Annotated in this window: 61 protein-coding genes and 1 pseudogene (2 of these 62 only partly in view); 48 read left to right on the forward strand and 14 right to left on the reverse strand. The window is 47.9% G+C overall.

All coding sequences use genetic code 11. The features are described 5' to 3' along the window. The 17 genes from glyA to LHUE1_RS11270 all read left to right on the forward strand — a co-directional run. Window positions 1-861, forward strand: partial view of a serine hydroxymethyltransferase gene (gene glyA, locus LHUE1_RS11190; RefSeq protein WP_049169600.1) — the 3' portion only. The gene continues 372 nt to the left of window position 1, outside the view; the window shows 861 of its 1233 coding nt (coding positions 373-1233); the start codon falls outside the window, past its left edge; the stop codon is at window positions 859-861. A 40-nt stretch (window positions 862-901) separates the two neighbouring features. Beyond that, on the forward strand, window positions 902-1531 hold the full coding sequence (gene upp, locus LHUE1_RS11195; RefSeq protein WP_010488901.1) for a uracil phosphoribosyltransferase: 630 nt from the start codon (window positions 902-904) through the stop codon (window positions 1529-1531). A 299-nt stretch (window positions 1532-1830) separates the two neighbouring features. Next, window positions 1831-2541, forward strand: a complete 711-nt coding sequence (gene atpB / locus LHUE1_RS11200) for a F0F1 ATP synthase subunit A (RefSeq protein WP_010488899.1) — start codon at window positions 1831-1833, stop codon at window positions 2539-2541. A gap of 22 nt (window positions 2542-2563) precedes the next feature. Further along, complete coding sequence (atpE, locus tag LHUE1_RS11205) at window positions 2564-2776, forward strand: F0F1 ATP synthase subunit C (protein ID WP_010488897.1); 213 nt, start codon at window positions 2564-2566, stop codon at window positions 2774-2776. Between the two features lie 34 nt (window positions 2777-2810). Beyond that, entirely contained in the window at window positions 2811-3299 is a 489-nt protein-coding gene (atpF, locus tag LHUE1_RS11210; RefSeq protein ID WP_049169599.1) for a F0F1 ATP synthase subunit B, read from the forward strand. Next, a complete protein-coding gene (gene atpH, locus LHUE1_RS11215; RefSeq protein WP_047105962.1) occupies window positions 3286-3831 on the forward strand; it encodes an ATP synthase F1 subunit delta in 546 nt (181 codons plus the stop codon). Before atpF ends, atpH begins: the two co-directional genes overlap by 14 nt. 23 nt (window positions 3832-3854) lie before the next feature. Beyond that, window positions 3855-5384, forward strand: coding sequence for a F0F1 ATP synthase subunit alpha (gene atpA / locus LHUE1_RS11220; RefSeq protein ID WP_025012634.1), 1530 nt, complete (start codon window positions 3855-3857; stop codon window positions 5382-5384). Between the two features lie 11 nt (window positions 5385-5395). Continuing rightward, window positions 5396-6319 carry a F0F1 ATP synthase subunit gamma gene (locus LHUE1_RS11225; protein WP_047105963.1) on the forward strand — a complete coding sequence of 308 codons (924 nt, stop codon included), beginning with the start codon at window positions 5396-5398 and terminating at the stop codon, window positions 6317-6319. 175 nt (window positions 6320-6494) lie between these two features. Then, entirely contained in the window at window positions 6495-7961 is a 1467-nt protein-coding gene (gene atpD / locus LHUE1_RS11230; RefSeq protein ID WP_010488889.1) for a F0F1 ATP synthase subunit beta, read from the forward strand. A gap of 14 nt (window positions 7962-7975) precedes the next feature. Next, complete coding sequence (locus LHUE1_RS11235) at window positions 7976-8407, forward strand: F0F1 ATP synthase subunit epsilon (RefSeq protein ID WP_010488888.1); 432 nt, start codon at window positions 7976-7978, stop codon at window positions 8405-8407. A gap of 290 nt (window positions 8408-8697) precedes the next feature. After that, window positions 8698-8934, forward strand: a complete 237-nt coding sequence (locus LHUE1_RS11240) for a DUF1146 family protein (RefSeq protein ID WP_010488885.1) — start codon at window positions 8698-8700, stop codon at window positions 8932-8934. A gap of 64 nt (window positions 8935-8998) precedes the next feature. Then, window positions 8999-9988, forward strand: a complete 990-nt coding sequence (gene mreB, locus LHUE1_RS11245; protein WP_277848254.1) for a rod shape-determining protein — start codon at window positions 8999-9001, stop codon at window positions 9986-9988. A gap of 10 nt (window positions 9989-9998) precedes the next feature. Continuing rightward, a complete protein-coding gene (locus LHUE1_RS11250) occupies window positions 9999-10169 on the forward strand; it encodes a DNA-directed RNA polymerase subunit beta (RefSeq protein WP_010488880.1) in 171 nt (56 codons plus the stop codon). A gap of 8 nt (window positions 10170-10177) precedes the next feature. Continuing rightward, a complete protein-coding gene (gene yidD / locus LHUE1_RS11255; RefSeq protein WP_010488878.1) occupies window positions 10178-10483 on the forward strand; it encodes a membrane protein insertion efficiency factor YidD in 306 nt (101 codons plus the stop codon). Continuing rightward, window positions 10476-10697 carry a DUF2969 domain-containing protein gene (locus tag LHUE1_RS11260; RefSeq protein WP_025012630.1) on the forward strand — a complete coding sequence of 74 codons (222 nt, stop codon included), beginning with the start codon at window positions 10476-10478 and terminating at the stop codon, window positions 10695-10697. The genes yidD and LHUE1_RS11260 overlap by 8 nt, the downstream gene beginning before the upstream one ends. 94 nt (window positions 10698-10791) lie before the next feature. Continuing rightward, entirely contained in the window at window positions 10792-11997 is a 1206-nt protein-coding gene (locus LHUE1_RS11265) for an FtsW/RodA/SpoVE family cell cycle protein (protein ID WP_049169598.1), read from the forward strand. Window positions 11998-12007: 10 nt separating this feature from the next. After that, a complete protein-coding gene (locus LHUE1_RS11270; RefSeq protein WP_049169597.1) occupies window positions 12008-12307 on the forward strand; it encodes a glycine cleavage system protein H in 300 nt (99 codons plus the stop codon). A 109-nt stretch (window positions 12308-12416) separates the two neighbouring features. Here LHUE1_RS11270 and LHUE1_RS11275 read toward each other — a convergent pair whose 3' ends face one another. Further along, on the reverse strand, window positions 12417-13541 hold the full coding sequence (locus tag LHUE1_RS11275; protein WP_049169596.1) for an ArgE/DapE family deacylase: 1125 nt from the start codon (window positions 13539-13541) through the stop codon (window positions 12417-12419). Between the two features lie 769 nt (window positions 13542-14310). Between LHUE1_RS11275 and LHUE1_RS11280 the strand changes: the two genes are divergently transcribed. From LHUE1_RS11280 to LHUE1_RS11340, 13 genes are all read left to right on the forward strand, one after another. Then, window positions 14311-15135, forward strand: coding sequence for a MetQ/NlpA family ABC transporter substrate-binding protein (locus LHUE1_RS11280; RefSeq protein ID WP_049169595.1), 825 nt, complete (start codon window positions 14311-14313; stop codon window positions 15133-15135). 623 nt (window positions 15136-15758) lie between these two features. Continuing rightward, window positions 15759-16589 (forward strand): MetQ/NlpA family ABC transporter substrate-binding protein, encoded by an 831-nt coding sequence (locus LHUE1_RS11285; RefSeq protein WP_049169594.1) that lies wholly within the window; start codon window positions 15759-15761, stop codon window positions 16587-16589. Window positions 16590-16607: 18 nt separating this feature from the next. Then, window positions 16608-17660, forward strand: coding sequence for a methionine ABC transporter ATP-binding protein (locus LHUE1_RS11290; RefSeq protein WP_049169593.1), 1053 nt, complete (start codon window positions 16608-16610; stop codon window positions 17658-17660). Window positions 17661-17664: 4 nt separating this feature from the next. After that, complete coding sequence (locus tag LHUE1_RS11295; RefSeq protein ID WP_010488862.1) at window positions 17665-18354, forward strand: methionine ABC transporter permease; 690 nt, start codon at window positions 17665-17667, stop codon at window positions 18352-18354. Between the two features lie 164 nt (window positions 18355-18518). Next, entirely contained in the window at window positions 18519-19286 is a 768-nt protein-coding gene (gene sufC, locus LHUE1_RS11300) for a Fe-S cluster assembly ATPase SufC (protein ID WP_010488859.1), read from the forward strand. Further along, window positions 19279-20310, forward strand: coding sequence for a SufD family Fe-S cluster assembly protein (locus LHUE1_RS11305; protein WP_049169615.1), 1032 nt, complete (start codon window positions 19279-19281; stop codon window positions 20308-20310). Before sufC ends, LHUE1_RS11305 begins: the two co-directional genes overlap by 8 nt. Beyond that, window positions 20303-21499, forward strand: a complete 1197-nt coding sequence (locus LHUE1_RS11310; protein ID WP_049169592.1) for an aminotransferase class V-fold PLP-dependent enzyme — start codon at window positions 20303-20305, stop codon at window positions 21497-21499. The genes LHUE1_RS11305 and LHUE1_RS11310 overlap by 8 nt, the downstream gene beginning before the upstream one ends. After that, window positions 21486-21932, forward strand: coding sequence for a Fe-S cluster assembly sulfur transfer protein SufU (gene sufU / locus LHUE1_RS11315; RefSeq protein WP_049169591.1), 447 nt, complete (start codon window positions 21486-21488; stop codon window positions 21930-21932). Before LHUE1_RS11310 ends, sufU begins: the two co-directional genes overlap by 14 nt. Continuing rightward, complete coding sequence (gene sufB, locus LHUE1_RS11320; RefSeq protein WP_010488843.1) at window positions 21925-23361, forward strand: Fe-S cluster assembly protein SufB; 1437 nt, start codon at window positions 21925-21927, stop codon at window positions 23359-23361. Before sufU ends, sufB begins: the two co-directional genes overlap by 8 nt. A 241-nt stretch (window positions 23362-23602) precedes the next feature. Then, window positions 23603-23785 (forward strand): hypothetical protein, encoded by a 183-nt coding sequence (locus tag LHUE1_RS11325; RefSeq protein WP_025012620.1) that lies wholly within the window; start codon window positions 23603-23605, stop codon window positions 23783-23785. Window positions 23786-24118: 333 nt separating this feature from the next. After that, a complete protein-coding gene (locus LHUE1_RS11330) occupies window positions 24119-24499 on the forward strand; it encodes a DUF1694 domain-containing protein (RefSeq protein WP_010488839.1) in 381 nt (126 codons plus the stop codon). 81 nt (window positions 24500-24580) lie between these two features. Then, complete coding sequence (locus tag LHUE1_RS11335) at window positions 24581-25549, forward strand: DUF2785 domain-containing protein (protein WP_049169590.1); 969 nt, start codon at window positions 24581-24583, stop codon at window positions 25547-25549. Window positions 25550-26024: 475 nt separating this feature from the next. After that, window positions 26025-26912, forward strand: a complete 888-nt coding sequence (locus LHUE1_RS11340; protein ID WP_279280253.1) for a helix-turn-helix domain-containing protein — start codon at window positions 26025-26027, stop codon at window positions 26910-26912. A 172-nt stretch (window positions 26913-27084) separates the two neighbouring features. Here LHUE1_RS11340 and LHUE1_RS11345 read toward each other — a convergent pair whose 3' ends face one another. The 3 genes from LHUE1_RS11345 to LHUE1_RS11355 all read right to left on the reverse strand — a co-directional run bounded on the left by LHUE1_RS11345 (window position 27085) and on the right by LHUE1_RS11355 (window position 29660). Then, window positions 27085-27585, reverse strand: coding sequence for a universal stress protein (locus LHUE1_RS11345; protein WP_010488833.1), 501 nt, complete (start codon window positions 27583-27585; stop codon window positions 27085-27087). A gap of 60 nt (window positions 27586-27645) precedes the next feature. After that, a complete protein-coding gene (locus LHUE1_RS11350) occupies window positions 27646-27924 on the reverse strand; it encodes a hypothetical protein (RefSeq protein WP_049169588.1) in 279 nt (92 codons plus the stop codon). 440 nt (window positions 27925-28364) lie between these two features. Next, entirely contained in the window at window positions 28365-29660 is a 1296-nt protein-coding gene (locus LHUE1_RS11355; RefSeq protein WP_049169587.1) for a replication-associated recombination protein A, read from the reverse strand. Window positions 29661-30087: 427 nt separating this feature from the next. Here LHUE1_RS11355 and LHUE1_RS11360 point away from each other — a divergent pair, with 427 nt between their 5' ends. Then, on the forward strand, window positions 30088-32052 hold the full coding sequence (locus LHUE1_RS11360) for a glutamate--cysteine ligase (RefSeq protein WP_191978403.1): 1965 nt from the start codon (window positions 30088-30090) through the stop codon (window positions 32050-32052). Between the two features lie 122 nt (window positions 32053-32174). Here the strand turns inward: LHUE1_RS11360 and LHUE1_RS11365 are convergent, their stop codons facing one another. After that, window positions 32175-32621, reverse strand: coding sequence for a YueI family protein (locus LHUE1_RS11365; protein ID WP_277848255.1), 447 nt, complete (start codon window positions 32619-32621; stop codon window positions 32175-32177). A gap of 89 nt (window positions 32622-32710) precedes the next feature. On the opposite strand from LHUE1_RS11365, the gene LHUE1_RS11370 reads away from it, so the two are divergent. The 9 genes from LHUE1_RS11370 to LHUE1_RS11410 all read left to right on the forward strand — a co-directional run bounded on the left by LHUE1_RS11370 (window position 32711) and on the right by LHUE1_RS11410 (window position 40989). Further along, window positions 32711-33361, forward strand: a complete 651-nt coding sequence (locus tag LHUE1_RS11370; RefSeq protein WP_065425660.1) for a DUF1054 family protein — start codon at window positions 32711-32713, stop codon at window positions 33359-33361. A 166-nt stretch (window positions 33362-33527) separates the two neighbouring features. Then, complete coding sequence (sdaAB, locus tag LHUE1_RS11375) at window positions 33528-34193, forward strand: L-serine ammonia-lyase, iron-sulfur-dependent subunit beta (protein WP_049169583.1); 666 nt, start codon at window positions 33528-33530, stop codon at window positions 34191-34193. A 47-nt stretch (window positions 34194-34240) separates the two neighbouring features. Then, complete coding sequence (gene sdaAA / locus LHUE1_RS11380) at window positions 34241-35110, forward strand: L-serine ammonia-lyase, iron-sulfur-dependent, subunit alpha (protein WP_049169582.1); 870 nt, start codon at window positions 34241-34243, stop codon at window positions 35108-35110. 93 nt (window positions 35111-35203) lie between these two features. Beyond that, window positions 35204-35890: a histidine phosphatase family protein gene (locus tag LHUE1_RS11385; RefSeq protein ID WP_049169613.1), complete on the forward strand. Its 687-nt coding sequence runs from the start codon at window positions 35204-35206 to the stop codon at window positions 35888-35890. Between the two features lie 442 nt (window positions 35891-36332). Continuing rightward, entirely contained in the window at window positions 36333-37163 is an 831-nt protein-coding gene (msrA, locus tag LHUE1_RS11390; protein WP_049169041.1) for a peptide-methionine (S)-S-oxide reductase MsrA, read from the forward strand. 26 nt (window positions 37164-37189) lie between these two features. Next, window positions 37190-38125, forward strand: coding sequence for an SDR family NAD(P)-dependent oxidoreductase (locus LHUE1_RS11395; RefSeq protein WP_049169040.1), 936 nt, complete (start codon window positions 37190-37192; stop codon window positions 38123-38125). 230 nt (window positions 38126-38355) lie between these two features. Continuing rightward, window positions 38356-39087, forward strand: coding sequence for a nicotinamide riboside transporter PnuC (pnuC, locus tag LHUE1_RS11400; protein WP_010488807.1), 732 nt, complete (start codon window positions 38356-38358; stop codon window positions 39085-39087). Window positions 39088-39166: 79 nt separating this feature from the next. Continuing rightward, a complete protein-coding gene (locus LHUE1_RS11405; protein WP_049169039.1) occupies window positions 39167-39895 on the forward strand; it encodes a deoxynucleoside kinase in 729 nt (242 codons plus the stop codon). 281 nt (window positions 39896-40176) lie between these two features. Then, a complete protein-coding gene (locus tag LHUE1_RS11410) occupies window positions 40177-40989 on the forward strand; it encodes a PHP domain-containing protein (RefSeq protein ID WP_049169038.1) in 813 nt (270 codons plus the stop codon). Between the two features lie 53 nt (window positions 40990-41042). Here the strand turns inward: LHUE1_RS11410 and LHUE1_RS11415 are convergent, their stop codons facing one another. After that, window positions 41043-42683 (reverse strand): peptide ABC transporter substrate-binding protein, encoded by a 1641-nt coding sequence (locus LHUE1_RS11415; RefSeq protein ID WP_049169037.1) that lies wholly within the window; start codon window positions 42681-42683, stop codon window positions 41043-41045. 327 nt (window positions 42684-43010) lie between these two features. On the opposite strand from LHUE1_RS11415, the gene LHUE1_RS11420 reads away from it, so the two are divergent. Then, entirely contained in the window at window positions 43011-43340 is a 330-nt protein-coding gene (locus tag LHUE1_RS11420) for a hypothetical protein (protein ID WP_049169036.1), read from the forward strand. A 61-nt stretch (window positions 43341-43401) separates the two neighbouring features. Here the strand turns inward: LHUE1_RS11420 and LHUE1_RS11425 are convergent, their stop codons facing one another. Beyond that, entirely contained in the window at window positions 43402-44301 is a 900-nt protein-coding gene (locus LHUE1_RS11425) for a LysR family transcriptional regulator (protein WP_049169035.1), read from the reverse strand. Window positions 44302-44520: 219 nt separating this feature from the next. Between LHUE1_RS11425 and LHUE1_RS11430 the strand changes: the two genes are divergently transcribed. From LHUE1_RS11430 to LHUE1_RS11445, 4 genes are all read left to right on the forward strand, one after another. Beyond that, window positions 44521-44937, forward strand: a complete 417-nt coding sequence (locus LHUE1_RS11430; RefSeq protein WP_277848256.1) for a cupin domain-containing protein — start codon at window positions 44521-44523, stop codon at window positions 44935-44937. Window position 44938: 1 nt separating this feature from the next. Continuing rightward, complete coding sequence (locus tag LHUE1_RS11435; protein WP_049169033.1) at window positions 44939-45256, forward strand: carboxymuconolactone decarboxylase family protein; 318 nt, start codon at window positions 44939-44941, stop codon at window positions 45254-45256. Window positions 45257-45399: 143 nt separating this feature from the next. Next, window positions 45400-45684 carry an ArsR/SmtB family transcription factor gene (locus LHUE1_RS11440; protein ID WP_049169032.1) on the forward strand — a complete coding sequence of 95 codons (285 nt, stop codon included), beginning with the start codon at window positions 45400-45402 and terminating at the stop codon, window positions 45682-45684. A 49-nt stretch (window positions 45685-45733) separates the two neighbouring features. Then, entirely contained in the window at window positions 45734-46363 is a 630-nt protein-coding gene (locus LHUE1_RS11445; RefSeq protein WP_049169031.1) for a glutathione S-transferase family protein, read from the forward strand. Window positions 46364-46645: 282 nt separating this feature from the next. Here the strand turns inward: LHUE1_RS11445 and LHUE1_RS11450 are convergent, their stop codons facing one another. The 7 genes and pseudogenes from LHUE1_RS11450 to LHUE1_RS11480 form a co-directional block, all read right to left on the reverse strand. Continuing rightward, a complete protein-coding gene (locus LHUE1_RS11450; RefSeq protein WP_241484796.1) occupies window positions 46646-48868 on the reverse strand; it encodes an AAA domain-containing protein in 2223 nt (740 codons plus the stop codon). Window positions 48869-48873: 5 nt separating this feature from the next. Continuing rightward, window positions 48874-50079, reverse strand: coding sequence for a P-loop NTPase family protein (locus LHUE1_RS11455; RefSeq protein ID WP_241484795.1), 1206 nt, complete (start codon window positions 50077-50079; stop codon window positions 48874-48876). Between the two features lie 79 nt (window positions 50080-50158). Next, window positions 50159-50412: pseudogene (locus LHUE1_RS11460) on the reverse strand (response regulator transcription factor); the annotation flags it as partial. Window positions 50413-50902: 490 nt separating this feature from the next. Beyond that, window positions 50903-51511, reverse strand: a complete 609-nt coding sequence (locus LHUE1_RS11465; RefSeq protein WP_277848257.1) for a response regulator transcription factor — start codon at window positions 51509-51511, stop codon at window positions 50903-50905. Further along, a complete protein-coding gene (locus LHUE1_RS11470; protein WP_191978398.1) occupies window positions 51508-52599 on the reverse strand; it encodes a sensor histidine kinase in 1092 nt (363 codons plus the stop codon). The genes LHUE1_RS11465 and LHUE1_RS11470 overlap by 4 nt, the downstream gene beginning before the upstream one ends. Before the next feature lie 16 nt (window positions 52600-52615). Next, window positions 52616-53380, reverse strand: a complete 765-nt coding sequence (locus tag LHUE1_RS11475) for an ABC transporter permease (RefSeq protein WP_049169028.1) — start codon at window positions 53378-53380, stop codon at window positions 52616-52618. Next, on the reverse strand, window positions 53377-54267 hold the full coding sequence (locus LHUE1_RS11480) for an ABC transporter ATP-binding protein (protein ID WP_049169027.1): 891 nt from the start codon (window positions 54265-54267) through the stop codon (window positions 53377-53379). Before LHUE1_RS11480 ends, LHUE1_RS11475 begins: the two co-directional genes overlap by 4 nt. 198 nt (window positions 54268-54465) lie before the next feature. On the opposite strand from LHUE1_RS11480, the gene LHUE1_RS11485 reads away from it, so the two are divergent. The 3 genes in view from LHUE1_RS11485 to LHUE1_RS11495 are tightly spaced (at most 11 nt apart) and all read left to right on the forward strand, a layout consistent with a single transcriptional unit that may run on beyond the window. Further along, window positions 54466-55962, forward strand: coding sequence for a hypothetical protein (locus LHUE1_RS11485; RefSeq protein WP_277848258.1), 1497 nt, complete (start codon window positions 54466-54468; stop codon window positions 55960-55962). 11 nt (window positions 55963-55973) lie between these two features. Then, the gene (locus LHUE1_RS11490) at window positions 55974-56993 is read left to right on the forward strand and encodes a hypothetical protein (RefSeq protein WP_049169025.1); all 1020 of its coding nucleotides are present in this window, start codon (window positions 55974-55976) and stop codon (window positions 56991-56993) included. Then, window positions 56990-57671 carry the start of an SbcC/MukB-like Walker B domain-containing protein gene (locus LHUE1_RS11495; protein ID WP_049169024.1) on the forward strand. It continues 2441 nt past the right edge of the window, so 682 of the gene's 3123 nt are visible here — the first part of the coding sequence; it begins with the start codon at window positions 56990-56992; the stop codon falls past the right edge of the window. Before LHUE1_RS11490 ends, LHUE1_RS11495 begins: the two co-directional genes overlap by 4 nt.

Below are 57671 nucleotides of genomic sequence, written 5' to 3' on the forward strand. Positions count from 1 at the left end.
GGGAGTCCGGTCAGCTTTAGCGGTCAGGAGTACCATTTTTACCATTATGGTTTGGATGCCAAGACCGAGCGCTTGGACTACGACAAGATTCGGGCGCAGGCGGAACAGATCAAGCCGCGGTTGATTGTGGCCGGTGCCTCGGCTTACAGTCGCGAGATTGATTTCAAAAAGTTCCGCGAAATTGCCGATCATGTCGGTGCCTTTTTAATGGTTGATATGGCGCATATTGCCGGATTGGTTGCCGGTGGGGTGCATATGAATCCGGTGCCGTATTCAGACGTTGTGACGACCACGACGCATAAGACGTTACGGGGACCGCGCGGCGGGATGATTTTGGCAAAAGCTGAATATGGTAAAGCCATTAATTCCGCTTTGTTCCCGGGCATTCAAGGCGGCCCATTGGATCATGTGATTGCCGCCAAAGCCGTTGCGTTGGGCGAAGCATTGAAGCCTGAATTCAAGACCTACACGCAACAAATTCTCGATAATATGCAGGCCATGGTCGCCGGCTTTGAGGAAGATCCACATTTACGGTTGATTTCCGGCGGGTCGGATAATCACATGGTATTAATTGACGTCACGGGTTATGGCGTCAATGGGCGGCAAGTTCAAGATTTATTGGACGAAGTGGACATTACCACCAATAAAAACCAGATCCCGGGTGAGCAAAACGGCCCGTTCAAAACCAGCGGTATCCGCGTCGGCACAGCTGCCATCACCACCCGCGGCTTTACGCCAGAAGAGAGCAAGCGGGTTGCCGAACTCATCAGTGCGGCAATTGCGCATCGCGATGATCAACCGGCTTTGGATCAAATTCGTCAAGAAGTCCTTGCGCTGACGGCCCGTCATCCCTTATCATAGATAGGGTTTGCAAACAAATGGCTCACACAGGAGGCCTCGCATGGGTAAATTTACAGTTTTAAATCACCCGTTGATTCAGCATAAGCTTACTTTGATTCGAAATAAGCATGCCGGCACTAAGGAATTCCGCGAAATCGCTAACGAAATCGCGGAATTAATGGTGTATGAAATCACACGGGATCTGCCATTGGAAAGTGTTGAGATCGAAACACCGATGGGTAAAACGGTTCAAAAGCAGCTTTCCGGTAAGAAACTTGCGGTTATTCCGATTCTTCGTGCCGGTTTGGGCATGGTGGATGGCGTTTTGCGCCTTATTCCAGCGGCCAAAGTCGGTCACATTGGCATGTACCGTGACGAAAAGACACTGAAGCCGCATGAATACTTTGTTAAGATGCCGCCGGATATCGACCAGCGGGATTTAATCATTGTTGATCCGATGCTGGCAACCGGTGGCTCGGCCAACATGGCGATTGAAGCACTCAAAAAGCGCGGGGCGACATCGATGCGCCTCGTGGTACTGGTTGCTGCTCCTGAAGGGGTTAAAGCCGTTCAGGCCGCTAATCCGGACGTGGACATTTATGCCGCCGCGCTGGATGATCATTTGAATGAAAACGGTTATATTGTGCCTGGTCTCGGCGATGCCGGCGACAGACTTTTTGGGACAAAATGACATGAATTGGCATGTGGTCACGCACATGCCTTTTTCATTTTTAGTTAAAAGATTTTTTGTGGGTGCATTAAGACCCGTGAAAACCGTGGCCGCCGTGAAAAAATCAGTGAAAAAGCCTTTATGACGGCCAAAGTTTCTCTTTTTAGTGCTTTGTTTTTTCACTGAAATGGTGTTAGAGTAATGATTGTGTTTCAAGGGTCTACCCTAGTAACCAACGATTATCGAAGTCTCTGCAATCTTGCCCCATCTTTTCGATGGTACACATGATATGAAGCCACTTCAGTAAGGAGGTGAATTCTGTGAACGAACAATATCCCTCGATCAAGCTTTTCGGCTTAACTTTCAACCTGACCAACGACATTGGTGTTTTGGTTTCGGCAGTTCTGGTATTCTTACTGGTGCTATGGCTGTCACGAAACCTGAAAATGCGGCCAGGTGGCAAGCAGAACGTACTGGAATGGGCCATGGACTTTACAAACGGTATCGTCAAAAGTGCGATGCCCGGTTCGGAGCGCTACACGTTTAATTTATTTGCGTTTACGCTCTTCCTGTTCATTTTTATTAGTAACCAAATCGGGTTATTCATCGAGTTAGATATTGGTAAAGATACTTGGTTCCGCTCACCAACAGCATCCCCGGTGATTACCATGACGATGGCGATGACAGTTCTAGTGCTTTCGCATTATTTTGGCGTTGTCTTCAGAGGTTTCAAAGGTTACATCAAAGGATATGCGTCACCGGTTCCGATTCTCTTGCCAATTAACCTATTGGAAGAGTTTACGAACTTTATCACGCTTTCTTTGCGGCTTTATGGGAATATTTTCGCTGGCGAAGTTTTGGTTCTATTAATTCGGCAGTGGGCCTTTTCCGGCGGTGCACTCAACTTTGTTAGTGCAACGGTAGCCGAGATAGCTTGGCAAGGGTTCTCAGTCTTCATTGGTAGTATTCAGGCGTACGTTTTCGTCACGCTTGGTATGGTTTATACATCACACAAAGTTCTACCCGAGTAACTAATTTAGGAGGAAATTTCTTATGCAATTTTTAGCTGCCTCACTAGCCGCCGGCATTGCTGCCTTCGGTGCTTCAATCGGTAATGGGATGGTCATCAGCAAAACACTTGAAGGTATGGCGCGTCAGCCGGAAATGGCCGGAACCTTGCGTGGTACCATGTTCATTGGTGTCGGCCTGATCGAAGCTGTTCCAATCCTGTCTGTTGTTGTTGCCTTCATGTTGATGCTCCGTTAATTCAGTTCATCAATAAAGAAGGGAGTGGCAAAAGATGAGTTTAGGTGACACACTCTTCACACTTGTTACATTTCTGATCTTGGTGATTGCAGTCGGGAAAGTGGCATGGAAGCCAGTTACCAAAATGATGGCGGATCGCCAACAAAAGATTTCCGGCGACTTGGACTATGCTGAAAAGTCCCGCAAAGAGGCAGAAACTTTAGCAGCCAAGCGACGGGAAGAACTGCAACACTCCCAGGCTGATGCTGTCAAGATTGTCAATCAAGCCAAGGAAAACGGCGAGAAGCAACGACAATCATTGGTTGACGCTGCCAACACGGAAGTCGCCACGTTGAAGAAAAATGCGCAAGCAGACATTGACCAAGCCCGTAAAGATGCTTTGGCCAGTGCCAAGAACGATGTGGCTGATTTAAGTCTGACGATCGCGCAGAAGTTGATCGGTAAGGAACTTAATGCGGCTGATCAAAAAGACTTGATCGACGACTACATCAAACGGTTAGGTGATGCAAATGGCAGTCACTAATCAAATGGTTGCACCGCGTTATGCAAAAGCATTACTGGAAGCAGCTCATGACCAGGATCAAGTAGCGACAGTTCATGAAGAGTTACAGGCGCTAGCGTCTGTATTCAAAGAAAATCCGACGATCCTGACAATTTTTGATAATGCCCGAATTACGGCAGATGACAAAGCCAACCTGATGGCGACTTTGACCAAGAATGCCAGTCCGCTTGTGGCCAACTTATTGAAGTTAACCCAGCAATATGGTCGATTCGGTGCATTGCCGGATATCATCACGGCGTTCAATCGCGCTTATGATGATGAAGCCGGTATTATTACAGCGACTGTTACGACTGCAGTTGCTTTGTCAGCAGACCAAGCCGATGCCTTGCGCAGTGCCATTGCTGCGCGTTTTGGCATGAAGTCGACGCAACTGGAACAAATTGTTGATCCAAGTGTCATCGGCGGCGTGCGCATTCAAGCACACGGGTCGGTTATCGATGGAACGGTTAAACACCGTTTCGAGAAGATGAAGGCAGCACTGCTGGCAGATTAGAGATAAGTAAAGAGGTGAACCGGATGAGCATCAAGACTGAGGAAATCAGTTCTCTGATCAAAAAACAACTTGAAGGATATCAAGATGATTTGGCGGCCGAAGAAGTTGGCACCGTTACTTACATTGGTGACGGGATTGCCCGTGCCACTGGGCTGGAAAATGCCATGGCCAACGAATTGCTCCAATTTAGTAATGGCTCATACGGGATGGCGTTAAACCTTGAAACGAACGATGTCGGGATCATTATCTTAGGTGACTTCGATGAGATTCGCGAAGGTGACCAGGTTAAACGAACCGGTCGGATTATGGAAGTTCCTGTCGGGGACGCCATGATTGGCCGGGTTGTCAATTCCCTGGGACAGCCAGTCGATGGCTTAGGCGCGATCAAGACGGATAAAACCCGTCCGATCGAGTTTAAGGCACCTGGCGTTATGCAACGCAAATCTGTATCCGAACCCTTACAAACCGGATTAAAAGCGATTGACGCCTTGGTACCGATTGGCCGTGGTCAGCGTGAGTTGATCATTGGTGACCGGAAAACCGGGAAGACATCCATTGCGATTGATACGATTTTGAATCAAAAAGATCAGAATATGATCTGTGTTTACGTTGCGATCGGGCAAAAGGACAGTACGGTTCGTGCCCAGGTCGAAACGTTAAAGAAATACGGTGCGATGGATTATACCATCGTTTTGACAGCTGGCCCTTCCGAACCGGCGCCGATGTTGTATATTGCGCCTTATGCCGGTGCGGCCATGGGTGAAGAGTTCATGTACAACGGTAAACACGTTTTGATCGTGTACGATGATCTAAGCAAGCAGGCAACCTCTTATCGTGAGCTGTCCTTGCTGCTCCGTCGTCCGCCTGGTCGTGAAGCCTACCCTGGGGATATTTTCTATACCCACAGTCGCTTGTTGGAACGTGCTGCTAAATTGAGCGATAAACTCGGCGGCGGTTCGATGACGGCGTTGCCGGTTATTGAAACCCAGGCTGGCGATATTTCGGCTTATATTCCGACTAACGTTATTTCAATCACGGATGGACAAATCTTCTTACAGAGCGACCTGTTCTATGCAGGTACACGGCCGGCGATTGATGCTGGGGCTTCCGTTTCCCGAGTTGGTGGGGATGCCCAGGTTAAAGCCATGAAGAAAGTTGCCGGGACACTGCGGTTGGATCTTGCATCCTTCCGTGAACTGGAAGCTTTCACCCAGTTTGGTTCTGACTTGGATGCTGCTACCCAAGCCAAGCTGAATCGTGGTCGGCGCACGGTTGAAGTTTTGAAACAACCAGTACACAAGCCATTGCCGGTCGAAAAGCAGGTTATCATTCTTTATGCTTTGACCCATGGCTTTCTTGATCCGATTCCAATCGAAGACATCGGCCGGTTCCAAGATGAACTGTTTGATTTCTTCGATAGCAATGCGGCTGATTTGTTAAAGCAGATCAAGGATACCGGTAATTTACCGGACACCGATAAGCTGGATGCACAGATCAAAGCCTTTGCCGGTGGCTTCCAGACTAGCAAACAACTTGCTGCTGCTAAAGGTTAAGGAGGTGCCGCATGGCTGAATCATTAATGGATATCAAGCGCAAGATCGCTTCGACCAAGAAAACCGGTCAGATCACGCAAGCCATGCAGATGGTTTCCGGTGCCAAATTGAGTCAGATCGAAAAACGGGCCCGAAAATATCAACTTTATGCTGATAAGGTCCGTCAGATTGTGACTCATTTAGCTGCGGGACAACTTCTTGAGTTAGCTAATGCTGCGAATAATGATGCTGAGGCGAATAAGAATCAGCTTGTTTCCGTTGCCAGTTTGCTCGAGAAGCGTCCGGTTAAAAAGACAGGTTACCTTGTGATCACCAGTGATCGCGGATTGGTTGGCAGTTATAACAGTACGGTTTTAAAAGCGATGATGCAGATGATCAAAGACGATCACGAAGGCCCGGATGATTATGTCATGATGGCCATTGGTGGTGTCGGCGCGGACTTTTTCAAGGCCCGTGGTTTGAATCTAGCTTATGAATACCGTGGTGTTTCCGATATCCCGACTTTTAACGAAGTTCGTGAAATCGTGAAAACAGCCGTGACAATGTATGATAATGGTGTGTTTGACGAACTTTACGTTTGCTATAACCACCATGTTAATACGTTAACTTCTGCTTTTCGGGCGGAGAAAATGCTGCCGATCAGTGACTTGGACGTCAGCGAAGTTGAAGACACCAACGTTGAGTACTTGGTTGAACCTGATCTTGACGCTGTCTTGGATGCAGTCTTGCCGCAGTATGCGGAAAGCCTGATCTTTGGTGCGATTATGGATGCGAAAACGGCTGAGCACGCCGCATCGACAACCGCCATGCGCAGTGCAACCGATAATGCCAATGATTTGATCTCGCATCTGTCGACCCAGTTCAACCGGGCACGGCAGGCTGCGATCACGACCGAAATTACTGAAATTGTCGGTGGTGCGGCAGCACTAGAATAAACAGGTGTGAGCTGGCTCGTGAATGGGTCGGCTTGCGCTTACCATAACGCGTTCGCCAGCCCAGAAACCTGCATGTAAGGACCTTGGTCGCAATGGCCAAGTTCGGGCCATCACGCCCAAGGCCACTTACACTCCGGTTTCTAACCGGGCTGGCTCACGCTCAAGGAGGACGAATATGCCAAATGCAACTGGTAAAATCGCGCAAGTGATCGGTCCTGTTGTCGACGTAGCGTTCCCAATCAATGACAATTTGCCAGAAATCAACAACGCCTTGACAATTACCCGCAAGGATGGCTCCCAGCTGGTGCTGGAAGTTGCCTTGGAACTGGGTGATGGCGTCATGCGGACCATCGCGATGGATTCAACCGATGGCCTGCAGCGCGGCATGGCAGTTCAAGATACTGGCGGTCCGATTTCAGTGCCTGTCGGTAAAGACACACTAGGTCGGGTGTTCAATGTATTGGGTGACCCCATCGATGGCGGCGAAGCTTTTGGACCGGATCATCGGCGTGACAGCATCCACCGTGATGCACCAAAATTCGAAGATTTGAATACCAGTTCTGAAATTCTGGAAACGGGCATTAAGGTCATCGATCTGCTCGAACCCTACCTGCGAGGCGGGAAGGTTGGACTCTTCGGTGGTGCCGGTGTCGGTAAAACCGTTTTGATTCAGGAACTGATTCATAATATCGCCGAAGAACACGGCGGCATCTCCGTCTTCACCGGGGTCGGCGAACGAACCCGTGAAGGGAACGACCTTTACTTTGAAATGAAGGAAAGCGGCGTTCTGGAGAATACAGCCATGGTCTTTGGTCAGATGAACGAGCCGCCTGGTGCCCGGATGCGGGTTGCCTTGACTGGTTTGACAATCGCGGAATACTTCCGTGATGTCGAAGGTCAGGACGTCCTGCTATTTATCGATAACATTTTCCGGTTTACTCAGGCTGGTTCCGAAGTTTCTGCCTTGCTGGGCCGAATTCCGTCAGCCGTTGGTTATCAGCCGACACTGGCAACTGAAATGGGTCAGTTACAGGAACGGATTACATCCACGAAAAAAGGATCGGTTACTTCCATTCAGGCTATTTATGTGCCTGCCGATGACTATACCGATCCGGCGCCGGCGACAACTTTCGCCCATTTGGATGCCACGACCAACTTGGAACGGCGTTTAACTGAGCAAGGTATTTACCCGGCTGTTGATCCGCTGGAATCTTCTTCCAGTGCGTTGACACCGGAAATTGTCGGCGAGGAACACTACAAAGTGGCCACTGAAGTGCAGCGGGTCTTGCAGCGTTATCGTGAGTTACAGGATATCATCTCGATTTTAGGGATGGACGAACTGTCCGACGAGGAAAAGGTGATTGTTGCCCGTGCTCGTCGTGTTCAATTCTTCTTGTCACAAAACTTCAACGTTGCGGAACGTTTCACCGGCCAACCGGGTTCATATGTACCGGTTGAAGAAACCGTTAAAGGCTTCAAGGCAATTCTGGACGGCAAGTACGATGACTATCCGGAAGATGCCTTCCGTTCAGTCGGCCGCATTGAAGAAGTTGTCGAAAAGGCTAAGAAGATGGGCTTTGCTCCTGATGAACAGGACACGGATGCTGACGAAAAGCCAGCTGCACAAGCTGCAGCTAACTAAGGAGGCGACGCGTTTTGGCAGAAACGAGCAATGTTCTTCGTGTCAATATCGTGACGCCTGACGGTTTGGTTTATGACCATCATGCCAAGATGTTGGTGGTTCATTCTGTTGCTGGCGAATTAGGGATCATGGCCAACCATGAGCCAATCGTCACCCCGTTAGCGATCGGGGAGGTTGACGTACAACGTGTTGACTCAAGCGATCATAACGATTCAATTGCGGTCAACGGCGGCTTCATGGAGGTTTCGGATAACGTCGCCTCAATTGTCGCTGACTCAGCCGAACGTGAACGCGATATTGACCTGAGTCGTGCTCAAGCAGCACGCGATCGGGCTAAGAAGCGGATCGAGCAGGCCAAGAATGAAAACAACCAAGATGATCTGCGGCGGGCGCAAGTCGCATTGCGGCGCGCCATCAACCGGATCAATGTTAAAACCAGTCATTAGACTCATGAAGAACAAAAAGGTACTGGAGGCGATTTTGCCTTTAGTGCCTTTTTGTTTGTGAGCGCGAGCCGGCGCGGTTAGAAGTCGGAGTGTAAATGTCCTTGGGCGTGATGGCCTGGGCTTGGCCATTGCGACCAAGGTCCTTACACGCAGACTTCTGCGCCGGGGAGCGCGTTATGAAAAAGCGTCAGTTTCAGTTAGGCGGACATAACTCTGCTAGGTCAAGCGCTCCTGCTCACGCTCTTGCATGAATGCCGAAAGTGCGGGAAGATAGCGTATGAGGTGATCGCATGTTTCAGGAAATCGGCCTAAATGCCGCCATAACACTCGTGTCCCACTTTGTTTTCATCATGTTGGCATTCCGGGCATTGAATGCGCTGCGTTTTGAGCGGTTCATTAAGGCCAACCATGTCCGTGAAGCGCAAGTATTGTTGCTTTTCATGGCCGTCGGGTTAGGTTATTTGGTTAGCTCCTTCTTTTTATCGCTCGTTCAAGCAGCTTTAAACTTACCTAAACTTTTCCTATAAAAACCTCGTCTTAACTATGTTATAATGCGATAGTTAGTCAATTTACGAGGAGAGATATATACCCATGGCAAAAGATATTGGGATCGACTTAGGGACAGCCAATGTACTGATCAATGTTAAAGGCAAAGGCATCGTCTTAAATGAGCCGTCCGTTGTCGCCATTGATACCCATACCGGCAAAGTATTAGCGGTGGGGACAGAAGCCTATAAAATGGTTGGGCGCACACCGGGTAACATTCGGTCAATTCGACCACTAAAAGATGGCGTTATCGCTGATTTCGACATTACCGAAGCAATGCTTGAATATTTCATTAACAAATTAAATGTAAAAGGCGTGTTTTCCAAACCCAATATTTTGATTTGTGCACCAACAAACATTACGGACATTGAGCAAAAGGCCATCATCCAGGTGGCCGAAAAATCCGGTGGCCGTCATGTCTACCTTGAGTTCGAGCCTAAGGTAGCAGCAGTTGGTGCCGGTTTGGATATTTTCCAGCCGCAAGGGAACATGGTGATTGATATCGGTGGTGGTACCAGTGACATCGCGGTACTTTCTTTGGGGGAGATTGTTACCAGTCGTTCACTGCGTTTAGCAGGCGATAAAATGGATTCGTCGATTGCAGCTTATGTGAAGAACAAACACAAGCTGATTATCGGCGAGCATACCGCTGAACAGATTAAAATCAAAATCGGCGCGGTTTACGACGCCGATCCTAAAGAAACCATTGAAGTTCGTGGTCGGGATATCGCAACCGGCTTGCCGCGTGAGGTTTCGGTGACTTCGGAGGAAGTTTCTGACGCTTTGCACGAAACCATGATGGCGATCATCGACGGCGCTAAAGGTGTCTTGGAAAAGACCCCGCCAGAGCTTTCTGCCGATATTATCGATCGCGGCATTATGTTGACTGGCGGCGGTGCGTTATTGAAAGGCATCTCCCAGTTATTCGCCGCGGAATTGAAGGTGCCAGTGCTCTTGGCTGATGATCCGTTAGACGCGGTTGCTTTAGGCACAGGTGTCTTACTGGACAACATCGAACATCATCGGCAGTATTAGGAGTTAGCTTATGGACCCGGAGTATCCGAAACGCATTTTTCATCACATTAAAATTTGGTTGATCATTGCGGCGATTGCGTTGATTTTAGGATTGCTGATCGGTTTTGGTATGGGCGGCAGCAATCCGTTTAAGGTTTTTTTGCCGTCGACGTGGATCCATTTCTTTAATTTCCTGCGTTAGGAGTGGACATGAAGCAAATCCTGACCTGGCTGGTGCGGGGCTACCAGCGGTTTATTTCCCCGTTGTTGCCGCCGAGCTGCCGGTATTATCCGACCTGTTCGACGTACATGATTCAGGCGTTGCAGCGACATGGCGCCATTAAAGGGACGCTCATGGGGATTGCCCGGATCTTGCGGTGCAACCCCTTTGTTAAAGGTGGACTTGATCCGGTCCCGGCTTATTTCACGTTGCGGCGTAATCCGCATCCTGAAAATGACTTGGATCTCAGCGATATTCAAAATCTTAATCATAAGCTAGGAGGCCATCATGGCTAAAGAAAGAAACATCAAGGTCACCCAAACGGATGAAACCCGCAATGGCCACACGGTTTCGGTGTTAAAAATCGGTGATCAGGAAATTGGGTTTATTGAACCGGATGGCACCCGGTTTGCTGCTTACGTTGCCGGTTCAGACAAGCCAAATCGCTTTAAAAGTATGGATGACGCTGTCAACGCGTTGATTGCGGAATATCATTTGCATCAGGGTTGACGCGATTTGGCAGAACGCAAACTGGGCGAGCTCCTGGCCCAGCGAGTGTTTTTTAAAATAGTGTATAAACCAGGAGCTTCACAGGAGGTTTGCCGTGGAATCGCACGAAATTAAATCAAATTCTGAAGGCGATCGCATCGACTACGGCATCATTTTGTCAGTCATGCTGCTGGCGCTGATTGGTTTAGTGTCAATTTATCTGGCGGCGTCTCATGATGGTTCGACTTCGCAGAATCCGGTCAGGGCCACGATTATGCAGGCAGCCTGGTACGCGATTGGTGGCATCGGGATCTTCTTCGTCATGCGGTTTGATGCAGAACAGCTGTGGCGAATTGCGCCTTATTTGTATGGTATCGGGATCTTTCTGATGATCGCCGTTTTGATTTTTTATGATCGGGCGACTGAGCTTAATACCGGTGCCAAAAGCTGGTTTGCACTTGGACCAATCAGTTTCCAACCTTCGGAAATCATGAAACCGGCATATATCTTGATGCTAAGCCGAGTCGTCACCCAGCACAATGCAGCTTATTCACACACGATCCAAAACGATTGGAAATTAATTGGCCGCATGGTGTTGTGGACCCTTCCGATTGCCGTCTTGATGAAGTTGCAAAATGACTTCGGGACAACGCTGGTCTTTCTGGCCATTTTTGCCGGGGTCACCTTGGTGGCGGGCATTAATTGGCGGATTCTATTACCGATTGCCTTAGGCGCAGCTGCACTTGGAACACTGGCCATTTTGCTGGTTACGCAGTCGTGGGGCCGGTCGTTTCTCGGCTCAATCGGCTTCAAAACGTATCAATTTGCCCGAATTGATTCATGGCTGAACCCGTCCGGCAGCACCAGTGGCGATAGTTACCAATTATGGCAATCGATGAAGGCGATCGGTTCAGGACAATTAACCGGAAAAGGCCCGTTCCACATGGCCGTCGCGGTGCCAGTGCGGGAATCGGACATGATTTTTTCCGTGATTGGCGAAGCATTCGGGTTTGTCGGCGCAGCGGTGCTGATTCTGTTATACTTTATGTTGATCTATCAGATGATTCGGGTCACGTTTGATACCAAGAACGAGTTTTATGCTTACATCTCGACCGGTGTCATCATGATGATCTTATTCCACGTGTTTGAAAATATTGGCATGAACATCGGCTTGTTGCCACTGACAGGGATTCCGCTACCGTTCATTTCACAAGGGGGTTCATTCCTGCTTGCAAATATGCTATCGGTCGGCATGGTCCTCTCGATGCGCTATCACCATACAAGCTACATGTTCAGCCGCGACACAGAAGATTTTGAATAGGAGCGAGAAAATGGCAACGACTTATTTTTGGCAAGACGAACTGGCTGCGGGTCAGGTTCGTTTGGGGTTAACCCAGGATGCACAGGAAACGTTAGGTAAAATTAAATTTGTTGATTTACCGCAAGTTGGCACAAGTTTAACGATGGGCAACCCGTTTTTGAGTGTGGAAGCGGAAAAGGCTGTCCTCGATCTTGAGGCACCGCTGGCCGGGACTGTGGTAGATGTTCACCAAGAACTTAGTGACAAACCTGCCTTGTTAGACGAAACCGATCATAATCACAATTGGGTTGTGACTGTTTCAGCCAAATAACCCTGACAACCTTTCAGCAGCTTGACAGGTGCGCGGTGTGTACAATTTAAAAAGCAGCTGACATCGACATGATGCCTAGCTGCTTTTTAAATTTCTGATGGTGCAAGTATTAGTTGAAGAACCGCTTTGCCATCTCCTGATAGGTTTTGATGGCAGTCGTGTAGCTGTCTAAGTCGACGTGTTCATCGACTTGGTGGCTGAAATGATTGTCGCCCGGGCCATAAACGATGACGTCAAAGTGGTTGTCAGACCGAATGAATTCAGACGCATCGGTGCCGCCGTAAGCTACTGCAAGTTTGGCTGGCGTACCGGTGACAGCTGCAATTGCCTGATTAGCAGTGGTGACAAGGTGACCATTTTTGTCGGAGTGCACTGGCAGGAATCTGTGTAAAACTTTGAGCGTTAATTTGGCAGACGTAGCTTGATTAGCCTGATCGACTAATTGCTTCAGCAGGTCAACAACTAAGTCAATATTGGCAGCAGGAGTTGGCCGCAAGTTGCCGCGTAGATAGGCATGGGCAGGAATCGTGTTGACTTGATCGCCACCGTTGATCACCGTGATTGAATGCCGAAAGACGCCTAAGTCCGGATCGTCCGGTGCTTGATCAAAGGCAGTTGGCTCTCGTTCGGCAAAGGCCACTAATCCATCGATGGCGTTGACACCTTTTTCCGGTCGCGAACTATGAACCGAGACGCCTTCACTATCGATTTCGTAGTTGACGGTCCCGCCATGCGCATACTGCAGCAATTTGTCAGTTGGTTCGCCAACAATCAAGCCTGCCAAATCATCGGCATAGCCTTGCTCAGTGAGTTGTCGAGCGCCCATCGCGCCAAATTCTTCACCAACCGTTGCCATGAACCGAATGTGATGTTTAAAACCGGCTTGCTTCAAAGCGATGAGCGCGAGTGTCATTGCTGCCAGACCGCTTTTCATGTCATCAGTCCCGCGACCATACATGACATGGTTGACAATCTTTCCGGAAAAAGGCGGATACGTCCATGCAGACTCGTCGCCGGGACTGACAACATCTTGGTGACCGGTGAAGCCAAGCACGCGACCATCTTGATTAAGCTCTGCCACTAAATTAACCCGATCATCTTTGTACGGAATCAGTTTGGTAGGAATACCGGCGGCCTCAAACTCAGCCTGCAAGACTTTTGCCACAGCCAGCTCATGACCGTTTGCTGAGTCAATGCGTATTAATTTTTGCAACAGTGCAACAGGATCTGTCATATTTGCTCATCCTTTCAGTGCGATGTTTCATGGCCGCTTAATTGAACTTTTCACTGACGACCAATGTTGAAGCAAGCTTACACTCTTTTTGAATTAAAATTCAATGTTTGACTACTAAAAAAATTGTGCTAAACTCATGCATACAAACTTGAAATTGATGATAAACGGACTAAGTGAGTAGCGTCGCGAGACAGTACAGAAAACCCGAATTGATGAGAACGGGGTTGCAAGCGCGCGTGAATATGGCTTAGTGCACACGGCACACCGAACATTTTTTGTAAGGCTGTGATGGCCAGCGCCCATTAACGCGCTCCCGGATGAATCCGTCCGGTGAGTGGGTCGCGCACAGCACGGCCAATTAGAATGGTACCGTGGGTGAAGCTCACTTCTAACTGTCTTTGGTTAGAGGTGGGCTTTTTTTGTGAGCGCGAGCAGGAGCGTTTAGAAATCGGAGTGTAAGTGGCCTTGAAGCCCAAATGGCTGGGCTTTGGCCATTTGGGCTTCAAGGTCCTTACACGTAGATTTCTGCGACTGCGAGCGCGTTATAGAAAGCGAAAGCTAAACCCTCACCAAGCCCTCAACAGTACGAGTACTAAGGTATGAAAACCATTGCGCCCAAGGTCCTTACATGCAGGCTTCTGCGCTGGGGAGCGCGTTATAGACGTTATAGATAGGCAACCCGGTGAACGCAAGCCACTACATTCATAGTCCGTTTATCATTCAATCAAGCCAATACAGCTGAGCACCGACTACACGAGGAGGATTCAAGATGAAGCGTTTTTGGAAGATTTTTGCCACCATTGCAGTATTAGGACTGATTTTGGTTGGTTGTGGTAACAGTAACAGCAGTAGCAGTCAGAAGCAGACGACGGTTAAGATCGGGGTTGTTGGCGCGGATAATCGGGTTTTGCAATCCGTTGCCAAGAAAGTCAAGAAACAGGGCATCAACATTAAAATTGTCCAGTTCTCTGATTACAACCAACCTAATACAGCATTGAAGGATCATGATATTGATTTGAACTTGTTCCAGCATCAGTATTTTCTGAACAACTGGAACAAGACGCATCATGGTGATCTTGTCAGCATCGGTCAGACCATTATTGCGCCGTTAGCGATTTATTCTAAGAAGATCACGAAAATCAGTCAGATCAAGCAAGGTGACACAATTGCGTTGCCAAATGACCCGACCAATGAAGGCCGCGCGTTGCAGTTGCTGCAAGCGGCAGGCTTGATCAAGCTCAATACGAAGGTGGCTTTGCCAACGACCCGTGATGTGACCGCCAACAAGCTGAATTTGAAGCTTAAAGCGGTCGATGCCGCCCAAACGGCCAGTTCCTTACCGGATGTTGCAGCGTCCGTGATTAACTCAGGCGTGGCTCAGGATGCCAAGTTGAATCCTAAGAAGGCTATTTACACGGAGAAGGTCAACAAACAAAGTCAACCTTGGATTAACGTGTTTGTGGCGAATAAAAAGGACAAAAATAATAGGACTTACCAGAAAATTGTGAAGGCATTCCGGACGAAGGATACGGCTAATCTGATTGAGAAGTTGTACCATGGGAGTGAAGTGCCAGCTTGGACGCAGAAGTTTTAGGATTGCGGGTAATGCGCGTAGGGAAACTATTGGGTTCGCTTTCCGGTTACCAGTTTGAGGAATTTTTAGGTGGCTAGTAACTTGTTTGTTTGGAGAATGGCATGATAAGTTGGTGAGGACAAAGCGACGCCAAAACGCGTTCACTAGCGCAGAAGTCTGCGTGTAAGAATCTCAGGCGCAATGGCCAAGATCGGGCCATCACGCCCAAGGCCACTTATGCTCCGGTTTCTAACCGGCCACGCTCACGCTCTCTCTACCTTTCTCTTGACAACTTACCCTTCTTTCGTCTAAACTCATCTTAATTCATTTCGGGAAACGAATGATATGAGTGAGTAGATTTGATGAGACTGTACAGAAAACCTGATTAGCTGAGAGCAGGGTAGTTGATTGAATCGAAGATGGCTCATTGATCGGCATCGCTGAGCAGTGGTTAGGCGATGATGGCTGGCGGTCATTACTCCGCACACAGGTGATTGCCTGTTACTGAGGGCGCTTTGGCGTCGAATTAGAATGGTACCGCGAGCAAGCTCGCTTCTAAAACATTGTGTTTAGAAGCGAGTTTTTTTATTTTTCAAAAAGCTTGCGCATATTGTTCGTGAACCCGAACGAGGAGGAAGAAGTTTATGAAGTCTTGGAAAAGAGCCATTATCACACTTGCTTTGGTTTTGCCATTATTTGTTTTAGCAGCCTGTGGTAAGTCGTCATCCAGCACTAGCAAAAATACCACGGTTAAAGTCGGCATCATGAGTACGGACAAGGAAATCTGGACGGACATCCAGTCACGGTTGAAGAAACAGGGTGTGACCATCAAACTGGTGCAGTTTACGGATTATAACCAACCGAACCAGGCACTGGAAGACGGCGACATTCAGTTGAACGCTTTTCAGCATCATAATTTCTTAGATAACTGGAATAAGAAACACAATACCAAGATCGTCGACATCGGTGCAACTTATATCGGGCCGATGCGCGCTTATTCCAACAAGATCAAGTCGCTCAAAGAAGTGAAAGCAGGCGATAAGATTTCCTTGCCTAACGATCCTTCCAACGAAGGCCGAGCGCTGCAGTTACTCGCGCAAAACGGCTTGTTGACACTGAAAAAGGGTGTGGCATCGCCAACCATTCGCGATATTACGGAAAATAAGCTTAACTTGAAGTTTACCGAACTGGATGCAGCCCAGACCGCACGCTCACTGGATGATGTGGCAGTGGCCGTTGTCAATAATGATATTGCGGCAGCAGCCAATCTGAAGCCGGCCAATGCGATTGCGGTTGAAAAGATTACCAAGCAGTCTAAGCCATGGGTTAACTTCATCGCTGCCAAGTCGGCGAAAGACAAGAACAACGCCACTTACAAGAAGATTGTCAAAGCTTACCAGACGAAGCGGACGGCTGAGCTGCTGAAGAAGGTTTACAAAGGCTCAACATTGCCAGCCTGGAACTACAAGTTTTAATTAGAAACGGGGACAATTATGTCAGATCAAGCAGTTGTGACGTTAAAAGACGTGGACGTTGAATTCCACGGGAAGACCCGCTCGGTACATGCCGTTGATCACGTCAATTTAACGGTCAATCGCGGGGATATTTATGGGATTGTCGGCTATTCAGGAGCCGGCAAGTCGACATTGGTCCGGACCATCAATCTGTTGCAGCGGCCAACCAGCGGCAGCGTCAATGTTTTAGGCCAGGATATGCTAGCTTTGTCTGCGGCACAGCTACGTAAGGAACGTAAGCGGATCGGCATGATTTTTCAGCATTTTAATCTGATGAACAGCCGCACGATTGCCGATAATGTCGCGTTTCCGTTAAAAGGCATTAAATCAAAGCAGGAGATCAAGAAGAAAGTTGCTGAGCTGCTGGATTTGGTTGGGCTGACAGATCGGGCAAATTCCTATCCGGCGCAACTATCCGGCGGGCAAAAGCAACGGGTCGGGATTGCACGGGCCTTGGCGTCTGATCCGGAAATCTTGATCTCCGATGAAGCGACCAGTGCGTTGGATCCGAAAACCACGAGTTCAATTCTGGATCTTTTGAAATCGTTGAATGAACGGTTGGGGTTAACGATTGTTCTGATTACCCACCAAATGGAGGCGGTTAAACAGATTTGTAATCGTGTTGCCGTCATGGATGCGGGCGCCATCATTGAACGCGGCGATCTGCTGCAGGTCTTTTCCGACCCAAAGCAACAGTTGACCAAGGATTTCATCGATACGACGTTGCAGCTTGATCAGGCGATTGAATCAGTTTTGCAGCAGCCTGCCGTTAAAAACCTTGGGCCGAATGATCGCTTGTTGCGGTTAACTTACGTCGGGGCTTCGGCCGATCAACCATTGGTGGCCAAGTTGTTTGAAAGTTACCACGTGACTGCGAACATTTTGTTTGGCGATATTCAGATTTTACAGGATACACCATTTGGCAATCTGATTGTGGTTTTGTCCGGGGATCAAGCGCAAGTGGACGCCGGCATTCAGTATCTCAAACAGCAGGATGTCAAAATCGAAGACATCTTAAAGAAGGAGGCCTAGGCAGATGGTACAATTTTTTACGAAATATTTTCCTAACGTTGTGCCTATCTGGTCCGGCGATGGCGGCGTGACGCAGGCGATCAACGAGACGCTGTACATGACGGCCTTGACGGCAATTGTTGCCGGGGTGCTAGGCATTATTATTGGAATTTTGCTGGTTTTGACCGATGAAGGCGGGCTACTGGCCAATCATCCGTTTTACTTCGTTTTGGATAAATTGGTGAACATCTTCCGAGCGGTGCCGTTTATCATCTTGCTGGCGATCATGACGCCAGTGACGCGCGCCATTGTCGGAACCGGCATCGGACCGACCGCGGCGTTGGTACCATTGATTGCCGGCACGACTCCGTTTTACGCGCGGCAGGTACAAAATGCCTTGTTGACGGTTGATCCCGGTGTCATTGAGGCGGCCGAAGCGATGGGCGTTTCACCGCTAGGGATTGTCTGGCGCGTTTACTTGCGTGAAGGGCTGTCTGAATTGATCCGGGTTTCCGTCTTGACGATCATCTCCGTCATCGGCTTAACGGCCATGGCTGGGGCTGTCGGTGGTGGCGGTCTCGGGAATCTGGCCATTGCGGTCGGCTACCAACGTTACCAGTACGACGTGATCATTGTTTCCCTGATCTTCATTTTGGCCCTGGTCTTCTTGGTTCAGTTTATCGGCGATTTCTTTGCACGGAAGAGCCACCACTAATCGCGATAAAAAATAGCGTTTTGTATTCAAGCGCCCCACAATTGTCAGATAAGCAAAGTCTGATGACTGTGGGGCTTTTTTGAAAGCGGGCTGTTTGCCGCCGTATTCTTTATGACGTAGAATAACGGTATAATGAAAAGTCAAATCCAGTCGGGGGTAACATTGTGCATACACTTGAGATTAAAGATTTACACGTCAAAATTAAGGCAGAACCGGAGCATCCGGAGATTTTAACCGGAGTCAATTTGAAATTGGCGACGGGCGAAATTCACGCCATTATGGGTCCTAATGGTACAGGTAAGTCGACATTGGCCGAGACAATCATGGGCAATCCGGCTTATGAGGTGACCCAAGGCGACATTCTGATTGACGGCAAGTCGATTCTGGACCTTGCTGTCGATGAACGGGCGCGTGCTGGATTGTTTCTTGGCATGCAGTACCCGCAGGAAATTGCCGGGGTCACGAATGCTGAGTTCATTCGTGCTGCGATCAATGCGCGGCGTCCGGAAGATGATCAGATTCGCATTACCGATTTTTTGAAACAATTAGATAAGACGATGGCAACCCTTGAGATGCCGGAATCAATGGCAGATCGGTATCTGAATCAAGGCTTTTCCGGGGGTGAAAAAAAGCGTAATGAAATTCTCCAGCTGATGATGATTCATCCGCATTTTGGCTTACTGGATGAAATCGACTCCGGCTTGGATATTGATGCACTGCGGATCGTTGCCAAGGGTGTCAACCTGATGCGCGGGCCGGAATTTGGCAGCATGATCATTACCCATTATCAGCGTCTGCTGGATTATATTATTCCTGATGTGGTGCACGTCATGAAAGGCGGCCGGATCATCGAAAGCGGCGGCCCTGACTTAGCCAAAGAATTGGAAAAGACCGGCTATGAACACCTTAAAGTGGGTGAACAAAATGGTTGAAACAACAACGCTGCCGGCGCCTAATCTGCCTAAGTTTCCGTTGGCGCGCTATTTAAAGAACCAACCTGATGCCGTTGAAGATCGGGTCGTCTTGCATGCGCCTCAGGCAATTGCCTACGCTGCCGGGTCGAGTGAAGTCCAGCGTTTTACACCAACGAATTCGCTTGATGCATGGTTGCTGCGTTCACCTCAAGGGGCAACGACGGTCGATATTCCCGCCCATTTTGTCAGCGGCGATGACCCCATCGTTCTAACCGGGCCTAAAAACGCCGGTGGTTTGCTATATGTTCATGTTGGTAAAGGCGCCAAGGTTACCTTGCAGGAAAAATGGGCCAGTAGCGGTCATGTGTTAGGTATTTGGCTCATGTTGGTGGTTGATGACGACGCGGACGTTAATTGGCTGAGCTATGATAGCTTTACTGCCGACACTGTGCTGGTGAATCGCACGGCGACATTAGCCGCCAATGCGAAGCTTAATTGGACATTGGCCGGATTTTCGCATAACTCCGGGTTGAATCGAGTCGATGTGCGGTTGCTGGGACAAAACGCCGAGGCAACAGTTAACGTGGGCGTTTTAGCTTCCGGCAATCAGCATGTCAGCTATACGACATCTGTGACCAATGAAGGCCAGCATACAGTGGGTCATATTAATCAGCGCGGTGTGATTACCGGCAATGCCCACCTGATGTTTAATGGGATTGGCCACATCATCAAGGGTGCCCGCGGAAGTGATGCCCAACAGGAAAATCGCGTGTTGATGTTATCACAGCGAGCAGAAGGCGATGCCAACCCAATCCTATTAATTGATGAAAATGACGTTACGGCCGGACATGCTGCTTCCGTGACGCGGGTGAATGCCGATCAGCTTTACTATTTAATGAGTCGCGGACTTTCTGCAACCTTAGCAAAACGATTGGTGATTCGCGGCTTTTTGGAAGGCGGTTTGGCTGAAATCGACGATGTTCGGCTGAAGAAAGAACTGTTTGCAACGATTGATCGAACGCTGGTGGCTGAAGATGCGTGAACAATTTCCGTTTTTTAAGGCTCATCCTGATCTGGTTTATTTAGATACCGCAGCGACTTCCCAAAAGCCGCAAGCCTTGTTGGATAGCCTTCAGAATTACTATATTAATGATAATGCCAACGTGCATCGCGGTCTCTACAAGTTGGCCTATGATACGACTGAGGCATATGAAGGAGTTCGCCAGCAAGTCGCTGATTTCCTTCATGCCCAAAGTGCCGAGGAGATTATTTTTACCCGTGGCACGACAGATAGTCTGAATTTGGTGGCGAGTGCGTTTGGCCCGCAAGCAGTGCCTGCTGGCGGCCGGATTGTGGTCAGTGGTGCGGAACACCACAGCAATTTTATTCCGTGGCAACAGCTTGCTAAGCGCCAGCAGGCAACCTTCACCGTAACGCCGGTTCATCCGGATGGGACAGTCGATGCGCCCGCCTTATTGGCCGCTATCACGCCAGGTACCAACTTAGTAGCGATTGCCCAAGTGACCAATGTTGCCGGCGATACACTCCCAGTGGCAGAGATTGCCAGGAAGGCGCATGACGTGGGGGCCATTGTTGTCGTCGACGGCGCTCAGGCAGTCGCCCACATGCCAGTTGATGTCCAAGCGTTAGGTGCGGACTTCTATGCGTTTTCCGGGCATAAAATCTATGGACCAACAGGGATCGGCGCGCTTTATGGTCGTGCTGACTTATTGGCAAAAATGCCGCCGATTCAATTTGGCGGTGAAATGATTTCTGAAGTCCGCGACCAAGAAAGTACGTGGGCAGACGGGCCGATCAAGTATGAAGCCGGCACGCCCCACATTGCCGGCGTGATCGGCATGGGCGCGGCATTGCATTGGTTTCAGGAAAATGTTGATGCCGCGGCGTTGCAAACCGAACATGAATTGACGAGTCAATTACGAACAGCGCTGACGGCAATTCCGGATCTAACGGTTTATGGCAACGACGACAGTCTGGCAACGGTTTCGTTTAATTTAACGGGTATTCATCCCCACGATGTTGCCACCTTCCTGGATGAGCAGCAAATCGCCGTGCGCGCCGGCCATCACTGCGCCCAGCCACTCATGGCCAGGTTAGGAGTGCCAGCAACGGTGCGCGCCAGTTTTGGGGTCTACAACAATCAGGATGATGTCACGAAATTGGTTGAAGCTGTTCAGGCCGCAAGGAGGTATTTCCATGGCATTGACTAAGCTAGATCAAATGTATCGCGCGGTGATTCTCGACGAGGCGCAACACCCGCGGCATCACGGCGTTTTAGCTGATTTTGATCACGAAATCACGGTGCGCAACCCCAGCTGCGGTGATGTTTTACACTTGCAGATTAGTGAAAAAGATGGCCGCATCAACGATGTCGCTTTTTCTGGCAGTGGCTGTACCATTTCCCAGGCCAGTGCCAGCTTGATGACCGATCAGATTTTAGGTAAAACGCCCGCTGAAATCGAGCAGATGGTCGAAACTTTTTCCGACTTGATTATCAAAGGCGACGTTCCTGACGCCGACCGTCTGGGGGATGCAGCTGTGTTAAAAGGCGTTCATCAGTTTCCGGCACGCATCAAATGTGCCACGTTAGCATGGAAAGCAGCTGCGCAAGTTTTGACGCAGAAAGGTAAAACCGATGACTGAGACAAAAAATACTAAAAATAATGAAACTGTTGCGGCGGATATCGACTTTTTACCTGACGAAAATCCCGCTGATTTCAAAGACGATATCAAGCCGGTCTATTCAACCGGGCGTGGGCTTACCGAAGAAACGGTACGGGCCATCTCGGCGGAAAAACATGAGCCGGAGTGGATGCTGGATTATCGGCTGAAGGCGTATGCGACTTACCGTAAGCTGGCAATGCCGAATTTTGGCCCGGATTTGTCGGATTTGGATTTGGATAATATGCTTTATTTCCAAAAAGCAACCGATCGCACGTATCGCGATTGGGATGACGTGCCGGACACGATCAAGAAAACATTCGATCGTCTCGGCGTGCCGCAAGCAGAGCGGAAATACCTGGCCGGTGCCAGTGCCCAGTACGAGTCTGAAGTGGTTTACCACAATATGCGCAATGAATTTGAAAAGCTAGGGATTATTTTCATGGACATGGATTCGGCGTTGAAGGAATATCCCGAACTCGTGCATGAATACTTTGGGAAATTAGTTAAACCTAGTGACAACAAATTTGCGGCGCTTAATGGTGCGGTTTGGTCAGGCGGCAGTTTTATTTATGTTCCTAAAGGTGTCCAAACCGATGTGCCCATTCAAAGTTACTTCCGAATCAATGCGGAGAACACAGGACAATTTGAACGGACCCTCATCATTGTGGAACCGGGCGCGCACGTTAACTATGTTGAAGGGTGTACAGCACCGAATTATTCCAGTGATAGCCTGCATGCAGCGGTCGTTGAGGTCTTTGTTAAAAATGATGCCTATTGCCGCTACACGACGATTCAAAACTGGAGCAAGAATGTGTTCTCGCTTGAAACCAAGCGGGCTCAGGCGCTTGATAATGCCACAATGGAGTGGGTTGACGGCAATCTTGGCAGTAAGACGACCATGAAGTACCCTAGCGTCTATCTGGACGGCAAAGGGGCACATGGGACGATGCTCAGTATTGCGGTGGCCGGCGAAGGTGTCGATCAAGATAACGGGGCGCGCATGATTCATAATGCGCCGAACACAAGCAGTTCGATCGTCTCCAAATCCATTGCCAAAGATGGCGGGGCAGTTGACTATCGCGGAACGGTTCGGTTTACCAAAAAGGCCGACAACGCCTTTTGTCACGTGGAATGCGACACGATTTTAATGGATGAAAAGAGCTCCAGCGACACCATTCCTTACAACGAAATCCACAATTCGACGGTCTCAATGGAACACGAAGCAAAGGTTTCGAAAGTTTCGGAAGAGCAACTGTATTATTTAATGAGCCGTGGGATTTCCGAAGCCAAGGCGACCGAAATGATCATCATGGGCTTCGTGGAGCCGTTCACCAAAGAGTTGCCGATGGAATATGCGGTTGAGTTGAATCGCCTCATCGGCATGGAAATGGACGGCTCGGTTGGGTGATGCTGTGGTGACGCGGTTTGTGGGGCGTTTTGGCGCTTCTAGGAAAATACTCTCCACAAAATAATCGACAAGTTAATATTGGATAATTTCGGTATGCCTAAAATCAGTCAGTCATCAATACTCGCGTGAATACGCAGCTAGTTGGTGATTGGCTGTTTTTTTAAACAAAGTATTAGGCAAGCCTAACTTTTTGTTTTATGATAGATGCGGTACCAAAATGGCAACATTGAGGGGGCTGCTAATGGACAACTATGATAAAGCAAGGAAAGTCTTACAATCAATGGCGCTGTCTAAAATTGCACAGGAAACTGGCATCAGCATTGGCCAGATCTGGCATTATCGGGATCGCCATGAAGGCATTGAAAAGGCACCGCCGGCTTATGTGGAGCGAATTGCGCGTCTGTATCGCAAAAAACGCGTTTAAAGTGGATAAAGTTGGGGGATGTGGTAGTAGGTGAGAGGAAGTGGCCGAACGTTTTTAAGATAAGGCTCAGGAAATTAAACATCGCGACGTTGTCTTGAGCTAGGTAACTTGATTAGCTGAGACGGTGCCTGTTCGGGTTGTTGATCCGAACGTCGACAAGACCGCATGGCAAGTGTGATAGCTGCCATGCGGTCTTGTCGTTTTTTGACCTTCGGAGTAAGTGGACGCTATTTAGACACGGGTGCTACAATGGGTGAATGTATGGATTGGCGTTGGCTAATCGAATCGCGACTTCTGGGTAGCATATTATGATCAAGCGGCAGGAGGAAGATCATGGCTGAAGACTTGGAACATTTCATTAAAACAATGGCGCTGGGTATTCCAACCATCAAGCCGGATGAAAAGCGGGCTTTTCTAGGCAATTTTCGCGAACGGGTGGCAATGGCCGTGACCATTCGGCAACTGCGGGATGCCCGAATTACGGCGATGCTTGACTCGGTGCTGACGCGCTATCCCGGTTATCGGATCTTTTTGAACGGTCGGATGGGGGAGAGTTTAGTTAATCAATATATGTTGCAAGCATTGGCGCATCAATATCCCTTTACGATTATGAATCAGCCGGGAATGCGCGTCACCAAGCGTGTGTTGCCAACCGACTTTGGCTGGGTTCTTGCACATCCAACGCAAAAAATCAGTCGTCCGATTTTGTTGTAGAACCAGCAGGCATGACCACGGGATTGCTTGGCGACGGCAAACCGCACCACAATGCCATTTAGCTTTAAAAGGAGGCCCATTTTGACGCAACTTGATACTATTCAAACCACAGTCCAGCAACTGCGGACATTACTGAATCAAGGTAAAATTTTTGCAACATTGCCGGACATGCTGGGAAAAGTCATTGATAGCATCGCAACGGAATCGAAAACGCGTGTCACGATTCCGCGCGATGATAAAACCGCTATTGCAAGAATTCGAACCATTCAAAAGCGGATCAAGCAAACGAGTGATCCGAGCGTCACCGATGATGAGATTGCGTTTTTGGTGGCGCATTTAGCTAGTACAAAACCTGCTGTCCGGGACAAAGGCGTTTTTTTCTTATTTAATGATTTGTTTCAGGCGGAGGCGTTTACGAATGAGCAAGTCAAGGCGCTTTTTAAACGGTTGCAAGCGCCGGATATTTTGTTCAGTCATATCTTCGAGCCCCAAAATGATGCCGTGTTTCTGCGAAGCTTTGCGGTTATGATTTTGAGCGGTATGATTTATGCCGATCAGAATCGCTATCATATTCTCAGTAAAGCTGATTATCTGACAACCGTGCAGAATATCGGGACGTATATTCTGCTTGAAAGAGATGGCCGGGGATATGTCGAAACCAAAGGCTGGGCCCATGCATTTACGCATATTGGCAATATGTTGGAAGAACTGAGTCAAGTCGATGTTTTGCCGCGATCCGAGAAAGTTTTCTTGATGGCGGCAGTCGTGGAAGCTTGGCGGCGCATTGAAACGCCGTTAATTTTTGGCGAGGATCATCGAATGGCCTTGTATCTCAGCGGCATCACCAATGTTAACCAGTTTTATAGCGAGACGCTTTTAATGTGCCTCAAGAATTGGCAACATACGCTGGTCAATATTCGTCCTCAGGAATCTTACGCTTTTTGGGTGCGGTGGTACAACCGCAATCGTTTGTTGCAGGCACTGACATTACGCGCTGATTTGCCGCAACCGATTACGGATTATATTCAACAGATTGTCGATCTATTCTGAATGAGAGCGTGAGCTGGCGCGGTTAGAAGTCGGAGTGTAAGTGGCCTCAGGCGTGATGGCCCGATCTTGGCCATTGCGCCTGAGGTCCTTACACGCAGACTTCTGCGCCAGCGAACGCGTTTTAGCAGACGCCATCCTTAAGTAAGAGATTGGTATACTTTTTAATCTTACTAAAAGCAGGATGAAGTTGATTTGTATGGCCTATGAGTTGTAACAATTTTTGAAGGCCAGAGCAATAGAAATATTTATGGTTAAATATAAATAAACAGATATTATAGTATGCTAGTTTTGACATTGTGACCTTTTTCATTATCAAAGCTCAAAATTTAAAAAATTTTTTTACAAAAAAAGAATAAATACCGGTTGTTATTGTTAGCTTTTAAAACCAGTTATCCGTATAATTGACACTAGGTTAGGGGGAAACCCCGTGACTTCTATGTTGATTTGTTAAAAGGAACACTGGGGAGTGATAAGTGTGCGAAAGGAGCAGCAAACGCTACGGATTTTGGGGGATAAAGTCCGCTACTATCGTAAGTTAAAAGGCCTATCTCAGGCGGAACTGGCAGCAAATATCTGTACGCAAGCAACGATTAGCCTTATTGAAAAAAGAAATAAGGTTCCAAGCATGAATATTCTGATGCGACTTATTAGTCGATTAGGGATACAACTTGATGATATTGTTGTCGAACATCATGATCGGATTCAACAACTGCTTAACGCGATTGATTACCAGATTCAGCATCATCAATACGCGGTTGCGGCAGATAATCTGAGCAAGATCCGGCTGGATAAGATTAAAAGCGAAGATGATCAAAAGCGTTATTACTATTATCAAGGGATCATCGAGCTATTCAAGAACAACGCACCTGATGAGGCCATTTATTTCTTTGGTCGGGTATTAAGTCCGCTCGTCAATTCAGAGCGTGATCTATATGCCATTTTGGCAACCCTCGGCTTGGGACTGGCATATGCGGACAAGCATACCTTTGATCGTTCACGGGTCTACATTGATCAGGCATTACGCATGTTAAAACATGTGCCGCTGTCTGACAGTAAGTATCTCGATGTTGAACTGACGATTTATTGGCATATTGCGCGCGTATACTACGAACTAAGTGATTTTAAAGCCGTTTTGAAGTATACCGACCATGGTATTCGTGAAGCCGTTAAGCACGATAAGCTTTTTTTGCTTGACGAACTTTACACCTTGCAGGCCCGGGCCTTGAAATTACTTGGTAATCCGGAGGCACCTAAGAGTTATCAAATCGTCATTGCGTTTGCTCAAGTTACCGGATCCACTGCACTGGCGGCAAGTCTTGCTGCCGAAATGGTAACACAAAAGCCAAACAGCGAGACTGCATAACCGCCAGTTATCGGCAATCGTTTGGTGATATTCAAAAAATACCTGAGGCTTTCGTTCTGCATCTGCTGATGTAGCTGGCGAAAGTCTCAGGTATTTTAATGTCGTTTAAGTGTGGAGTCATTGAATGGTGAGTCGGCAACTTTGCGCTCATCATTCCAATTCGGCTTAGCGTTTAATCATCTTGATGTTGTTCGGTTGGCTTTTTGGTACTTGCCAGTGCCGGCTTGTTGGTCAAGTCAGTCCGAACCACGAGGACATCGCATAAGGCGTTCCGCGTGACATATTCGGTGACCGATCCAATCAGCAGACGTTCAACGGCGTTTAAACCAGTTGCCCCAATCATGATCAGATCGATATTTTTAGCTTTGGGGATGTCTCTGGCGATGATTGTTTTTGGTGCGCCGTATTCAATGCTGAAACTGACCTTGTCTAATCCGGCTTTTTTGGCCTGATCGACATAACCTTCCATGGTGCTCTTGGCATTTTCCGTTACTTGTTCGACCATCGCTGAATCAAAGCTGGAAACGTTCTGGAACGCTCGGGTATCAACGATATGAATAAGAATTAACTCCGCCTGATTTCGTTTGGCAACGGCAACCGCTTTTTTGAATGCTAACTCGGCTTCATATGAGCCATCGATCGCAACCAAAATATGTTGATATTGTTGTAACATTCCTCATCACCTCTATCTTCATTGTACTTGATTCCATCGGGAAATTAAATGAAAAGCGTTTCACAACTTCATTTGGGTCAGGCTGATAAAAACAAAAACTGTTGCTAAAAAAGCGCCGCTAACCAAAATGACCAAATTCGCCCACATCGGGAACAGAATCCCACCGATGATGGCGAGGATGCCGACAAGGGTGAAAAGATAGGCAAAGTTCTTGAGAAAACGCGTCATGCCCGGAGACGGTTTTTTGATAATCAGAAAGTTCTGGTAGCGATGAAGCCATGTGTAGGCTGCCAACCCGAACAAGGCGACCGCGTAAATGCACATTAAAATGATTGTCAAAGGATCAGTCCTTCCTAGCCGTTTGCTTATATTATGCCACAGCAGCAAGGAAAAGCGGTTGGCTTTTTAATATCGCCGACGTACATGAATGATCTGATTAACAACTTGCAGTTACTTGGAGGGCATTCGCTTCAGTAATGCCGCAATTTTGGCATGAAAAAAGCCGGCACGGAGCCGGCCAAAAACATGATTGGTTTTTTGTGAAAGACTAATTGGTGCCGTTTTCTTCCCGGATCGTTGAAACCCGCTGCTAGCTATGTGGGTCCAGACGTCGTAGACATTAGCCGCTAAGTGAAATAGCAGCACCGTCTATGGCTCTTCCGGTCCCAAGGTCTCGATACTGTTCGGTCAACTGATAGTTAAGGAAGCGCGAACACCTTAGAACTTTCACCGTTATAGTAGCACGAGAAGCCGCATAGGTGCAAGCGGAAACGCTTTCGTTACTTTTTCCTCAACTTTTCGGCATCACGTTGCCATTCTTCAAGTTGCTGCTGGCGCTGGGCTAGCGCGGCTTCATAACGTCCGGTGGTTTTAGGATGGTAGTACTGTTGATGCTTGAGATTATCTGGCAAGTATTGCTGCGCTACCCAGCCGTTAGGATAATTGTGCGGCAACTTGTAGCCTTGGCCATGTCCCAGTTGCTTGGCGCCGCGGTAATGGGCATCGCGCAGATCATCGGGAATCTGGCCGGCGTGGCCGCTTTCGACATCAGCCAGGGCGGCGTCAATCGCTTTGATGCCGGAGTTACTTTTCGGTGCAAGGCAAAGATCGATCACAGCATCGGCGAGGGGAATGCGGCCTTCAGGAAGCCCCAAACGTTCGGCGCTTTGAATCGCTGTTAGCGTGCGGCTGGCGGTTGCCGGATTGGCTAAGCCGATGTCTTCATAAGCGATCACCAACAAACGGCGTGTAATACTGTTCAAGTCGCCGATTGCGATTAATTGGGCGAGGTAGTGCAAAGCGGCGTTCACGTCAGAGCCCCGAATGGACTTTTGAAAAGCTGAAATAATGTCGTAATGGGCATCGCCATTGACATCTCCGGCTAACGATGGCTTTTGCAGGCTTTGCTGAATGGTCGTCAAGTCAATGGTAATAGTGCCATCGTGATCTGCCGGGGTTGATAAAACGGCGAGCTCAAGACCATTGAGTGCGGCCCGTAAATCGCCGTTTGTGGCATGGGTGAGGTAGTCACGGGCCTCTGGCTGTAAATCGACCTGATACTTGCCTAGACCGCGTTTTTCGTCTGCCAGTGCCCGATCAATGGCGGTGCTGATATCATCAGCCGTCAACGGTTTGACCTGGAAAATCTGGGTGCGACTGCGAATGGCGGGCTGGATATTCATATAAGGATTTTCAGTGGTGGCCCCGATCAAGATAATCCGGCCACTTTCCAGTAGCGGCAGCAAAAAGTCCTGTTTGGTTTTATCCAATCGATGGATTTCGTCTAGCAGCAAAATCACCGTGCCACTCATTTTGGCTTCTTCCGCGACAATTTGCAGATCTTTTTTAGTGTCAGTGGCAGCATTTAAAATGCGAAAAGCATATTTCGTACTGCCGGCAATGGCGCTGGCGATGCTGGTTTTCCCAGTGCCGGGCGGGCCATAGAGAATCATGGAACTTAAGCGGTGGGCACTGACCATGCGGCGGATAATTCTTCCCGGGCCGACAAGATCCTCTTGTCCGACGACTTCATCTAAATTTTGGGGGCGCATGCGATAAGCAAGCGGTTGTTGCAAAGGAATTCCTCCTTGTAAAAGTTGCGTGTAACAGTTGAGTTTGTCTTGATTAAGGTGTCGAGAAATGCAAGGAAGCTTAGCGGGCCGGGAAGCGGTTTTTCTCAACGTGGCGGCTCGCGCTCTGATTTAAACGCGCTTACCGGTGCAGAAGCCTGTGTGTAAGGACCTTGGTCGCAATGGCCTAAACCCGGGCCATCACGTCCAAGGCCGCTTACACTCCGGCTTCTAAGCGCACCGGCTCGCGCTCTTGTCTAAACGCGCTTACAGTCGCAGAAATCTCCGTGTAAGGACCTTGAAGCCTAAATGGCCAAAGCCCAACCATTTAGGCTTCAAGCCCACTTACACTCCGATTTCTAACCGCTCCTGTTCGCGCTCTTGCCTCCAGCGTGTTAATCTAATTCTAAATCATCAACTAAAGGAATGACACATTGTGAATCATTATTGGCAACTGATTCAAAAACAGCATTTATCTGATTTGGCCACGCAGACCCGGCTTGGCGTTGTGCGGACGGTGAAGCCGGTGTTACCGGAAGGCGCGCAGTTGGCTGCCTGGCCCCAATTAAGTCGGCATGCATTGGTTCAGCCATTGTCGGCCTCGACTTTACAGGTGGTAACACCATTGCTGGACGATTTTGCCGGTGTGATTGCTGAATTACGTGCAGGGCTAAGTCGCATTTGGGCAAATTTGCCTGAAGACGGGCGTCTGCCGGTTTTTTCGGAAGAGCGCGTGAATCAGCAAGTCGTTCGCATCGTTTTGCCGGAAACGTTGTTTGAACGCCTGTATACTGCGGAAAATTTTCAGGGGCAGGGTCCGGATTATGTGGCTTACCGCAATGAGGTTTACGACTTGGTGGCGAATGGTCTGATGCGCCAGTTGCCTTTACTGACGGATTTATTTGCTGCAACGCCGCTGTCTGGTCACCAAGCATTTTGGCCATCATCGGATCAGGAGCGGCAGCTGGTTCAAAAAGTGACTGATCCGGACCATCTGGATCGAACGCTGGCCTTGGATGTTATGGTCGAACTTGACCCTTATACTGCTAGTGGCATAACGTCCCAAATGCTGACCTTTTTACGGGATAGTTGCTGGTTTGCGTTGAGTCAGCCGGCGATTCCGGTCGCGGTGGCCAGCGAAGTGCGTCGCCATGCTTTGGAAGAAGCACGGAAGATTGCTGCAATGGAGCCTGCAACGCCGGTTAAGGAACTGACAGCGACCATGGATGCTATGGCCACGTGGTTGAACCATATGGGAATGACAGCGCAACAGAAGCAGGCGTTTGAACTGATGCAAACCCGTTTGATGAAACCGGAGACGACGGTTGCCGGTCAGGTTGCGGCCGCTTTTGGCGAAAAAAATGCCGCGGCCAAATCGTTAAGTGAAGAAGCCCGCACGGATTTGGCGGGCACGGACGGGTTACCGGGAATGATCGATTTGTCGGGTAATACGCAGGCGTTGGTGCAGGCTGCCATTGATGGCGGTTATCAATTTACGCTCTTGGATCGGCAACAAGGGTTGGTGCAAATTGCAACAGATACGCAAACACAAGTGATTGTCGATGGCACCATTACCAAATACACGCCGGGTAATGCCTTGTTAATTGCAACGCACCGGCATGCCGCTAAAAAACTACTTGCTGCGGCTGGAATACCGGTTGCCCGCGGTGCGAAGTTCACTCGGTGGTCAGATGCCAAGTCGGCGTTTGAGCGGAGCTTTGCACATAAAAGCATTGTGGTTAAACCGGAAGCACGCAGCCAAGGCGTTGCGGTTGAACAGTTTGCAGTTCCGCCGACTGAGAAACAATTCGCCAGCGCTTTTCATGAAGCCAACCGTTATCACGGGGTTTTAATCGAGATGATGGCGCGGGGAACGACCTATCATTTTACCATTGTCAGTCAGCAGGTCCTCAGTGTTTTGGAAACCGCGGCGGCGAATGTGGTGGGGGATGGCCGCAAAGCCATTAAAGAGTTGGTGGCACTGAAAAATGGGACCCGACCGGCTGCCCGCCAGTTGCAACTCGATGCCGCTGCTCTGCGTCAATTGAAGTTGCAATCGGTAACCCCAGAGACCGTTTTGCGTCGTGGTCAGCAGATTTTTCTGGCGACTGCAGCCCATCCGCAAACCGGTGGCGATCTTTATGATGTCATGGATGAGATTGATCCAAGTTATAAAAAGCTGGCCGTTGAAGCAGCGGCAGCTCTTGATTTGCCAGTAGCCGCAGTCGACATCGTGATTGATAATCTGTATGCTGCCTATGATCCGGATGTGGCAGGACAAGCCGTGGTGATCAGTGTCAATCCGGCACCAGACCTAACCTCACCGCAACAGCCGGATATGGGCACACCACGCTTCATTGCGCCGAAACTGTTGAACTGGTTATTTGCTGAAAAGTAACTGATGTCATAAAAAGTTTCGCCGCTCCCGTTAAACAAAAGTACTCCCGGAAACGTGCGCGTTTTTGGGAGTACTTGCTTTTATATTTTTTATTGATGTGAACCATGCCAGCGATGGTTTGCTTACAGATGCTTGAACAAATCGAAGCCGCGTTTTTTGGGTTTGGTTTTGTCTTGATCTTGATCCAGTGGTGGCAGGTCGATCGTGCTTTGGTTGATGGCTTTGTCTGAAACAATCAGCAGGCCAGCAGCTGTGTCATCAGTTTGGGCGGTTTCATTTGCCACCAGCGTAAACGGAATGTTGGCGTCGGTGAGCATTTTCATGTAAGGACCCGTGATGGCGTTATCAAGTTTACCGTTTAACAAGGCCTTGTAGCCGTGGTCATGGAAATCTTTTAGCAGCGGGGCTACTTGGTGCTGGCGTTTGGGGTCTGCCAATTCCTGGTTGGAAACGCGCAAGGCAACTCTTTCGCGTAATGAGCCCATAAACCGCCGCCGCTCATCGGGGTTGGTCTGCGGGGGACCGTAAAGTGCACTATTCAGATGTTCCTGCATGTTATCGTCTGACATGATTGATGCGTCCTCCTTCAATTGAGTTATCTGTGAAGCAGTGATGATCTAGTCACTAATCACCGCCACTTCATGTGTCTCATTGTAACATGATCTTTTGTAAAGAAAGGGATGAGAGGCCGGTGTTTACCCAAGCAGATTTCGAGGCTTTTGCAGCGCCAACGCTAGAGGCGCGAATGGCCTTAATTCGCGCGCGGCTAGATCCAAAGTTTGCCGAGGCCGCCAAGACAATTGTGCCTTTGTTGCAGGCGACCAATCACCCGATTTTTACCCATATCGCGAAACATCAGCGCCGCCATAAGAATCCGCCGCCTAACACATGGGTTGCCTTTTCCACGAGTCGCCGCGGCTATAAAATGTTGCCGCACCTTGAATTGGGCTTTTGGGATGATCGCCTGTTTTTATGGCTCGCTTGTTTGCGTGAAAGTAAAATGGTACCGCAGCTGTTGGCAGGCGTCGCACCGCTGGTCAAAAAGATGCCCGGTCAGTGGCTGATAGCTGATGACCATACCGCCAAGGCTGCGGTTGCGCTCAGTCCAACCGCGTTGACAAAGAAAATTGCGCGGTTTGAAACGGTTAAAAATGCCGAGTTCCTCATCGGACAGGTATATTTAGCAGATGATCCTATTTGGACGACCCCGGATGTCTTGTGGACAGAGATTCAGGGGCGTGTCGCTGAATTGGCACCGATATTGGATCAGCTCGTGCAAAACGTGGCGGCTTATCAGGCAAAAAAGTGATGAACTGACTGTCAATTAGCCGCGAGGAAGAAATAGAACGAAAGCTCTTAAAACCAAGCATACCGAAGTTCAGGGTGGTAAAATCACATTGAATAGGAACTCACGTTGTTTTTAAATGTCAGCCTGCATTGAGCGACTGGTAACACCTGCAAATAAGGAGAAAGCCATGCCAGATATTCGGTTTCACAGTGTCTTTGATATTATCGGTCCCGTCATGGTCGGGCCGAGCAGTTCCCATACTGCCGGGGCGGCACGTATCGGCAAAGTCGTGCATGATATTTTTGGCGAAAAACCGGAAGTCATTACGATTTATCTGTATGAATCATTTGCCAAAACCTATCGTGGTCACGGAACAGATGTGGCACTGGTCGCTGGACTACTGGGGATGGCGCCTGATGATCCGCGACTGCCGGAATCCTTGAAATTGGCATACGATCAAGGCATCAAAGTCAGTTTTGTGCCGAAAAGCGATAAGGTTGATCATCCTAACACGGCCCATATCGTCTTGCAAGCTGGCGATCATCGACTGGCGGTGACCGGCGTTTCGATTGGCGGCGGTAACATTCAGATCACGGAAATCAATGGCTTCAAGATTTCGTTGAGTATGGGCCAGCCGACTTATATCACCATTCACGATGATGTTCCGGGGATGATTGCGAAAGTGACTGGCATTTTTTCGAATGCAGGGATTAATATCGGCACCATGACGGTCACGCGAACGGCTAAAGGTAAGCAGGCAATTATGATTATTGAGGCTGATGATTATCAAGCTGATATTCTGGCGAAGTTGAAGTTGCTGCCGCACATGCGCAATGTGACTTATTTCGAGTGAATCGCATTTAAAAAGTTGTCACGAATTGCCTGATAAAGGAGCGGAAAATGTTTTATACCGTCAAAGAGCTTGTTGAGCAAAGTCATGCTTTTCCTTCTGTTGCGGCGCTGATGGTGCACACGGAAGTTGAAAATTCGACGCGAACCGAAGAGCAGATCCGCCATTTGATGAGTCGAAACCTTGAAGTCATGGAGCGATCGGTGAAGGAAGGCATTGCTGGCGTTAAAAGTGTCACCGGTCTGACCGGTGGCGAGGCGAAGAAACTGAACACCTATATTACTGACCAGCAATTTATGAGCGGCCAGCCGATTATGGAAGCAGTGCGCAATGCGATTGCAGTGAATGAAGTCAATGCCAAAATGGGACTCATCTGTGCAACGCCGACTGCTGGCTCGGCGGGTGTTTTGGCCGGGGTCTTACTGGCGATGCGCGATCGACTGCATTTGAGCCATGACCAGCAGCTGGATTTTCTTTTCACAGCTGGCGCGTTTGGCTTGGTGATTGCCAATAACGCTGGGATTGCCGGTGCGGAAGGCGGCTGTCAGGAAGAAGTCGGTTCGGCTAGTGCGATGGCCGCGGCGGCGTTGGTGACGGCTAACGGCGGCACGGCCGAGCAGGCGGCTACGGCCGTTGCGATTACCTTGCAAAATATGATGGGGTTGGTGTGCGATCCGGTTGCCGGCTTGGTGGAAGTGCCATGTGTGAAACGTAATGCGCTGGGTGCCAGTCAGGCCATGATTTCCGCTGATATGGCGCTTGCCGGGTGTATCAGTGTGATTCCGGCCGATGAAGTGATCGAAGCCGTGAATCGCGTGGGGATGCAGTTGCCGGCTACGTTGCGCGAGACGGGTGAGGGTGGTTTGGCGACAACACCAACGGGTTTACGGTTGAAGAAGAAAATCTTTGGCAAAGCATGATTGTCGAGGATAACTGAATGAAACATTCGGGCAAGGACAGCTATGATTCATTGTTGATGTCGGTGAATGGCACGTTTTGAAAAGGAGCAGACTGTGATTAATTTATACTTAGTCCGACACGGAGAAACTGCAGGTAATGTTCGCCAGTTGATTCAAGGTGTGACTAATTCGCGCTTGGATGCCCATGGCCGTAAACAGGCATTTGCTCTGGGGTTGGGCTTAAAGGCAAGTGGCTTGAAGTTTGATCGGGTTGTCTCCAGTGATCTCATTCGCGCTCAAGAAACGGCGCAACAGATTCTTTTGGGGATGGACGAAAAACAGCCAATTGAAACCAATAGCGGTTTACGTGAGGAAAATGACGGAATTTTTGAAGGTCGCGAACTCAAAGATGTTTCAGAAGAAGTTTTTGGCGTCTCGGATTACCATCAACTCGTGACAAGTGGCAAGGTGCCACTTGAGACAATTCCTGACAGGTTTCATGCCGCGGATGTGACCAATCAGGCAGAAAACACCCAACAAATTGTTTCCCGCTATGATTTGGCATTGCGCCGGATTGTCGCCGCAGCAGAAGCCGCTCATGAGACGAGCATTTTGGTCGTCAGTCACGGGACTGCCAGTTTGTTGTGGCTGCTGGCACATGGCGCGGACTTACCCAATCGCACCGAACTCACAAATGCCAGCGTCAGCAAGGTGACGTACCAAAACGGTCGCTTCAAAGTGGACTGGGTGGATAACACGACGTTTCGGGATCAGGGGTTACAAGAAGCGTGGTCACAATGATTGGATCTCAAAAAAGCTGAGAATTGATGATAATTCATGGCTCCCATACAGAAGCGAACGCACTCCAATAATGAAAAAAATGGAGGTGCGTTCGTTTTTAGCTTTCGGAAAGATAACGCGGTAGGAATATATGGATCTTAGTGCCAAGGCGGAGCAATCGGAGGCCAGATGGGCTCAGTGGTGAGATTGTACTAGCCGGGCGGTTTTCCCGGCGTAGTACAAGGCCGAGCTTAGAGACTCTGCCGGTTTTGCAGAGGCTCTAAGTCGTGCCCACCACGTTCCAGCCCAATCTGGCCGGAGATTGCGGAGTTTGGCACGGACCGAAACTTATTGCCTGTGCTTTTCCGCATTGTTTCGGTTAAAAAGATTGTGCACTATCTAAAAATAAGCAGCACGCGTATACTGATGGTGAATCAATCACTGGAGGCGATGTGCGATGAAGATGGCGCCGGAAGTCTATCTTGCAAAGTTAACGAATTTATTGCTGGCACCGGGGACGAGAACCTTTGAGCGAGAGCAGTTGTTGCGAGCAAAGCAGCAAGTTGAAGCAGGGCAAACAGTCGGAGCAAGTTGGGATCAGCTAAAAGCCAGTTTGCGGCCGCTTGCGATCCGCGATAATCTAACCCCGGATTTAGCCGATTTTTATCGAACCCAAACTGGGGATGCTGAAGCGGCAAGCGAAACTGATGTGAGTGCGCATTTTCAGCGCGATCTTGCTTATCAGGATCGGGCAATCTTTGCGGGCGGCTGTTTTTGGTGCATGGTGGAGCCATTTGTTGATAAGCCAGGCGTTGAATCGGTTGTTTCCGGCTATACGGGTGGGCACGTTGACCATCCGACTTATGAACAGGTGATCAGCGACACCACCGGCCATGTGGAAGCCGTTGAAATTATTTTCGATACCCGGAAAATGTCGTATCAACAACTTGTCGACCTTTACTTCCAACTAACGGATCCAACTGATGCCTTGGGCCAGTTTCAGGATCGTGGTGGTCATTATCGGCCGGTGATCTTCGTGCGCAATGATGACCAGCGCCGGATTGCCGAAGAAGCGAAGGCTAAGCTAGCAGCCTCGGGTCGTTACTTGCGCCCGATTGTGACAGCCATCGAGCCGGCTGCGACATTTTGGTTAGCGGAAAATTACCATCAGGACTTTTACAAAAAGAACCCGAAACGGTATCGAATGGTTGAAAAGACCCGCCAGCAGTTTCTTAAGTTTCAGCATGCACAAGGTGATTTAAGGATGCTGTTGAAACGGCGAAAGCGGGCTTAAAATAGTCATTGACGGAGGTGACACAGATGCAGGCACCTAAACGACATTGGACGGAACGCGACATACCAGATCTTACTGGCCGATATGCGGTTGTTACTGGCGGCACCAGCGGCGTTGGTTTTGCCATGAGCGCGGCATTGCTGCGACATGGCGCAACTGTGATCATTATTGGGAAAAATCGGCTTAAAGGGCAGGCAGCGGTTGAAACGTTGAAACAGCAAACGCAACGGCAAGTGATTCGTTTCATCGCAGCTGACCTGAGTGATCAAACCGCCGTGAATCAGTTGGCAGATGAGCTCCTGGCAACTTTGCCGCGGCTGGATATTTTAATCAATAATGCCGGTGTCATGATGCCGGCTGAGCGCACGGTCACGCGTGATGGTGTTGAATTGATGTGGGCGGTTAATTACTTCGCCGGGTTTATCCTCACCTTGCGTCTAGCTTCTTTGTTGGCAAAAACGCCAAATGCCCGGGTGGTCAACGTTGCTTCAATTGCCATGGGGCGACCGCATTTAACCTTTAATCAATTTGATGGGCGTGATTACCGCCCGTGGACGTTTTACGCCAACTCCAAATTAGCCCAGGCGATGATGGCGGTGAAACTCAATCAACTGTTCCATGAGGCGGGACAATCGGTCATGGTCAATGGTTCGAGTCCGGGATTGGCTGCGACCAGTCTTAAAACCATTCAGTCACGGGCAACGGCTTGGCCAATGCGGTTGGCAGCACTGAGTTTTCGCATCATGCCGTTGCTGCGTCAGTCGCCTCAACGAGCAGCATTGCCTGCGCTTTACGCCGCAACGGATGCCCATGCACAAGGCGGTGTCGTGTATGCGCCGGCGTCATGGCATGGGTTGCGCGGTTATCCGGGGCTATGGAGCTGGAACAGTCGGCCCGAATTGCATGATCAGGACTTACTAAATCGGCTGTATCGCGCATCGCGGCAGGTTACCGGCGTTTGAAGCAGGACATTTTCCAGGCGTGGTCTAAACACAAAAATATTCTCGATTTCCTGAAAAGCCGAGTTAATCACGATGAAAACGGTTTTATATATGTAGCACATGTTGTGGTAGATGCAACTATTACCACCAATATCTTGTATATGCAAGACTTACATTTCAAAAAATCTTGCGGCATAATAAAGACGTTCGTTATCATACGACGAAATTCAAGCTTAAAGGGGTCTTGTTTCGTGCAAACGTCTGGGAATTATTTTAGTTGGTTGCTGCATCAGTTAAAGGGATGGCCGCAACAAAATTATTATTTGTTTTGGTTTGCTTTTGGCTGTCAGCTCATGACGCTGGTGGATGCCAAAATAACGGCAGTAACAGTGATTACCTTCATCGGCACCACACTTGGCGTTCTTTGTGTCTTGGCCATCAACGCGACCAAAGCCGTTAATGGCTGGCTAGGTCTTTTGAGTGCCGCGTGCTTTATTTTTGTCGGGTTCACCGCCCGCAATTATCTTTCGATGTTTGAACAGGTTGCCTATGTCATCACCCTTGATCTGCCAGTGTTGATCAGTGTGCGGACCTGGAATGACGATACCAAGAATCATTTGAAGACCTTCAACTTGCAAAAGTGGGTGCTCTCGATTGGCTTTACGCTGGTTGTCTGGGCTGTCAGTGCTTACTTAATCGGCCAGTACACCAATGATCCACGCCCGATTTACGATGGCATGGCCTTCGCGATTTCGTTGACAGGCGGCATTGTTTGCTTCTTGCGTTACAACAATCAATACTTCTGGTGGTTGTTCAGCGGCATTGCGCAGCTGATTTTGTGGGCGGTCACATTTGCCCAAGGCGATGCCAGCCTGGCGATGGCCATCAATTCCAGTATTTACGTCATTAATGATATTCTTGCTTTCACGGTCAGCCCATGGTTCAATCGCGGCCGCAAGCAACTTGGGTTAAAGGCACTTTAAGTGGTGTTTTGGTAGCCGTTGTGGTAATGTTTTGATTTGTTGTCATCATTTTAATTCGGATAATTGAGGAGCGAGATTTGTGATCTACATTCTGGGTAGTATTGGTGCAGGAAAAACTTCATTGACAAAAGTTTTGTCAGAAGATATGGAAGCCCCTGCGTATTATGAAGATGTTGAAGGCAACGGCATGATTGCCAATATGTTGCAGAAATTTTATGGCGCCGGGGCGGACAGTCGCAAGCGCACAGGTGCCATGTTGCAGATTGCTTTTCTAACCTTCCGTTATCAGCAATTAAAAAAAGCCGTTACCCAGGAAAATGCCATTATGGATTCATCGCTTGAGTCCGACTTTGTGATGGCGTCACAGTTACATAAGCATGGTGAAATCGATGATGTCGATTACAATGTTTATGTCACGCTGTCACAGGAGATGCAAAGCAACGTCAACGGTAGTCCGTGGAACGGTATGCCGGATTTGGCAGTTTATCTGAAAATCGATCCAGACCACGAGCTTGATGAGATCCAAAATCGCGGTCGAGATATGGAAGATATTCGCCAAAAACCGGAGTTGGTGGATTATTATCGGCGGGTGAACACCGCGTATCAAGAGTGGGCTAAAGGTTACACTCGATCGTCCATGATTACGGTGGATCGCGATCGCTATGATTTTATCCATTCCGCGGCTGATCGCGCCACAGTGCTTGATCAAATTGAAACCAAGTTAGTTGATTTGGGTAAGCTGTCGCCTAAAGAATTTGACGCCTTACAAGCCAAGCACGCAGCCGGCCCGATCTCGAAATTTGCTTGATCGATCGTTGGCTTTAACAATTACGATATTAACAATGGTCTTCGGTACGCTGACTCGAGTTCGGGTAGGTTGCTGAAAGCCTTTTTTGTATCGCCGGTTTGTCTGCTGCCTTGGAGGACTTGAGTGAAGATGCCCGCGCTTTTGCTAGAACTTGCCCGCCGATTGTCGCCAGTTACCGTTGTTGCGTAGCTTTTATGCTATGCTTAATGAAACGATGACATTAAATCAAACGGAGCGTCATTATCTGCACAGCGTGACTTTTTTGGAGGAGGCAATTTTTCGTGGCGATTTACGATCAACACATGCACACTTTATACTCATTTGACTCTGAAGCTCAATTGCGCGATTATCTGGCGCAAACCAAGGCGCCGGTTGTGACCACTGAACATCTGGAATTCGATAATCCTGACGATGGCGGACGCGATGATCTACCGGATTATGCCGGGATGGTACGGACTCAAGCAGCCCTTGCCACGAATTATCATAATGAGTTGCTGCTGGGTATTGAGGCCGGCTATTTTGCCCCAGCCGAACCCCGTCTGCGCGACTATTTGGCGCATCATGACTTTGATCTTACGTTGTTGAGCTTTCATCATGATGGCAAACATGATTATTTGGATACGCAGATCGCAACACTACCACCCAAGCAAGTGTTGACGGACTATTTTTCACGCATGTTAACTGGTATCCAACGCTTTCATGATGCTGACGTGTTGGCGCATTTTGATTATGGCGTGCGGCAGTTTGAAATAACGCCGGAGCAGTTAGAAGCGTGGGGAAAAGCGGCACTTGATCAGATTTTTGCGATTGCCGTGGATCACGACCTAGCGTTGGAACTAAACACAAAGTCCATGTATAAGTGGCACAATGCGTCCTTGTATGATCTGGCCATCACCTGGTATCAAGCGGCAGGTGGACATTTGTTTACAATCGGCAGCGATGCACACGAAGGTCCGCACTATGAGGCTAATTTTGCGCAGGCGTTGGCCATGCTCAAACGTCATGGCGTCAAAGAGATCGCCACTTATCGCCATCACAAGCGAACCATGGTGCCTATCGAACCGCCAGTGATTGACGCAGATAATGCGTATTGATCAATAATGAAAACACTAAAAAGCCGGCTCGCGCATCGGAGTCGGCTTTTGGTTTACTTCAAATAGGCATAGACAAAGTTAAAACTGTTCCCGGGACTGGTTTTGAGATCGTGCATTTTCGGATTTACCATCCGGGCGGCGACGAGCTGATAAAGCGGAATGGCGCCGGCCTGATTGACTAACAGTTGTTCGGCTTGCGTCATGTCTTTGAACCGCGCTGTCGGATCATTCGCATCAGTTGTGTTGGCCTTGGTCATGAGCTTATCATAGTCGCTGTTTTGCCATTGACCGTGGTTGTACTCACTCGTGCTAGTGAAAAGATCCAGATACGTGTTGGGATCGGGATAATCGGCACCCCACGTACTCAGAACCATATCAAAATTGCGGTCTGACGCGCGTTGTTGGCGATTTTTGGCCGGCACACTGGCGATACTAATTTTAAGCCCCGGCAGATTTTCCTGTAACGTTCCCTGAAGATACTCTTGTGTAGCTTTAACCGCATCAACATCATCACCGAGCAATTCAACACTGACGCTCTTGAGGCCGGTTTCCTTCAACCCTTGTTCCCAAAGTGTTTGGGCCTTTTTCTTGTCGTAAGACGTGACAGCTTTAGTGCCTTTAGCGACGGCGGTTGCGAAATCTGTCGAGCTATTTGGCAACTGGCTGAGGTCGGCAGGCGTAATACCGCGGGCAACGATCGAGCCGTCAGCGAGCACATTTTTGACAAAAGAATCACGGTTGATCGCCATTGAAATTGCTTGGCGAATTTTAGTGTTCTTAAAAGCCGGCACCTTATTTTCATTCAACTCCAAAAAGTAAGTGCGCGCCCGCTTGTTGGCAACATACCCAGTTTTACCTTTTTGCTGAGCAGCGAGCTGACCGGTTAACGTGGCATCATCCAGTTTGCCGGTATGATAAAGGTCAAGCGCGGTATTGCTGTCTTTGACAACCTGAACATCGATTTGCGTCAGGTGAACGTTCTTTTTATTCCAATACTGGTTATTCTTGACTTCCACCCATTTATCGCCGGTTCCGCTCCAGTCCTTAGATTTAAAGGCGCCATTGGAAAGCGTGTAAGCAGACTTGGTGCCGTATTTGTCGCCCCATTTTTGAACCTGTTTGGCCGGTTGCGGGAAAAAGGCGACGTTGTTCAATAGACTATTGAAATATGGGATGGGATGTTCCAAGGTAACTTCCAGTGTTTTGTCGTTAAGCGCCTTGACGCCCAACGTTGACGCAGGTTTCTTTCCAGCGCGAATGTCATCGGCGTTTTGAATGCCAGAATACATGTTGGCCTGCGATGATTTCGTGGCTGGGTTAACCGTGCGCTGCCATGCGAAAACAAAATCCTGAGCGGTCACCGGCGAGCCATCGCTCCATTTTGCATTTCGCAGTTTAAACGTATAGGTTAGCCCATTATTGGTTGGCTTGACGATTTTCGTTGCCATCGCCGGTTGTAAATCATGTCCTTCATACTTATAAAGGCCATTCATGGTGTCAATGATCGCTTGCCCAGAGACGCCTTCGGATGCTTTGCTAGGGTCGAGCGTTTGTAAAACATCCGATTCCATTCGGTGCCAGACCTGCTGCTTGCTCGCACTAGAACTGGTTTTAGCTGATGACTGGCCGCATGCAGCCAGAACCAGAGTCAGTGCAGCGGTCATCATCACGAGCCATTTTTGTTGCGTTTTCAAAGCGAGCCCCTCCATTTCGTAAACTGCTTTTAGGATAACAAGATACTTACAAAAAGCAAGCGTTTTATCTTGATGGACGGGAACCATAGGCTGGTTCAAACTTGAGTCAGGATTTCTCATATCAAGATTTCAGACTAATGGCGGATATCTTAGATGGAAACTAATGTTAATATAAAATAAATCGTAATCAGATTAGAGGGTAAACCTTGGTGTTAATACGGATTGTTGTTTGGAAAACTTATGACAACGTAAAACCAAATAAGCCTACATATCAGCGATTTGGAAAACATTGGTAAGATTAACAGCAGTGAGAAGGGAATGGTAAAGATGATTAAAAAACTACAGTCACTACACGATTACGTTAAGAAAAATTACGAGGCCGGTAAGTACGATGCATCGGCAAATGAATATAAACAGTGGACGGAGGATTATCAAGCCGCCGCCACAACGAGTGGACATGCAGATGATGACAGTGATTTTGACATGGGTTACCAGCAAGCGATGACCGATCACGACCATGGATTTAGTTTTCGAAATTACCCCGAAGCTGCGATTGATTTTGGGAACCTTGTCTCGGGCAATCGGATGCATGAAGTTGCCGATTTTATCAAGGGCTATAATGCGGCTAAGAAGGATATTGTTGAAAAAACTCAATAATTCCAGAAGATTCTTTCATTCCACAATCATTGAAAAAATCAAGAATTCAGGAGAGCCGTTGCTAATGCGACGGTTTTTTTGATGATGTTTGTTCATTTACTTGCTGGAAAAACGTCAAAAACTTTTCTGCTACTTTTGATAGTGGCGTATTTTTTGTCCAAATGAGCGCCATTTGTGTCGCAAGCTTAGGCGAAAAGGGCACAAACTTTAATGACATTTCTTCTTGGTTCAGGAGCCGACTGATGCCGACTACGTAACCCAATCCCGCCTCTGCAAGTAATCCAGCATTATAGATTAAATTGTAACGAGCGACAATTTGGCTTTCGGAAAAATGATGACCGGCCCATTTTTGCAACATTTCTACGACCGATTGTCTTTCTGAAACAATGAGTGGGTACCCGCTTATCTGAGGGGCGGAGATACCAGGCAAACTAGCCAAGGGATCATTAGTTGGTATAAGTAACCCCCAAAGATTTTCGCCGTTAATTTTGCTAAAAGCATATTTGTAAGTGTCAGTTGGATCAATCACAACGCCAAAGTCCAACAAACCTTGATCAAGTCGTTCCATAATTTCGTCGGCATTACCGCTATAAAGTTGCAGCTGGATGCTTGGGTATGCGACTAACAGTTGTTTAACGGCGCGCAGGACGGTGCGGTTGAGATGGGATTCGCCCAGACCGATTGCCAAATTGCCACCGATGATATTTTCATCCGTGATATCGGTAATTGCAGTTTCTGTAAGATTAAGAATCTGGCGCGCACGATTGACCAAATAGGTACCATTTGCCGTTAGACTGATCGCCCGGCGCTTGCGCTGAAAGAGTTTGGTGCCAAGCTCGGCTTCAAGTTCTTGCATTTGTCTGGACAAGGCGGGTTGAGAAATGTGAATCTTATTGGCTGCGGCTGTGATGGTGCCCGCGTCCGCAATGGCCACGAGGTAACGCAAAGTTCTTAATTCCACTGAGAAGCCCCCTAATGAAACGATCTGCCCGGATGGAAACAAAACTTCAGACGAGATGAATCGGGACAGATTGTTTCGTTTGAGATTTTGTCTTTTCGGTTGGTGAACGCATGTTAATTTTAAATATAGAAAAAACACATAACGTAACATGTTATATAAGCATTATACATTTTTAAACGTCTGACCGATAATGGAAGAAAACATAAGAAGGCACAAGCAATGAACGATAAAGATCAACAAGCAGGCATTTTTGGATTAGGTGCGGTTAATAGCGCGTATCAACAATATTTTACTGGAAAAAGTTATCTGAAAAGTTTAGCAAATGCGTCCGATGGCGTTGACGTGTACGTGTCCAATGTGACTTTTGAACCCGGATGCCGGAATAACTGGCATATTCATCACAATGGCTTTCAAATCTTATTAGTTACGAGTGGTGAAGGTTGGTACCAAGCGGCCGGTGAACCTGCACGCTTATTACGTCCAGGCGATGTCGTCACGATACACGAAGGCGTCAAACACTGGCATGGGGCGGCTAAAGATAGTTGGTTTAGTCACGTGGCAATTACCAAAGGGACCAGTGAATGGTTAGAGCCAGTCTCTGATCAAGCTTATGCACAACTACGGGAGGTAAAGTAGCATGGTGAAACAAACAGCCGGACGCAAACAATTGGGTGAATTTGCACCACAGTTTGCGGCTCTTAATGATGACGTGTTGTTCGGCGAAGTCTGGTCAAAAGAAGATGAACTATCTGTGCGCGATCGTAGTCTCATTACGATTGCGTGCCTCATGACTAGCGGCGATTTTCCGCAACTAAAAGCACATCTGCGGATGGGCAAGGAGCATGGCATCACCAAGAAAGAAGTGGTTGCTGAAATTACCCATCTAGCCTTTTATGCAGGGTGGCCAAAAGCTTGGTCTGCGTTTGCTCTGGCAAAGGAAGTCTATGGGGAATGATTAGATTGGCGCGCGATTGACTAAAACAATGGATTTTATCAGCTAAAAATTGGCAAAGACTTGGTGGCCGTGAGCGACTGAGGCTTTGCCTTTTTTCTGTGAATGGGGTTGTCATCGGAATTCAGAAGAACTACGCTAGTTCTATGGATATCGAACAAAAAGACGAGAAAATTGCAAACATTTTTAAAGTCCTTGGTGAACCGCATCGCATTGAGATTTTGCGGATACTTTACCACGCGGGACGAGAGCTGACGTGCTCGGAGGTTAGTGCGCAGCTTAATTTAAGTAAATCAACGGTCTCGTATCATTTTCGCGCCATGCGATTAGCGGGGTTAACACATACACGCCAAGTAGCCCAAACCAAGTATTTATCTATCAACGAGGCAACTTTTGATCGGTTTTTACCAGGCTTTCTGGCGACACTTTAATTTTTTGTCTGTTAGTTCGATATTCATCGAATAAAGGGAGATGCACAATATGCTTAGGTTATTTTACGCATCAGGCACCAGTGCAATGGCGCCGCATATTTTATTGACAGATGCTGGTCTAGATTTTGAGACAGAAAAGGTCAACTTGGATCGCAAAACTTGGCGAGGCGGCGATTATAATCAAATTAATTCCAAGTCATATGTGCCAACGTTGCAAATTTCGCCGACAAAATATTTGACTGAATGCGCTGTGATATTGGAGTTTATAGCCTTAAAAGCTAAGAGTGATTATCGCAGCTCAGAGGAGAGTATGGCTTACTGGCAGGAACGCATGTGGTTAAATTATATTGCGACCGAATTGCACAAAAATTTTATATCACCATTTCGCCGTGGTAATTGGCTGCCGAATACTGCGGATTCAAAAAAGTTGGTGTGGCAGCGTGTGGTACCGCGATTGCAGTATGTTGAGGAACGTCTTCAGGGGCCATGGTTGATGGGTAAACGGTTTTCGATGGCGGATCCGTATCTATTCGTCATGACTAACTGGATGCGGCGGCTAGGCTTTTCGTTTGATGGGTTGCAGAATTTACAGGCGTTTGACGAATCAATGCGTGAGCGGCCTAGTGTGCAGGAGGTTCTTAGAGTTGAGGGGAAGCCGCATAGCGTCACGGATGTATAAAAATGGATAAAGCTATTTTGAAACCTGTTAGTTGTTTAGCGGCATTGCGGTATAAGTTTGAGTGTTTTTGGGAACCGATCCGAGATATGATCAGATCATCTATCTTTATAAAGTATTGAATTCTAAATGGTTTGAGGTTTTTCCGATGTTGTGAATTCTTCTGAATTCTTGTCTGGTATTAGGAAGTCGTAGAACGAATGATTTAAACAAAAAACTAGGAGCGATTATCCTCAAAAATTAAGATAATCGTTCCTAGTTTCTTGTTTGCATTTAATACCTGTATCAATTCATTTTGCTGACACGCTTTTCAACATTGCTTTCTAGCATGAAAGGTAATGCAAACTCCTTAACTAACCTTGCATCATCAACTACTGTTGAAGTATCAGTATTATAATATTGACTTGATTCATCTCGGACAGCTGAAAACCAGTTGAAGGACCCATCCACTAAAATATGACCATCGATCACAACTTGCTTGGAGTGAACTCGAAATGGCGAATCAACGACAGTTGCCCCAGACTCTTGGAGGAAAGCGACACCCAAATTAAAGTTGTCCATTTGATCAATATAATGTGGGCTGTTTTTATTATACATTCCACGACTCGAGTAGATGTTAACTTGAACACCTTGTTCTGTGGCCCTTTTTATAGCCGCAAGCAAAGGTTTTGCACCTTGTTTAATGGATCGGCCGGAAATATAAGGAGAGTTTATATCGACCTGTCTTGAAGCGCGTAACAAGTGCTGAATCAACCAGTTATCATGCTTATCAGCGCCAATCAGTCGCGTTGTGACTTCCGAGGCTTTAAAATATGATGCACCCCGCAATTCATTCTCTTCATGTGCGAATAGCTGGCGTGCAAGTTGAGATGATGGTGCTGTCCCGTTAGTTGATAAAATATCTGTATTTCCAAAATATAGAAAGCTATCCTTGGCTCTTGATACTGCCACATTTAGCATGTTAACGCCACGATCAAAAAAGAAAGAATTGCTCGCTGTATCATATACAGGGGAGAAAATAATAATGCGACGTTCCGCTCCTTGCAGAGCATGAACTGTTCCGACAATGATTTCCTCTTCATCCAAGTGTTGACGGGTCAGTGCTTTTTTGATTTCTATTGTTTGTTCCTTAAAGGGGGTAATGATTGCGACAGTTTTCCCCAATAACTGATCGTGCTCGTTATACAAGGAAAGCAGCTTGTTTTTCCGTTCACTTAACCAAGAGGCGATAGCATCTGCTTCGCGCTGATTGTATCGACTGCCGTTTCTTGAAGTGGCGTGACCAAAGAGGTGGGCATAGCCCATTTGTGGCAAATGGACTTCAGTTGTTGCTGCCGGTTCTTTGCGCATTGAAATAAGTCTACCGTTATAGGCGAGTGAATTAAAGTAGTTCATAATCTGTGGCAAGCAACGGAAATGTTCGCGCAGTAGTAGACCACTATCTGACTCTGAGTCTCCAGTAAAGGCACTTTGATTCTGAGCAAGTGTCATTAAATCTCCTGTTGAGACTGTAAAACCATTATCCTTCATAACCTTTGCTTCCGACTCAGTGAACCCACCGAGGTTTCTCATATTTGCCTCATCAACATTTTCTTGGATGCTCCAGATGGGTTGGATTTGTTTCGTGTCACCAACCGCGAGGAATCTTTTGGCAAGTGCTAGGCTGGCAACGGCTAGCTCAGGGCTTACTTGTCCTGATTCGTCAGCAATTAAAAGGTCAATGGCGTTGAACAAAGGTGTTTTTTGGTCCATGAAGAAAGCATCAACTTGATAAAACGTACCAACGAAGCAAGGTGTTAACATAGCTCGTAATTGCCATTGCTGGCGTAATTTGGAAAAGCTATCGTTTGGCTGAGTTTCTGATTTCGGCTGAACAACATTCAGTAACCATGTTGCCTCCCAATAATGGGTCGCTAAAAGAAATGCTAAGTACCGCAACTTAGTATCGATCTGTCCGTTAACTGAATCTGAGTCAATATTATAGCGTTGACAAGCTTGCATAAATGTCGTCTTCGCTGTGTTAATGGCATCTAATTTAGATTGTGCATCATCAATCTGTGCTTTGACCCGTTCATTTGTTTTCCTTTCCTCGTCCAATTCAGTTTCCGGATTAGAATTTGCCGGTTTACCTTTCAAATGCAAATAAGATGCTTTTCTTTCAGCCTTGCGCCGCGGACCTATGAGCGGGAGATAATCAAGCACACCTGATTGTTGATTATCATAATCAAGCCAGTCTGCCAAGAACTTTTCAGCGGCCGTCAACCTATTGTTGCTGCTAGCCAATTCTTTTTCCAGTGAACTAAGCGTCGTTGTCAAGGTAATTATTTTTGAATCGTTGTCAACATATTGCCCGCTTGCAATTGTTTGTATATCCTCGACAACTTCTTGAAGAAGTTTATGAAGGCTACTTTGACTTTGTTTTAAGGAATGGCGGTGGTTAGGAAATACAGTGGAGAACTTATTAAGAAACTCTTCCTTCGCTTGTTCTAGATAGTCAGCTTGAATCATCTGATCTAGGTAGTCAGTATTATTTCGAGAAATGGCCGCAAATTCTTTGCTACTCTCCGCAAGCTTGTCGGCGGAAACGAGATAAAGACCATACGTGTCGTGTTATGTTTTGGTAACCAATGAGAAGCTAATATGGCTTTGTTTGACCTAGCGCCTTGGTACGTTGACGTGTTGGGAAGATAAAAGCTGTCTAAATTTGAATCATCTGAAGTATTGGACTTAAAACTGCGGATAATGTTTGTTACGGCTTGATTATTAACTGAAGAAGCGACACAAATTGGGGGCATAGTTTGCTTGACTGCTGCTTTAATCCACTCAGTCGCTACAACACTTTGAATGAGTGTCGTTTTTCCCGTGCCAGGAGGACCGCTGACTGCAAGAGTTTTGCCGTCTGATGTTGCATCAAAATAGGCTAGAGCATCGCGTTGGGTGGCCGTGATGCCATACTTCGGCGTCATCTGACCTAAATGATGCGAATAATGCGTTTGAATTTCACTTTTTGACAGTGAAACGTCCTTTTGATCGGAAGAAATTTCCGGGTTCAATGAATCTAGCAATGGCAGTGATCTTTTAGTCTCAATAATGACTTGATAAAGCCTTTGAATCCAGAATGACATGCCAGTTATCTGGCCACCAAGATTAATACGACATATTTTGGGCATTGATGCGTGAAATTGTTGGCCACTGGTATATTCCAAGGTGTTAAAATCTGATATTCGTTTTCCAGTTAAGTCTTTGAACAGTATCTCCGTTTGCTTGACATAATCTGTCCACGACAAATCGTTGAATGCCCCTCCTTTGATCCCCTCAAAATACTGGCTAACATCCGCAATTGGCCGGTAAAGGGAGGACACGGTTGAGTCTTCAATAACTGGAGACATAAGATCACGTGGGATCCAAGGTGTTGCATACTCCTCGTGTTCCAATTGCCCACTAGCATTTATGGTGGCAGGAATAATAATGGGGAAGATAACCCGATTATAGACTGGAATAACAACTGGTGTGATGAGAATATCCAGCGAATCTTGCGTTTTAAGTTTCTTCACAATACTGGCGTTGAGTGAGTTCATCTTGCTTGCAGCAACATGTCCTTCACGGAATTCCTCGTAAGCAATATCGAGATGAGGACTTTTAGCAGCATTACCACTTATTAGCACGCTCTGACGCAAACTTTCAAGGTAGTAGTTTGCTAGCTTTTTTCTATCAATCATTTAATCTCCCCCACGATGCACATAAAATGACGCGCAAAAGTACTCTGTTCAAAATTTTTTAGCAATGCTATTTTGGAAACTAGTATACCTTGTTTTTTGGCCAAAGTGTGAGAATTAGATTACACCGTCTACGCCAACCACTTATTATCTCCACCGCCTTAATCCGATTGTGCATCCCAAGCTTGCTAAGAATGGTGGAGAGATAATTGCGCACCGTCCCTTCAGACCAAAAAAGACCTCAGCGATTTGTTTAGAGGGTAAGCCACTAGTCACCTCAGCCAAAACTGTCAGTTCGCGGTCGGTGAGGGGGTTGCTTTCGGCAGTGATCATGTTTCGAGAATATTAAAAATTAAACAGCATCACCCCAGTCTACGTTCAGGAGAATGGGGTGATGCTGTTTAATTTTAAGTTCAACTGAGGTAACCATGAAAACTACGACTCAGCTATCTCAAAATTGTTTCCAGCGTGTCTCAGACTTCAATTCACGCAGTCACGCGGACTGCGACGTTGAAAGCACAAGGAGCAAATCAATCAGACAGGATTTCAATTCGCGCAGTCACATGGACTGCGACCGCAACATAGTGTGTTTTCTAAAACATGAGAAGAATATGTGGCGGTTAAAGATATTTATAAAATGTAAAAAAGCAAGTCTTGAGTCAACTCGCAAAATGTATTTTGTAGGAAGAGAGCGAATGCACTAGCAATCTCATGTGTACCTTACATTTGCACTTTGACTTTCATCGCGGGAGCTCTCTCCTTCTTGTCTAATAATATACCATAATACCTGTCCGCATCTTCAACATTTGTTGCGATGACAGCAACCCTAAGCCAACCACTTATTCCGCTTAGCCACCTCCACCGCCTCAATCCGATTATGTACCCCGAGCTTGCTAAAAATGGCCGATAGATAGTTACGCACCGTCCCTTCAGACAGAAACAAAGATGCCGCGATTTGTTTAGACGACAACCCGCTAGCAACCTCCGCCAAAACTGCCAGTTCACGATCGGTGAGGGGATTGCTTTCGGCCGTGACCATGTTTGTCACCAACTCTGGCGCGTAAATTGTTTGCCCAGTCATCACTTTACGAATGACTGCGATTAAGTCGTCGCTTGGACTGTCTTTTAAAAGATAACCGTTCACTTTAGCAGCAACAGCGCGCTCGAAATAGGCCTTTTGCGCAAAGGTGGTCAAAATAATGACTTTCGTTGGCAAGTCACTCTCATGAATTTTATCAGCGACATCAAGGCCGGTTAGTTTAGGCATTTCAATGTCTAAAATGGCAACATCGGGCTTGAGCTGTTGAATATCTTGCCATGCCGTTGCACCATCTCCGGAACTTCCCAATACATGCAAATCATCCTCTAAGTCCAGTAGCTGGGTGAGTGCCGAGTTTAACATGCTTTGATCTTCCGCAAGATATAACGTAATCATGAGACTTGTTGCTCCTTTGGTAGTGTCAGTGTGACAAGGGTACCTTGTCGAGTGTGGGTGATTGTAAAGGTACCGTTCACGTCATTCATTCTTTGCTGCATGCCGCTGATACCATTTGATCCAGCACGAGCATAATTATTTTTGGATCGGCCGTCATCTTGAATGTTGACGATATAGGCGCTTGGCGTTTGTTCGAAAGTTATCTCAACTTGATGGGCATGCGCATGGCGTATCACATTCGTAATGGCTTCGGAAATGACCGGACTTAGGTGAATCTGTACCTTGGTTGGCCACTCGGTGGCGGCATTTTCGCCGTCCGTCAGCAAAACCACATTGGCTTCCGCAAGATTTTTCCCTTGCGTTAACATCATCTCACTTAGCGACTGTTGGTGCAGGTCATTGACGATCGAGCGGACCAGTTGCAAATCGTGACGACTGGTTTGAGCAATGTCGTCCAGTTCCGGTCCGACGCGCTCAGGTGCCTTGTCCAGTAGTTTTTTGGCGAGCTCAGCCTTAAGGGTCATCATCGAAAAGCTTTGGCCGAGGGTGTCGTGCAAGTCGCGCGCAATCCGTTCGCGTTCACCACGACGAACGATGGCCTGCAGACGCCGATTTGTTTGCCGAAGTTGGCGTTGGCGGATAATGGAGCGTGAGGCAGTATAGGCAAAGATTGGGGAGACAAGCGGGAAAACAAGATTGAGCAAGTTACCATTTGAGATGTTTAAAGTACCCGGATGAACCAGATTGGCGCGCCATAGACCCACGAGAATAATGAGGTAAAAAGCTGTGGCGAACCAGTGAAAATATTTTCGTGGGTACCTAGCTAAAATAAAGGATACTTGCCAACCGGGATAAATAATCATGTAATCATTGAAGGCGAAGATGGCAAATAAACCGGTGATCGCCAGCTCCAGCGGAATGGTGACGGGTAGCCACCGGTCGATTTCGTTAACCAAAATGTAGACGACCAGAAACACCACGCCCAAGCCGAGCCAAATCCAGTCAGTGACCGATTTTGTCGGAACATATTGAGCCATGATATACGGCAAATAGACCAGCCAAATATAGCTGGTCCATTCAAGATTCATTAACCATGACCGAAGATTATGCTTCACCCAAAGCCACGCCCTTCCGTTGTTCATGTTTTGTCATGACAACCACCAGCAAACTGCCGAGCACAAACCAGACGGCAATCCCAACTAGATTTGTTAAGTCTACTGTAGCACGTGAGGTCACCTGATTTAAGAGATTATTCACGAAGTAAGTCGGCGTCTCCTTGCCGATGGTTTGTAACCACTTCGGCAGCAGGCTGATCGGCCACCATAAGCCGCTGATAATGGCCATGGGAAAAGTGAGTAAGTTACTGGCCAAGCTGAGCATTTCTTCACGCCGAATATGAGACAACGCAATGCCAATCATCAGGATAGGTAATTGACCGACCAAAATAATGCCAAGGAAGCCTAACCACTGACTAGCATCAAGGCTGACATTGTTAACGCCAATCGCAATGCCGCCTAAGACAATCACCGAAAGCAAGCTCATCATCAACATCCAAAAAGTGATTGAGACGTAATAGGGGACCATGCCTTTTGGCGATAGTCTTAAAAATGTCGTGAATCCTTTGTCGCGATCGCGTTTCAAGATAGATGCAATGCTGAAAAGAGCTTCGAGGAGAATGCTAAAGACAATCATTTGATCCATATAACTAATATTAAATTGTTTAATTTCAACAGCAGAGCCACTGATCATGACTTTGGTATAAAGCAGATAGAATCCTGCTGGCATTAGGAGCGAGAAGAAAATAAACGAAAAGTTGCGGAGCACCAGGCGCTTGCCGTCAAAGGCCACTTGAGCTAAGAATGTTTTCATGATTGTGGAACCTCCTGTTTCGTTAACTGTAGGAAAATGTCTTCAAGTGATTCGCGATTCAAGCTAATTTGATGCAAACGATCAAGCATTGGAACGAGTGCTTTCAGCGTCTGATCACCGTTGCGGCTGTGAATGACCAGTTTGTCGCCCATGCTGTGGACGTGATCGACATCAGCCAGTCCGCTAAAAATGGCTGGTTGCAGATCAGTTTCACAAGTAATTGTGGCGCCCAGATGTTGTTTTTGAAGCTGTTGTAAGGTGCCATCGAACGTAAAGCGGCCATTTTGCAAGATCAATAAGCGATCGGCAATTTGCTGAATTTCTTCGAGGTAGTGACTAGTGATAACGATGGTCTTGCCTTGTTGTCGCAGTTGTTCAACTTGATCCCAAAAAGCTTTTCGGGCATTCGCGTCCATGCCGACAGTCGGTTCGTCTAGGAACAGCAGATAAGGTTGGCCGATTAACGCAACGGCAAAGGTGACACGGCGCAGTTGGCCGCCGGAGAGATTACCGAGACGCTGGGTCTTGAGTTGCGTCAGGTTCAGATCGGCAAGCAAGCTGTCTGGGTCAAGCGCATGCTCAGTCTGTTCAGCGGCAAGTTTTAACATATCGCCGACAGTAATGCCGGGGATGATCATGTCGCCTTGAAGCATCGAGCCAATTCGGGCCTTGCTATTGGGGTTACCGGGCTTTTTGTCAAAAACGCTGACGGCGCCTTTTCCCGATAAAAGCCCTAGCAAAATGTTCAGTAGCGTTGTTTTACCAGCGCCGTTGACACCGATCAAACCGATGATTTCGCCGGCATGGACGGTTAAGTTAATGTCTTTTAAAACCTGTTTCTTGTCATAGTTGAATTTTAGATGTTCTGTTTGAATGATTGTGGTCATGTTGTCCACCTCCACTACTGATACTACGTGGTCGGGGGATGGGGTAGTAGTCGCGAATGTCATGAATGTGGTGTGACAAATGTCATGTATTGCGAAAAGGCTGACAGCATGCTAAATGGGGGCGCTATTGTGCGAGGCATTCTTCTTGTATAATGGAAGGCATCAGACAATGGTATGGAAATAGAAAGGGACCAGCTTATGGCAGCAGCCTTATCAGCACCTTTGCGGCAGTTATTATTGGCAACCCAATTAGGTTTGAGCGTGCATCATCCGCTTGCCGGTTGGTTTGTGTTGACGATTCTTTACCGTGATGCTGGCAGTAGTAGTGAACCCATTACGTTAAGTTACCTGGCACGAAAATATAACAACGATTATCTGGATACAAGCGGCGGCGAAACGCCGATTGCTGATGATGTTTTGAAGAAAGTGCTTGATGTGCTGGTCACACAAGCCGGTTTGGTCGAGATGAATCCGCGAAAAGTGCGTGCTCGCATGCACAATGGCAGCTACCATATTATCCAATCTTATGTTTATCGGATTACCAGCAGTGGCAGCGAATATTTGAAAATGATGCAAAAAGTCATCGATGCTGAAACAACCATTACTGCTAACACGAATCGTATTCAAGAATATGTCGATTTGGTGAAAAAATTGAGTGCACCTGTGCGCTCAGCCGCAGATACTCAGCTTTATAACGATTTTAAAAATATGCTGGATGCTTTTGATGATGTGATGAAGGGCATCCATAAACTTGAGGATGATCTTGATGAATTGGCAAATGATATTGCCTTCAATCACGGTAGCCAGGCGGCCAGTCATTTGCAGCAGATGCTGCGTCATCAGGCGATCCCTGCTTATCGAGAGGTGCTGAATCAAGCCTCACGCATTCAGGGTTTAGTTAATGATCCAACTTTTGTAGATCAGATTGCTCACTCCTTACAAGGCAGCGATGATATGAATGCGGCTAAGGTTGTTGGTCGCGAGGATATGCTGGTAATGCGGCTGCAGCGGGCCAAACAATGGGCGCAGGCGCAGATGACCAGATTAGCACTCAGTATGAGTCCGACTGCCACAGCGATTGACAGCAGTCTGGATTCGATTTATTTAGTGTTTAACACGTTATTGGGCATTGTTCACTTGTTAAGCCAGGAGTTTAAACATGCCAAGCGCCAAACCATTGACATCAAGGCGCTCTCCAAAAAGTTAGATGGCTTGCTGGCACACTATCAACAGCTTCATATTCCAGCGCAGGTACCACGGCACTTGCCGGCGGATCGCGAGGTAGAAGATCCCAGCGATTTGCTTGATGCCTCAACAATGGGACCGGTCAGCTACTTAGCGAATCCGACCCGCAAGCAGCCAGCCAGCGAGACCGATAATCCGGATGTCACCGATGATGCACCCACCGAACAGGCGCAGGTGGCAGGGTTACGCGAATTTCGCCAAACGTTGATGGTGGATGATCGTCACGGTCGGGTGGATCACGATTTGACGTTGCAGACTGTCACAGCGCGGGATGAGATTATCAAGTTGTTTGCGGCGACTTATCACGAAGATCTGAATGGCTTTGCCCCGTTCGGCCGTCCCGCCAAAGCAGTGGATGCCTTACCGAACACGCCGCCACTGCAATTGCAGGTGGCCGGAGAAGATTATGCGGTCGTGTTGCCGTGCGGTTTTAAGTTTACGTTTGCTTGAGGAGGACGCTTATGGCCAGAATTACCAAGTTAGACCAGCTTGCCATCAATGAATTGCTGGATCATGGCGTGTTTACCACAACGCCATTACCCGCTGCGACCCAAATCAGTCGCGCTGCTATTAGTGAACTTAAAAAACCGTCCGTGCAGCAAAAGCTTAGTTACTATTTCAAAAATATGTTCGGTGCAACGCCGGAGAATTTTCAAGAAAATCTTTTCCTCATGATCGGTAAGGAAGAACTTTCGCCAGAAGTTGTGCATGTGCTTTTGGCAACCGTGAAAACGATCATCAATGAACCGGAATTACAGAGCAATTTGGAGGATCGTGCCATTCCGACGCAAAAAATCGTCCGTCAGGTGCACAGCGAAGTGACCGAGCTTGACGAACGCGAATTACTGCGTTGCATTGATGCACTCTTTGTGAAGCGTTTTGGGCTGTTCACGCCGGATCGGCTTGAGGAAGGCACAGAAAATGTTCCTGCCGAAATCGATGATTACTGGGAGATTCATCCCAACTTTAACGAATTTGCCCAGAACCTGGTCGATTTTCTGAAAAATGACCAAACGCAACCGGTTTTGAGCGAGGTTCAAAAGGTTAATCGGGTGTTGTTGACGGAACAATTCATGAGTCCCAAAACCATGCCGCAGCTTTGGCCGGTTCTTGTGGCCCATAAAGAAGCCATTGCCGAACAGTGGACCCGAGGCGGCCGTTTCGTCCTGGAAGTCGGGGATCAGTACGCGTTATTGCTGGATCAACAGCGGCAGCCCAGCGTTGCCAAGCCTTACCTCGCTGCGTTAGTTGTCGCCCATCAACTGGGGTCGGGCGTGGCCGCCGCTGACTTGACTGGCTTAATCAAAACCGTGACGGCCGAACTTTTTCCAGGCTTCACGATTCAACCGAGTCAGGTAAAGGCCGCCTTACTTGAAAATGATTTAATGCGTGCTCAGGATGATTACTGGGTGCCAACGCCGATTGTGGCGCGGTTTGCGGTGACGCAGGATGAAGAAAGCAAAGAAGGAGCTAAATCTTGACGCAACAATTAGTGCCAGTCAGTTATCATTTGCGTAATTTTAATAAGTACGCCAAGTTGGACATGCAAGCGGCCGAAAATGGCAATCTGACCTTGATCGGCGAAAATGCGGTCGGCAAAACGACGCTTGCCAACTGTTTCTTTCCAATGCTGATTGATGGTGCCATTACGACGCCATCGTTTAACCCGGCAAAGAACACGGAGAAAGTTTCGCAAAGTGCGAGTGTCCGCAATAGCAGTCGGGATACGCGGACTTTTGAATCAATGTTGCTCGGCTGGGGTCCGGGCGCTATGAAAGTGCGGACAGGTTATAGTTATGTTTTGATGCGCTCGGATCAGCGTCAAGTTATCTTAGGTCTTGGTGCGACGCGGGTGCAAGATGATCCGCGCAAGCCAACTTGGTGGTTTATTGTCATCGCGCCGAACCCGACTGATGCGTTAGAGCTTCACACAACGGATGCTGAAGGGAAAAGTCTGGACAAAAATCAGTTTAAAGCTGCGAATGCGGGACTGGGTGACCAACTGCATGTATTTGATAGGCCGGAAGATTATCGAGAATTTGCGGCAACGCGGATTTATGGCTTCAGCGACGGCAAAGTGCTAGGCCGTCTAGCAAATGCCTATCGCTTATTAGCCTCGCCAACGTTAACGTCCGGCAATGAAAAGTTCGCACCGATTC

It is taken from the genome of Lacticaseibacillus huelsenbergensis (genome assembly GCF_029726355.1).
GTDB classification, from domain to species: Bacteria; Bacillota; Bacilli; order Lactobacillales; family Lactobacillaceae; genus Lacticaseibacillus; species Lacticaseibacillus casei.

What these genes read in the sequence shown, in the direction of transcription:
- upp (WP_010488901.1), top strand. Translation starts at nt 902, where the DNA reads ATGGGTAAATTTACAGTTTTAAATCACCCGTTGATTCAGCATAAGCTT.
- atpE (WP_010488897.1), top strand. Translation starts at nt 2,564, where the DNA reads ATGCAATTTTTAGCTGCCTCACTAGCCGCCGGCATTGCTGCCTTCGGT.
- atpF (WP_049169599.1), top strand. Translation starts at nt 2,811, where the DNA reads ATGAGTTTAGGTGACACACTCTTCACACTTGTTACATTTCTGATCTTG.
- atpH (WP_047105962.1), top strand. Translation starts at nt 3,286, where the DNA reads ATGGCAGTCACTAATCAAATGGTTGCACCGCGTTATGCAAAAGCATTA.
- atpA (WP_025012634.1), top strand. Translation starts at nt 3,855, where the DNA reads ATGAGCATCAAGACTGAGGAAATCAGTTCTCTGATCAAAAAACAACTT.
- LHUE1_RS11225 (WP_047105963.1), top strand. Translation starts at nt 5,396, where the DNA reads ATGGCTGAATCATTAATGGATATCAAGCGCAAGATCGCTTCGACCAAG.
- atpD (WP_010488889.1), top strand. Translation starts at nt 6,495, where the DNA reads ATGCCAAATGCAACTGGTAAAATCGCGCAAGTGATCGGTCCTGTTGTC.
- LHUE1_RS11240 (WP_010488885.1), top strand. Translation starts at nt 8,698, where the DNA reads ATGTTTCAGGAAATCGGCCTAAATGCCGCCATAACACTCGTGTCCCAC.
- mreB (WP_277848254.1), top strand. Translation starts at nt 8,999, where the DNA reads ATGGCAAAAGATATTGGGATCGACTTAGGGACAGCCAATGTACTGATC.
- LHUE1_RS11250 (WP_010488880.1), top strand. Translation starts at nt 9,999, where the DNA reads ATGGACCCGGAGTATCCGAAACGCATTTTTCATCACATTAAAATTTGG.
- yidD (WP_010488878.1), top strand. Translation starts at nt 10,178, where the DNA reads ATGAAGCAAATCCTGACCTGGCTGGTGCGGGGCTACCAGCGGTTTATT.
- LHUE1_RS11260 (WP_025012630.1), top strand. Translation starts at nt 10,476, where the DNA reads ATGGCTAAAGAAAGAAACATCAAGGTCACCCAAACGGATGAAACCCGC.
- LHUE1_RS11270 (WP_049169597.1), top strand. Translation starts at nt 12,008, where the DNA reads ATGGCAACGACTTATTTTTGGCAAGACGAACTGGCTGCGGGTCAGGTT.
- LHUE1_RS11275 (WP_049169596.1), bottom strand. Translation starts at nt 13,541, where the DNA reads ATGACAGATCCTGTTGCACTGTTGCAAAAATTAATACGCATTGACTCA.
- LHUE1_RS11280 (WP_049169595.1), top strand. Translation starts at nt 14,311, where the DNA reads ATGAAGCGTTTTTGGAAGATTTTTGCCACCATTGCAGTATTAGGACTG.
- LHUE1_RS11285 (WP_049169594.1), top strand. Translation starts at nt 15,759, where the DNA reads ATGAAGTCTTGGAAAAGAGCCATTATCACACTTGCTTTGGTTTTGCCA.
- LHUE1_RS11290 (WP_049169593.1), top strand. Translation starts at nt 16,608, where the DNA reads ATGTCAGATCAAGCAGTTGTGACGTTAAAAGACGTGGACGTTGAATTC.
- LHUE1_RS11295 (WP_010488862.1), top strand. Translation starts at nt 17,665, where the DNA reads ATGGTACAATTTTTTACGAAATATTTTCCTAACGTTGTGCCTATCTGG.
- LHUE1_RS11305 (WP_049169615.1), top strand. Translation starts at nt 19,279, where the DNA reads ATGGTTGAAACAACAACGCTGCCGGCGCCTAATCTGCCTAAGTTTCCG.
- LHUE1_RS11310 (WP_049169592.1), top strand. Translation starts at nt 20,303, where the DNA reads ATGCGTGAACAATTTCCGTTTTTTAAGGCTCATCCTGATCTGGTTTAT.
- sufU (WP_049169591.1), top strand. Translation starts at nt 21,486, where the DNA reads ATGGCATTGACTAAGCTAGATCAAATGTATCGCGCGGTGATTCTCGAC.
- sufB (WP_010488843.1), top strand. Translation starts at nt 21,925, where the DNA reads ATGACTGAGACAAAAAATACTAAAAATAATGAAACTGTTGCGGCGGAT.
- LHUE1_RS11325 (WP_025012620.1), top strand. Translation starts at nt 23,603, where the DNA reads ATGGACAACTATGATAAAGCAAGGAAAGTCTTACAATCAATGGCGCTG.
- LHUE1_RS11330 (WP_010488839.1), top strand. Translation starts at nt 24,119, where the DNA reads ATGGCTGAAGACTTGGAACATTTCATTAAAACAATGGCGCTGGGTATT.
- LHUE1_RS11345 (WP_010488833.1), bottom strand. Translation starts at nt 27,585, where the DNA reads ATGTTACAACAATATCAACATATTTTGGTTGCGATCGATGGCTCATAT.
- LHUE1_RS11365 (WP_277848255.1), bottom strand. Translation starts at nt 32,621, where the DNA reads ATGTCAGACGATAACATGCAGGAACATCTGAATAGTGCACTTTACGGT.
- LHUE1_RS11370 (WP_065425660.1), top strand. Translation starts at nt 32,711, where the DNA reads ATGATCTTTTGTAAAGAAAGGGATGAGAGGCCGGTGTTTACCCAAGCA.
- sdaAB (WP_049169583.1), top strand. Translation starts at nt 33,528, where the DNA reads ATGCCAGATATTCGGTTTCACAGTGTCTTTGATATTATCGGTCCCGTC.
- sdaAA (WP_049169582.1), top strand. Translation starts at nt 34,241, where the DNA reads ATGTTTTATACCGTCAAAGAGCTTGTTGAGCAAAGTCATGCTTTTCCT.
- msrA (WP_049169041.1), top strand. Translation starts at nt 36,333, where the DNA reads ATGGCGCCGGAAGTCTATCTTGCAAAGTTAACGAATTTATTGCTGGCA.
- LHUE1_RS11395 (WP_049169040.1), top strand. Translation starts at nt 37,190, where the DNA reads ATGCAGGCACCTAAACGACATTGGACGGAACGCGACATACCAGATCTT.
- LHUE1_RS11420 (WP_049169036.1), top strand. Translation starts at nt 43,011, where the DNA reads ATGATTAAAAAACTACAGTCACTACACGATTACGTTAAGAAAAATTAC.
- LHUE1_RS11430 (WP_277848256.1), top strand. Translation starts at nt 44,521, where the DNA reads ATGAACGATAAAGATCAACAAGCAGGCATTTTTGGATTAGGTGCGGTT.
- LHUE1_RS11435 (WP_049169033.1), top strand. Translation starts at nt 44,939, where the DNA reads ATGGTGAAACAAACAGCCGGACGCAAACAATTGGGTGAATTTGCACCA.
- LHUE1_RS11440 (WP_049169032.1), top strand. Translation starts at nt 45,400, where the DNA reads ATGGATATCGAACAAAAAGACGAGAAAATTGCAAACATTTTTAAAGTC.
- LHUE1_RS11445 (WP_049169031.1), top strand. Translation starts at nt 45,734, where the DNA reads ATGCTTAGGTTATTTTACGCATCAGGCACCAGTGCAATGGCGCCGCAT.
- LHUE1_RS11450 (WP_241484796.1), bottom strand. Translation starts at nt 48,868, where the DNA reads ATGATTCAAGCTGACTATCTAGAACAAGCGAAGGAAGAGTTTCTTAAT.
- LHUE1_RS11455 (WP_241484795.1), bottom strand. Translation starts at nt 50,079, where the DNA reads ATGATTGATAGAAAAAAGCTAGCAAACTACTACCTTGAAAGTTTGCGT.
- LHUE1_RS11465 (WP_277848257.1), bottom strand. Translation starts at nt 51,511, where the DNA reads ATGATTACGTTATATCTTGCGGAAGATCAAAGCATGTTAAACTCGGCA.
- LHUE1_RS11470 (WP_191978398.1), bottom strand. Translation starts at nt 52,599, where the DNA reads ATGAATCTTGAATGGACCAGCTATATTTGGCTGGTCTATTTGCCGTAT.
- LHUE1_RS11475 (WP_049169028.1), bottom strand. Translation starts at nt 53,380, where the DNA reads ATGAAAACATTCTTAGCTCAAGTGGCCTTTGACGGCAAGCGCCTGGTG.
- LHUE1_RS11480 (WP_049169027.1), bottom strand. Translation starts at nt 54,267, where the DNA reads ATGACCACAATCATTCAAACAGAACATCTAAAATTCAACTATGACAAG.
- LHUE1_RS11485 (WP_277848258.1), top strand. Translation starts at nt 54,466, where the DNA reads ATGGCAGCAGCCTTATCAGCACCTTTGCGGCAGTTATTATTGGCAACC.
- LHUE1_RS11490 (WP_049169025.1), top strand. Translation starts at nt 55,974, where the DNA reads ATGGCCAGAATTACCAAGTTAGACCAGCTTGCCATCAATGAATTGCTG.